The 57,671-nt window shown below is 29.0% G+C and carries 57 protein-coding genes and 1 pseudogene (2 of these 58 only partly in view); 6 read left to right on the top strand and 52 right to left on the bottom strand.

Annotation, left to right across the window (positions count from 1 at the left end):
• From JJC02_04505 to modA, 3 genes are all read right to left on the bottom strand, one after another.
• Positions 1-402 carry the beginning of a sulfate/molybdate ABC transporter ATP-binding protein gene (locus tag JJC02_04505; GenBank protein ID UDN55446.1) on the bottom strand. The gene continues 675 nt to the left of window position 1, outside the view, so only the first 402 of its 1,077 coding nucleotides appear in the window; the start codon lies at positions 400-402; the stop codon falls past the left edge of the window.
• Positions 403-1,086: a molybdate ABC transporter permease subunit gene (gene modB, locus JJC02_04500; GenBank protein ID UDN55445.1), complete on the bottom strand. Its 684-nt coding sequence runs from the start codon at positions 1,084-1,086 to the stop codon at positions 403-405.
• 135 nt (positions 1,087-1,221) lie between these two features.
• Positions 1,222-2,034 carry a molybdate ABC transporter substrate-binding protein gene (modA, locus tag JJC02_04495; protein ID UDN55444.1) on the bottom strand — a complete coding sequence of 271 codons (813 nt, stop codon included), beginning with the start codon at positions 2,032-2,034 and terminating at the stop codon, positions 1,222-1,224.
• Positions 2,035-2,226: 192 nt separating this feature from the next.
• On the opposite strand from modA, the gene JJC02_04490 reads away from it, so the two are divergent.
• Complete coding sequence (locus tag JJC02_04490) at positions 2,227-3,156, top strand: helix-turn-helix transcriptional regulator (protein UDN55443.1); 930 nt, start codon at positions 2,227-2,229, stop codon at positions 3,154-3,156.
• Positions 3,157-3,315: 159 nt separating this feature from the next.
• Here JJC02_04490 and JJC02_04485 read toward each other — a convergent pair whose 3' ends face one another.
• The 14 genes and pseudogenes from JJC02_04485 to JJC02_04420 all read right to left on the bottom strand — a co-directional run bounded on the left by JJC02_04485 (position 3,316) and on the right by JJC02_04420 (position 18,692).
• Positions 3,316-3,759, bottom strand: a complete 444-nt coding sequence (locus tag JJC02_04485) for a hypothetical protein (GenBank protein ID UDN55442.1) — start codon at positions 3,757-3,759, stop codon at positions 3,316-3,318.
• A gap of 202 nt (positions 3,760-3,961) precedes the next feature.
• A pseudogene (locus JJC02_04480) lies at positions 3,962-4,308 on the bottom strand (alpha/beta hydrolase).
• Positions 4,309-4,321: 13 nt separating this feature from the next.
• Positions 4,322-5,182, bottom strand: a complete 861-nt coding sequence (locus tag JJC02_04475) for a protein-ADP-ribose hydrolase (GenBank protein ID UDN55441.1) — start codon at positions 5,180-5,182, stop codon at positions 4,322-4,324.
• A gap of 499 nt (positions 5,183-5,681) precedes the next feature.
• The gene (locus JJC02_04470) at positions 5,682-7,010 is read right to left on the bottom strand and encodes a 6-phospho-alpha-glucosidase (protein UDN55440.1); all 1,329 of its coding nucleotides are present in this window, start codon (positions 7,008-7,010) and stop codon (positions 5,682-5,684) included.
• 147 nt (positions 7,011-7,157) lie between these two features.
• Complete coding sequence (locus JJC02_04465) at positions 7,158-7,487, bottom strand: PTS lactose/cellobiose transporter subunit IIA (protein ID UDN55439.1); 330 nt, start codon at positions 7,485-7,487, stop codon at positions 7,158-7,160.
• A gap of 23 nt (positions 7,488-7,510) precedes the next feature.
• Entirely contained in the window at positions 7,511-8,800 is a 1,290-nt protein-coding gene (locus tag JJC02_04460; GenBank protein ID UDN55438.1) for a PTS sugar transporter subunit IIC, read from the bottom strand.
• Between the two features lie 15 nt (positions 8,801-8,815).
• Positions 8,816-9,142 (bottom strand): PTS sugar transporter subunit IIB, encoded by a 327-nt coding sequence (locus tag JJC02_04455; GenBank protein UDN55437.1) that lies wholly within the window; start codon positions 9,140-9,142, stop codon positions 8,816-8,818.
• Between the two features lie 73 nt (positions 9,143-9,215).
• Positions 9,216-9,845 carry a hypothetical protein gene (locus tag JJC02_04450; GenBank protein UDN55436.1) on the bottom strand — a complete coding sequence of 210 codons (630 nt, stop codon included), beginning with the start codon at positions 9,843-9,845 and terminating at the stop codon, positions 9,216-9,218.
• Between the two features lie 237 nt (positions 9,846-10,082).
• A complete protein-coding gene (locus JJC02_04445; GenBank protein UDN55435.1) occupies positions 10,083-12,695 on the bottom strand; it encodes a sigma 54-interacting transcriptional regulator in 2,613 nt (870 codons plus the stop codon).
• Positions 12,696-13,053: 358 nt separating this feature from the next.
• Positions 13,054-13,998 (bottom strand): ABC transporter ATP-binding protein, encoded by a 945-nt coding sequence (locus JJC02_04440; GenBank protein UDN55434.1) that lies wholly within the window; start codon positions 13,996-13,998, stop codon positions 13,054-13,056.
• Positions 13,991-15,016 carry an ABC transporter ATP-binding protein gene (locus JJC02_04435; GenBank protein ID UDN55433.1) on the bottom strand — a complete coding sequence of 342 codons (1,026 nt, stop codon included), beginning with the start codon at positions 15,014-15,016 and terminating at the stop codon, positions 13,991-13,993. The genes JJC02_04440 and JJC02_04435 overlap by 8 nt, the downstream gene beginning before the upstream one ends.
• Positions 15,017-15,090: 74 nt before the next feature.
• On the bottom strand, positions 15,091-16,659 hold the full coding sequence (locus JJC02_04430; protein UDN55432.1) for an ABC transporter substrate-binding protein: 1,569 nt from the start codon (positions 16,657-16,659) through the stop codon (positions 15,091-15,093).
• A 112-nt stretch (positions 16,660-16,771) separates the two neighbouring features.
• Positions 16,772-17,683, bottom strand: coding sequence for an ABC transporter permease (locus JJC02_04425; protein UDN55431.1), 912 nt, complete (start codon positions 17,681-17,683; stop codon positions 16,772-16,774).
• On the bottom strand, positions 17,667-18,692 hold the full coding sequence (locus JJC02_04420; protein UDN55430.1) for an ABC transporter permease: 1,026 nt from the start codon (positions 18,690-18,692) through the stop codon (positions 17,667-17,669). The genes JJC02_04425 and JJC02_04420 overlap by 17 nt, the downstream gene beginning before the upstream one ends.
• A gap of 320 nt (positions 18,693-19,012) precedes the next feature.
• Between JJC02_04420 and JJC02_04415 the strand changes: the two genes are divergently transcribed.
• Both JJC02_04415 and JJC02_04410 read left to right on the top strand, forming a co-directional pair.
• Positions 19,013-19,414, top strand: a complete 402-nt coding sequence (locus JJC02_04415; protein ID UDN56376.1) for a winged helix-turn-helix transcriptional regulator — start codon at positions 19,013-19,015, stop codon at positions 19,412-19,414.
• 2 nt (positions 19,415-19,416) lie between these two features.
• Positions 19,417-19,815, top strand: a complete 399-nt coding sequence (locus JJC02_04410) for a TIGR03987 family protein (protein ID UDN55429.1) — start codon at positions 19,417-19,419, stop codon at positions 19,813-19,815.
• A 219-nt stretch (positions 19,816-20,034) separates the two neighbouring features.
• On the opposite strand, the gene JJC02_04405 is transcribed toward JJC02_04410, so the two are convergent.
• From JJC02_04405 to JJC02_04385, 5 genes are all read right to left on the bottom strand, one after another.
• Complete coding sequence (locus JJC02_04405; protein UDN55428.1) at positions 20,035-20,259, bottom strand: NifU family protein; 225 nt, start codon at positions 20,257-20,259, stop codon at positions 20,035-20,037.
• A gap of 34 nt (positions 20,260-20,293) precedes the next feature.
• Positions 20,294-21,661 carry an amidohydrolase gene (locus tag JJC02_04400; protein UDN55427.1) on the bottom strand — a complete coding sequence of 456 codons (1,368 nt, stop codon included), beginning with the start codon at positions 21,659-21,661 and terminating at the stop codon, positions 20,294-20,296.
• 83 nt (positions 21,662-21,744) lie between these two features.
• Entirely contained in the window at positions 21,745-23,280 is a 1,536-nt protein-coding gene (locus tag JJC02_04395; GenBank protein UDN55426.1) for a hypothetical protein, read from the bottom strand.
• A gap of 22 nt (positions 23,281-23,302) precedes the next feature.
• Positions 23,303-23,746: a hypothetical protein gene (locus JJC02_04390; protein UDN55425.1), complete on the bottom strand. Its 444-nt coding sequence runs from the start codon at positions 23,744-23,746 to the stop codon at positions 23,303-23,305.
• A gap of 104 nt (positions 23,747-23,850) precedes the next feature.
• Positions 23,851-24,762: a CGNR zinc finger domain-containing protein gene (locus JJC02_04385; GenBank protein ID UDN55424.1), complete on the bottom strand. Its 912-nt coding sequence runs from the start codon at positions 24,760-24,762 to the stop codon at positions 23,851-23,853.
• Between the two features lie 297 nt (positions 24,763-25,059).
• On the opposite strand from JJC02_04385, the gene JJC02_04380 reads away from it, so the two are divergent.
• Positions 25,060-25,413, top strand: coding sequence for a GIY-YIG nuclease family protein (locus JJC02_04380; protein UDN55423.1), 354 nt, complete (start codon positions 25,060-25,062; stop codon positions 25,411-25,413).
• A gap of 138 nt (positions 25,414-25,551) precedes the next feature.
• On the opposite strand, the gene JJC02_04375 is transcribed toward JJC02_04380, so the two are convergent.
• The 9 genes from JJC02_04375 to JJC02_04335 form a co-directional block, all read right to left on the bottom strand.
• On the bottom strand, positions 25,552-26,493 hold the full coding sequence (locus JJC02_04375) for a cell wall-binding protein Cwp25 (GenBank protein UDN55422.1): 942 nt from the start codon (positions 26,491-26,493) through the stop codon (positions 25,552-25,554).
• A 99-nt stretch (positions 26,494-26,592) separates the two neighbouring features.
• Positions 26,593-27,828: a glycosyltransferase family 4 protein gene (locus tag JJC02_04370; GenBank protein UDN55421.1), complete on the bottom strand. Its 1,236-nt coding sequence runs from the start codon at positions 27,826-27,828 to the stop codon at positions 26,593-26,595.
• Between the two features lie 43 nt (positions 27,829-27,871).
• Positions 27,872-28,726, bottom strand: coding sequence for a hypothetical protein (locus JJC02_04365; GenBank protein ID UDN55420.1), 855 nt, complete (start codon positions 28,724-28,726; stop codon positions 27,872-27,874).
• A 127-nt stretch (positions 28,727-28,853) separates the two neighbouring features.
• The gene (locus tag JJC02_04360) at positions 28,854-30,029 is read right to left on the bottom strand and encodes a phosphoribosylaminoimidazolecarboxamide formyltransferase (GenBank protein UDN55419.1); all 1,176 of its coding nucleotides are present in this window, start codon (positions 30,027-30,029) and stop codon (positions 28,854-28,856) included.
• A 98-nt stretch (positions 30,030-30,127) separates the two neighbouring features.
• Complete coding sequence (locus JJC02_04355; GenBank protein UDN55418.1) at positions 30,128-31,012, bottom strand: fumarylacetoacetate hydrolase family protein; 885 nt, start codon at positions 31,010-31,012, stop codon at positions 30,128-30,130.
• A 231-nt stretch (positions 31,013-31,243) separates the two neighbouring features.
• Positions 31,244-31,756: a PTS glucose transporter subunit IIA gene (locus JJC02_04350; GenBank protein ID UDN55417.1), complete on the bottom strand. Its 513-nt coding sequence runs from the start codon at positions 31,754-31,756 to the stop codon at positions 31,244-31,246.
• A 54-nt stretch (positions 31,757-31,810) separates the two neighbouring features.
• The gene (locus JJC02_04345; protein UDN55416.1) at positions 31,811-32,593 is read right to left on the bottom strand and encodes a sulfite exporter TauE/SafE family protein; all 783 of its coding nucleotides are present in this window, start codon (positions 32,591-32,593) and stop codon (positions 31,811-31,813) included.
• A gap of 90 nt (positions 32,594-32,683) precedes the next feature.
• Positions 32,684-33,805 carry an SPASM domain-containing protein gene (locus tag JJC02_04340; GenBank protein UDN55415.1) on the bottom strand — a complete coding sequence of 374 codons (1,122 nt, stop codon included), beginning with the start codon at positions 33,803-33,805 and terminating at the stop codon, positions 32,684-32,686.
• 26 nt (positions 33,806-33,831) lie between these two features.
• A complete protein-coding gene (locus JJC02_04335) occupies positions 33,832-35,196 on the bottom strand; it encodes a sulfatase (protein UDN55414.1) in 1,365 nt (454 codons plus the stop codon).
• 275 nt (positions 35,197-35,471) lie between these two features.
• On the opposite strand from JJC02_04335, the gene treB reads away from it, so the two are divergent.
• Complete coding sequence (gene treB / locus JJC02_04330) at positions 35,472-36,911, top strand: PTS trehalose transporter subunit IIBC (protein ID UDN55413.1); 1,440 nt, start codon at positions 35,472-35,474, stop codon at positions 36,909-36,911.
• A gap of 65 nt (positions 36,912-36,976) precedes the next feature.
• On the opposite strand, the gene treR is transcribed toward treB, so the two are convergent.
• From treR to nifV, 9 genes are all read right to left on the bottom strand, one after another.
• Positions 36,977-37,690: a trehalose operon repressor gene (gene treR / locus JJC02_04325; GenBank protein ID UDN55412.1), complete on the bottom strand. Its 714-nt coding sequence runs from the start codon at positions 37,688-37,690 to the stop codon at positions 36,977-36,979.
• A gap of 314 nt (positions 37,691-38,004) precedes the next feature.
• Positions 38,005-38,700 (bottom strand): CPBP family intramembrane metalloprotease, encoded by a 696-nt coding sequence (locus JJC02_04320; GenBank protein UDN55411.1) that lies wholly within the window; start codon positions 38,698-38,700, stop codon positions 38,005-38,007.
• A 27-nt stretch (positions 38,701-38,727) separates the two neighbouring features.
• Complete coding sequence (locus JJC02_04315) at positions 38,728-39,039, bottom strand: helix-turn-helix domain-containing protein (protein UDN55410.1); 312 nt, start codon at positions 39,037-39,039, stop codon at positions 38,728-38,730.
• A 188-nt stretch (positions 39,040-39,227) separates the two neighbouring features.
• Positions 39,228-39,749 carry a nitroreductase family protein gene (locus JJC02_04310; protein ID UDN55409.1) on the bottom strand — a complete coding sequence of 174 codons (522 nt, stop codon included), beginning with the start codon at positions 39,747-39,749 and terminating at the stop codon, positions 39,228-39,230.
• A 97-nt stretch (positions 39,750-39,846) separates the two neighbouring features.
• On the bottom strand, positions 39,847-40,341 hold the full coding sequence (locus JJC02_04305) for a GNAT family N-acetyltransferase (GenBank protein UDN55408.1): 495 nt from the start codon (positions 40,339-40,341) through the stop codon (positions 39,847-39,849).
• A gap of 33 nt (positions 40,342-40,374) precedes the next feature.
• Positions 40,375-40,836, bottom strand: a complete 462-nt coding sequence (locus JJC02_04300) for a MarR family transcriptional regulator (GenBank protein ID UDN55407.1) — start codon at positions 40,834-40,836, stop codon at positions 40,375-40,377.
• 286 nt (positions 40,837-41,122) lie between these two features.
• On the bottom strand, positions 41,123-42,118 hold the full coding sequence (locus JJC02_04295) for an isocitrate/isopropylmalate dehydrogenase family protein (GenBank protein UDN55406.1): 996 nt from the start codon (positions 42,116-42,118) through the stop codon (positions 41,123-41,125).
• A 21-nt stretch (positions 42,119-42,139) separates the two neighbouring features.
• Positions 42,140-44,065, bottom strand: a complete 1,926-nt coding sequence (locus JJC02_04290) for an aconitate hydratase (protein ID UDN55405.1) — start codon at positions 44,063-44,065, stop codon at positions 42,140-42,142.
• 24 nt (positions 44,066-44,089) lie between these two features.
• Positions 44,090-45,283 (bottom strand): homocitrate synthase, encoded by a 1,194-nt coding sequence (nifV, locus tag JJC02_04285; protein ID UDN55404.1) that lies wholly within the window; start codon positions 45,281-45,283, stop codon positions 44,090-44,092.
• A 449-nt stretch (positions 45,284-45,732) separates the two neighbouring features.
• On the opposite strand from nifV, the gene JJC02_04280 reads away from it, so the two are divergent.
• Positions 45,733-46,842: a DEAD/DEAH box helicase gene (locus JJC02_04280; protein UDN56375.1), complete on the top strand. Its 1,110-nt coding sequence runs from the start codon at positions 45,733-45,735 to the stop codon at positions 46,840-46,842.
• A 386-nt stretch (positions 46,843-47,228) separates the two neighbouring features.
• Here JJC02_04280 and JJC02_04275 read toward each other — a convergent pair whose 3' ends face one another.
• The 12 genes from JJC02_04275 to JJC02_04220 form a co-directional block, all read right to left on the bottom strand.
• A complete protein-coding gene (locus JJC02_04275) occupies positions 47,229-48,407 on the bottom strand; it encodes a hypothetical protein (GenBank protein UDN55403.1) in 1,179 nt (392 codons plus the stop codon).
• Between the two features lie 489 nt (positions 48,408-48,896).
• Entirely contained in the window at positions 48,897-50,339 is a 1,443-nt protein-coding gene (locus tag JJC02_04270; GenBank protein UDN55402.1) for an alpha-hydroxy-acid oxidizing protein, read from the bottom strand.
• A 126-nt stretch (positions 50,340-50,465) separates the two neighbouring features.
• On the bottom strand, positions 50,466-50,852 hold the full coding sequence (locus JJC02_04265; protein UDN55401.1) for a desulfoferrodoxin: 387 nt from the start codon (positions 50,850-50,852) through the stop codon (positions 50,466-50,468).
• A gap of 37 nt (positions 50,853-50,889) precedes the next feature.
• The gene (locus tag JJC02_04260) at positions 50,890-51,279 is read right to left on the bottom strand and encodes a transcriptional repressor (GenBank protein UDN56374.1); all 390 of its coding nucleotides are present in this window, start codon (positions 51,277-51,279) and stop codon (positions 50,890-50,892) included.
• 31 nt (positions 51,280-51,310) lie between these two features.
• Positions 51,311-51,847 (bottom strand): rubrerythrin family protein, encoded by a 537-nt coding sequence (locus JJC02_04255; protein UDN55400.1) that lies wholly within the window; start codon positions 51,845-51,847, stop codon positions 51,311-51,313.
• Positions 51,848-52,221: 374 nt separating this feature from the next.
• Positions 52,222-53,004, bottom strand: coding sequence for an ABC transporter permease (locus tag JJC02_04250; protein UDN55399.1), 783 nt, complete (start codon positions 53,002-53,004; stop codon positions 52,222-52,224).
• Positions 53,005-53,013: 9 nt separating this feature from the next.
• Positions 53,014-53,784 carry an ABC transporter permease gene (locus JJC02_04245; GenBank protein ID UDN55398.1) on the bottom strand — a complete coding sequence of 257 codons (771 nt, stop codon included), beginning with the start codon at positions 53,782-53,784 and terminating at the stop codon, positions 53,014-53,016.
• Positions 53,768-54,691, bottom strand: coding sequence for an ABC transporter ATP-binding protein (locus JJC02_04240; protein ID UDN55397.1), 924 nt, complete (start codon positions 54,689-54,691; stop codon positions 53,768-53,770). The genes JJC02_04245 and JJC02_04240 overlap by 17 nt, the downstream gene beginning before the upstream one ends.
• 146 nt (positions 54,692-54,837) lie before the next feature.
• A complete protein-coding gene (locus tag JJC02_04235) occupies positions 54,838-55,773 on the bottom strand; it encodes a HAMP domain-containing histidine kinase (protein UDN55396.1) in 936 nt (311 codons plus the stop codon).
• Entirely contained in the window at positions 55,770-56,462 is a 693-nt protein-coding gene (locus tag JJC02_04230) for a response regulator transcription factor (GenBank protein UDN55395.1), read from the bottom strand. Before JJC02_04230 ends, JJC02_04235 begins: the two co-directional genes overlap by 4 nt.
• A gap of 255 nt (positions 56,463-56,717) precedes the next feature.
• On the bottom strand, positions 56,718-57,566 hold the full coding sequence (locus JJC02_04225) for a PRD domain-containing protein (protein ID UDN55394.1): 849 nt from the start codon (positions 57,564-57,566) through the stop codon (positions 56,718-56,720).
• Positions 57,567-57,593: 27 nt separating this feature from the next.
• A protein-coding gene (locus JJC02_04220) for a glycoside hydrolase family 1 protein (GenBank protein ID UDN55393.1) crosses the window boundary here: on the bottom strand, positions 57,594-57,671 show its final stretch. Its footprint extends 1,329 nt past the window's final position; 78 of the gene's 1,407 nt are visible here — the last part of the coding sequence; the start codon falls outside the window, past its right edge; it ends in the stop codon at positions 57,594-57,596.

Genomic DNA, 57,671 nt, shown 5'->3' with positions numbered 1-57,671 from the left:
AGATAATTGCCAAGGATATCTACCCTCAAACCCATTTAATTTAAGTATATCTAAATACCTTGCTACTATTTCTTTTTTTTCACTCTTGTTCAGTTTTAAAAGCCCAAGCTCAATATTTTGACTTACAGTCATATGTGGAAACAAGGCGTAGTTTTGAAATAAAAAACCTACGTTTCTATCTTGTGTTGATAAATTTATCTTTTTTTCAGAGTCAAATAATACTCTATCATTTAATACAATCTTACCTCTTGTTGGTTTCTCAAGCCCTGCTATACATTTTAGTGTCATACTTTTTCCAGAACCAGATTCTCCTAAAAATCCCAGAATTCCTTTTTCTTGTTTAATTTCTACCTTTAATTTAAAAGAGGATAAATCTTTTTCAATATCTACATATAAACTCAACTATCTACACCTCTTTCCTATAATTTTCTGCTGAAATTCCGACCAATAATTTAATAATAAAATCATTGCTATAGATATTGTTACAATAATCATAACCCACATCATAGCTTTATTCATGTCCCCGCCTTCAACCGCAAAAAATATAGCTATTGGCATAGTTTGAGTTTTTCCAGGTATATTTCCAGCTATCATAAGTGTAGCACCAAATTCACCAAGAGCTCTGGCAAACGACAGCACCAATCCACCAATTATTCCAGGCCAAGCTAATGGAACTGCAATCTTAAAAAATACTTTCCATTCATTAAGACCTAGTGTCCTAGCAGCTGACAGCATATTATTGTCAATCTGTTCAAAAGCTGACCTTGAAGTTCTATACATCATAGGAAAAGATACCACTACTGCTGAAATTACAGTTGCTGTCCAACTAAATATTAAAGTCTTGTCAAAACTTAACAAAAACTTACCTACAAACCCATTTTTCCCACATACCAATAATAAAAAAAATCCTACAACTGTTGGTGGCAAAATTAATGGAAGTGTAAATAGCCCATCTATAAGCCCCTTCCACTTACCTCTATAATTAGCCATAATATATGACAAAAATATTCCTATTATAAAAGTTATTGCTGTTGATAAAAGAGATGTCTTAAGCGATATCCATAAGGGTGACCAATCTGTTTCCATCTTTACCTCCTCAATTTTAAATGGAAATAGTGAAATTAATAACTCTATTAATTTCACTATTTCCATTTTATTATAATATACAATTATTTTCAATTTTCATTTATCTATAAACAATTTATATTTAGTTATACATAATTATTCTACTTTTTTATATCCAAATTCTTCAAAAATCTTTTGACCTGCCTCACTCAATAAAAATTCTTCAAATTTTTTAGCAGAATCTACATTTTTACTGGCTTTAATCACTGAAACTGGATATGTAATAGTTGAATGAGTTTTTTCGTCTATTTTTTCAACTACTTTTATCTTATCATTATTAACAGCATCACTAAAGTAAACGAATCCAACATCAGCATTTCCTGATTGTACCCATGCTAAAACTTCTTTTACATCCTTTGCAAATACTAGCTTATCTTTTAAATTATCTTTTAAATTTAAATTAGTTAACACCTCATCTGCATATTTCCCTGCTGGTACACTTTCAGCTTCTCCAACAGCAATTTTTTTCACTTTATCTGTAGTCAAATCTTTCATGCTAGATACATCACTGTCAGTAAAAGAAATAAGAACTAAATCATTTTTTACTAAATCTTTCATAGTATCAGAAATTAATAACTTCTCTTCATCCAAAGCCTTCATTTGTTTTTGACCTGCTGAAATAAATAAATCACAAGGTGCTCCTTGTTCTATTTGCTGTTGCAATGACCCTGATGCTCCATAATTAACTGTCAATTTTATATTTGAATCAACTTTTTTGTACTCTTCTTCAATCTTTGCCATTGCTTCTTTTAAACTTGCAGCAGCCGATATATTTAACTCTACTGAATCACTACTTTTATTTGTTTTTTCTTGTTTTCCATCATCTTTTTTACCTTCACTACTATTGCATCCAACAGTCCCCAAAGTTAAACATGCAACTAGCCCTAATATTCCCAATATTTTTTTCATATCAATCTCCCTTTTTGTAAATTTTATACATATTTTAACACGTTTTATCATGTTTTATCACGTTTTGTTATGTATAATTTAATTATATATACCTGATAATAAATTTTCAAGTAATTTATTTGTACTGCTTTTAAATATTTTTCTACACTTTCCTTTTTTTAATGTTAAAATAACCTTATATGGAGGTGGATTATGGACTCATTATCATCTTTGACACCTGTTGAGGTAGCTGAATTATTAAAGATAACAAAAAACACTGTATATGAATTAATCAAAAGAGGTGAACTTCCTTCTTATAAAGTAGGAAAAAAAATAAGAGTTGATATTAAAGACGTTGAAGAATATATCAACAGCCAAAAAACTGGTAAAGTAAAAGATACACATTTCAGCAATAAAAATATAGATATAAATAATAATTTCAAAATTATTATCTCTGGTCAAGATGTAGTATTAGACATTTTAGCTAGGTCTATTGAAAAAAAATTAGATGGAATAAATACATTTCGCTCTTATATAGGCAGTTATAATGCTTTGTATGAGTTATATAATGGAAGAGTTTCTATAGCATCATCCCATCTATGGGATTTTGAAACAGACGAGTATAATAGCACTTTTGTTAAAAAACTATTGCCAGGAATACCATGTGTACTTATAAATCTAGCTTATAGAATGCAAGGTTTCTATGTTGCTAAAGGAAATCCTAAAGAAATAAATACTTGGGAGGATTTAACTAGACCAAACATAACCCTTGTAAATAGAGAAAAAGGTTCTGGAACTAGAGTTCTACTAGATGGTAAACTTAGGCTTATAAACTTTAATGGTAACTATATAAAAGGTTATGATAATGAAGAGTTATCGCATCTTGGAGTTGCAAGTACTGTTTCTCGTGGAATAGCTGATGTTGGCTTAGGAAATGAAAAAGCTGCTTTACAAGTAAATAACATTGACTTTATTCCTCTTCACAAGGAACGTTATGATTTAGTTATTAAAAAAGAAGACTTACAAAATCCAGTTTACCAAACTATAGTTAACATAATAAATTCAGCTGAGTTTAAAGCTGAACTTCAAGGTCTTGGTGGATATGATTTAACCGATACTGGGAAAACTATAGCAAAAGTTTAAGATTAAAATCGCAATCTATTTTATAAGATTTATAATTTTTCACAAAATTTATAGCTTAAGCACAAAATAAATTGCGATTTTTAGTCTCAAAAAATTTATATCATTAAATTTACACTCTAATACAAAATTCAATATAGTTAAATATGTAAATATATTACATTAGTATATATTTACATAATAGTATTTTTCCTTAATATAGATTAACATATGACATACTTTAATCACCAACACTCTTCCTTGCTTATATATATGTGGCAATACGTATGAATTTAATAGGTTATATACAACATTGCTTTCTTCTTGTATTTTTTCAACTAATAAGTTATTTATAAAATTATTCTTCTCATTTTCAATAATCTCACTCCAATTTATCTTAACTTTTAATACATATCTTCCCACTAGGTATATACACTCCAAAATAAATAATAAAAATACAATAGAATCAGTACCTCCTACCTTATATAAACTCCCTGATACTAATGGTTTAGCAAAGAAATTATAAAAATTTAAAGTATCTCCTGTATAATCAAAAAGTATTAATAATAACCCTAAAACTCTTAATACCTTCATATTCAACTTGTCTTTATTATTTTTGTTTTTCATATATACTACCTCTCTTTTCTTTAGATTTTATTGTAATCTAATACTAACTCTTTTATTTGAGGTACAAGTGAATTTAATTGGTAGTTATTTTCATTTTTGCTAGAAATTAATTCACATTAATAAATGTTATTTATTTTTCGACATAAAAATAGCTTATTTATTTTTTAATACATGCCAAAATAAATAAGCTATTAATATTCAACTAATTTTTATCATTAATAATATTACTATCTATAAATTTAAAAATTTTATTAAAATATACTGTACTATCATGCTCATATCTATCAGCATGACCAATACCTTTTATAAGCCACAACTCTTTTTTATCGTGTTTAACTAAATCATACCTTTCATAAAGACTAAATGTACAATTTACCTCCTCCACTGTTACCTGTATTTCTTTAATTATAAATTAGTACATTATAACCTTTATCTAAGTATCCATATACTACCTTTAGCATTTCATAGTGACAACTTCCTATCCCATGAACCAGTAGTATCGTTTATCTTTATATTTGAAGTTATAAAAAGACTTTCTAGTCTATAATTCTATTAGATAATACTATTTAAATATTCTTCTATATTTCTCTTCTTCCTCTTCAGTAAACACATTAAACACAACTTTCAAATTTTTCTCAGGATTTTCTTTTAGCCATAATCTAACCCTACTTACAGCAAGATTAGCTGCTTCTTTTTTTGGATAACCAAATACTCCTGTAGAAATTCCACAAAAAACAATATTTTTTATTTCATCAATTTCTTTTATGGTATTTAAACATGATTTGTAACAATGAAGTAGTTGTTTTTCTTGTTCTTTACTTGGTTGACCACCAGATACAATAGGTCCAACAGTATGTACTACAAACTTTGCAGGTAGACAATAACCTCTAGTTATCTTAGCATCTCCAGTATATTCTAAATGTCCTTGTTTTTTTATTATCTTGTCACAATCATCTCTAAGTCTAGGACCTGCGCATGAATGTATCTCATTATCCACACATAAATGTAGTGGTTGTAGACACCCCAATAACTTATTATTTGCAGCATTTACTATTGCATCTGCTTTTAAATTTGTTATATTTCCTCTCCATATAGCAATACCATCTTCTACTTCTTCTATATCATTTACATCTACTAACTCTCTTTCTTCACATTCAATTAACAATAAATTATGTAACATATTAAGTATCTCTGGAGCAATTTCTTTTGGTGGATATACGTTCAAAAGTCCTCTAAGTATATCTCTAGGCTTAATTTCATCATTCGATAAATTGTATATTTTAGAAGGAACTTCTTTTGAAAAATATGCAATTAAAGTGTTTATATTTTTCTTTCTTTGTTCGTCAGTTAGAGGCTTGATACTTTTATCAAAACCCTCAAATAAATTTACATCATCAGCATAATCTCTCCACTTCATAGCCATCTCTCCATTCTCATATTTTATGATTAAAAATAATTATGTATTATGTACATGTTTATTTATTTCTATAAACACTTACATAAATCCTGTTAAAAGTTTAAATTTTTTATTATGCAACTTCACAAATTATTTCTAGTGATTTATTTGTTGATGTCTTTATATTAGATATTAAGTTTATAGATATAAATTATTATTCCACTAGCAAATATAATTTCAATTTAATATTTTACATAATTTTTACTATATTTTAAATAGATTAGATTGTATTTATCTAGTCAAACAGCTCTAACCGTCAACCTATATAATTAGAATGTATAAGGGAGGATAATCATAGAATAAAGTTAAATACTATAAATAGCAAATTCTTTGCAAGCTTTGAAGAAGTAAGAGTGTCAATAAACAAGCTTATAAAATCATAAATAAAGTTCCTACAAATATATTCAAGTACATTAACTAGACTATATACTAAACTGTAGGAACCTTTTTAAAAGATAGATTATTCTTAATTAAGTTCTGGCCAATAATTTTTATTTGCTTCAATTAAATCATCTAATAATTCTTTTGCAACCGTTGCACTTGGAACTGTCTTAGATAGCATAAGTGCTTGCCATAATTTATGGTATGACTTCTCAATCCAAGCATCAACTACTAATTTTTCAACTGCTAATTGTTGTTCTATTAAACCTTTTTGGAATGTTGGTATTTTACCTATTGATAATGGTTCATACCCATCTTTTCCAACTATACATGGAATCTCAACCATAGCATCATCTTGTATATTTTCTATAGCTCCATTATTTTGAACTATTAATAACATACGTTCTTGAGTATTAAAAGCTAGAGCTGTCGCTAAATCAACTATAAACTCTGCATGTATTCCTATCTTAAGCCCACTGCCATTAGAATGACCTTGCTTTTCTATTAATGCACATGAGCCAAAAACTTCTTTTTCTCTTCCATCAATCACTTCATTAGCACGAGTGTAATTTACATCAGAATGATTTACAACATAATCTGGAAATAGATAGTACTTTAAGTAACTACTTGGTATTGTAGTTAAATCTGTCTTTACTATTTCTCTAGTAAATAAATTAGTTTCAAACCAACTATCCTTCTTGTCATTTTTCATTCCTTCTTCACCATTTATAAATCCATACTCTTTTATATGTTCTACTAATTTTGGTAAAAGTTCATTTCCTTTTTTGTCTCTAATTGAAGTGTACCAACCAAAGTGATTTAATCCAAAGTATCTTATATCCATATGTTTACGAGATTTAAGTCCTGCAATCCTTGCTATATTATGTTCCATACCTATTGGCATATCACAAATATTTATTACTCTAGAATTAGGTCTTAATCTTCTAACAGCTTCTGCTATTATAGATGCTGGATTAGAGTAATTTAACATCCAGCAATTTGGAGAATACTTTTCCATATAGTCTATATTTTCAAGCACACCTTCTATAGACCTCATTCCATAAGCTATTCCACCTGGTCCACAAGTTTCTTGACCAACTACCCCATGTTTTAGAGGTATTTTTTCATCTAGTTCTCTCATTTCAAGCTTTCCAACTCTTATATGAGCCAAACAAAAATCTACATCTGTATAAGCTTCTTTAGGGTCTGTTGTTGCTAAATACTCTATATTAGGGTCCTTTTCTTTTATTAGTATTTCACAAGCTTTAGCTACTTTATTTTGTCTTTCTTCATCATTATCATACAATTTAATCGCTCTTAACGGTAACCTCTCTAGGTTATCTAACAACATTAATATGATTTCTGGAGTATATGTGCTTCCCCCTCCAGCTATTACTACTGAAAACTTCTCCATAACAATATCTCCTTTTCTATCTAAAAATTTACTATATTTATAAATAACTTTATAAATACTAGTACTTTAAAGTAAAAGGGAGTTCATTTATTAAATCTATTAACTTAATAAACTATAGCCAAACTTCAAGCACTATTTAAAAGAAAATTAATTCTTATCAATTCTTGGGTCCATCATCTCAAATATATCTACAAGTTCAGATACTAAAGAGTGAGCAAATAATGCATTTGAATAATGGTCTTCAGAGTGTACAACTAAAAAATCAGTTCCACTATCCTCACTATTCATAGCATTTGATAGTAATTCTAAATGATGCTTTGATGCCGTTTGTATTTTCTCTGATGCTGAGTTTAAAAGGTGTTTTGCTTTATTATAGTCGCCTTTTTTTATTTCTTTAAGAGACATCATTACATCACTTTTAGCATCCCCCGCTTCTGATATTATACTAAATACTTTTTCTTCTATTTCAGGTATCATATCCTTCTCCTTCTAATGACTTATTAAAAATCAAAGCTATCATCATTTAATGTTGTAGTTAATTCTGCACTTTTATTTAATTCTTCTTTTTCCATTATCTTAAAGAATGGATAATATATCAAGGTCATAAGTATTATACTTGCAAATACTAATACTATTGCCTTCCAGTCTAATGTCATTAAAAATGCTGCAACCCCTGGAGGTAAAAAGCCTGGTGGTTCTGCAATAGGTAAGCCTACTAATCCTACCTTCAAGGCCATAAAGTTAAGTGCTCCAACCAATACAGGTCCAAATACAAATGGTACAAACATATATGGGTTCATAACTATTGGTGTTCCAAATATTACTGGCTCATTTATTCCAAATAATGATGGTAAAAGTACAACTTTTCCCATACTATTTAAACTCTTACACTTACTTCTCGACATAAGGTATACTAGCCCTAAAGTTATTCCTGAACCAGTTACTTGTAAGAAACCATAATAAAAACCTATTGTAAACACATATTTTGGGTCTCCTCCTGCTGCTATTAGTGTCGCATTTTCTGCCATATATGTAGCTGCTATTGGCATCCATATACTTGAAGTTATTGCTGCTCCATGAAGACCAAAAAACCATAATAATTGAGTTATAAATAGTATTATAGTTACTGCAAAAACATTATCTACACTGCTTATAGCTGGTGCTAAGAAATTCATTATAATAGCTGGTAATGGTTGACCTAATACATTTTTAGTTATTGCTGCTATTGCTGTAAATAACATTATACATACTATCATCGGTGTTAAATTTCTAAAACTTTTATTTACTACACTCGGTACTTCTTTTGGAAATCTAATTACAAGGTTTTTATCATTCATAAATTTAGTAATATCAACTACTAAAAGTGCTACCAATATACTTACAAATAAACCTTGAGCATCTAAATAACTTGTATCTAACGTACCATCTACTACTTGTCCACATACAACAAGTTGTGCTACAACTGCTGTCATACCTATTTCTACATGATTAAGATTATATTTTTTAGCTAATGCTTGAGCTATAAAAAACGCTGAATATATAGATAATAAACTCATAGTAAATTTATTAGGAATAAGTAATATATCCATATTTTCAGATAATAATGTCTTTGCACTTCCTTCAGGTAACATATTGTTTAATGCCATAAATAGCATACTTAAAGAACCAACAATTATTATTGGGGTAATGCTTATCATACCTTCTTTTATAGCTTGAAGATGCCTTTGTTTTTCAATCTTTTGTGCTATTGGAAGAAGAAATTTTCTCAAATTATTTTGAAGTGCTTCCATATTCATTCCCCCCAATTATCTATTTTTATATAATTCGATTGCCAACTTCATAACAGAAGGAGCATCCATACGACCATAATGTTTAGTATCTATTAAACCAACTGCTATTTTATGATTTTTACAAGCTTCAACTATATCATCTTCCTTGAACCTAATTTGTGGTGCTACAAGTACTACATCTGTATCATTAGCTTGAATGTACGATTTTAGATTCTCAAATGATGTTGCTTCTATATTTATAGTTTTAGTTTTTAGCTTTTCATGCTCACTACAAAAACTTTTCATCTTTTCCACAAGTACACCTGTTGAAGCTCCATTTGCACATACCAATAAAATATTCATAATAATTTTCCTCCTGCAATATTTAACCTCTTTTATTTTCTAATTTTTTATCGAGTAATTTTTACTTTAATTCTTAGTACTGCCAGTGATTAAATTTAAAAGCTGTATCTATAACTTTCTCTGGCTTATATTCTTCTAATATTTTTAAATATCTTTCTTTATAATCATTATCTACTTTTTTTTCTGGTATTACTATACTAGCTTCATTTAAGAAGTGGAATGAATCTCTTCCCATTTCTAATCCTCTATATGTGTGCTTATCAAGTGCTACGTCCATAATTTCTGGAACTTTACCCATTGCAAATCCTTTTATAATTATATTTTTTAATAAGTCACTTGATCTATCTTTTTCACATGCACAAAGATATCTTATCGCATGTATGAAAAATAGAGGTCTATCTCCATCTGCATATGAATATTCTTTTCTTACTTGATTTAAATTATTTATAATTATTATAGCTGATGGGTCTCCCATTCCTATATCTTCAACTGATATTGTAAGTATTCTTCTCCATAGCTTGTCTTCTAATTCTGGTGATGATATATATAGTTCATAAGCAAATTCACAAGCTTCTTCAACCATATTTCTTCTTATAGCTTTTTGAAATGACGATATTATTTCATCTGCACTAAATCCGTTTCTTGTAGTCATTCTTGCCCATGGGTCATTTGCCTTTTTATCTCTTAATATTTTCTCTTGCATATTATTTACTCCTTTTGATTTAAATTTTAATTACTTACATTACTTATTAATAATGTAAGCAAGTATTATGCCAGTTTTTTAGACACTTTAAAATGTTGTCATTTCAATCTTATTTATTATCAATCCTTAGATACTTTGTCTAAGTCTATTTATATGTGTCTAATATTAATGTTATTTTAGACTAAAAAAAGATTACCAAATAAGTTTTTATACTCATTGGTAATCTTTTTCGTTTATTTATGCATACTCTAATATTAATAATATTTGATAACACTCTTTTTCATTAATTTCTATATTATATTTTTTATCCAATTGAGATACTATATCTTTTATTTTCCTTAAGCTCTTGTGGTAGTTAAGTATTTTTTCTTTATCAAGCTGTTCAATCTCTCTAGTATTTCCAATCAATCCATCTACCATGAAAGCTAAATGCATTATAAGCCCAATTACTTTATCATATTTTTTTTCTACATTAAACACTAAGAATAATTCATCAGACACATATTTTATATCTTTAAATATTCTATTATAATTAGAGCTTTTTAAGGATGTCTTTAGACCTTCAACTACATCATCATAACCTATACTTATCTTTATGATATTTTTTAATTTGTTTATATTTTCATCCTTATCTATATTTTTTTTGCTAATATAGTCAATTCCTCTAATATTAATTCTTTGTTTATTGATTACTGCTACAATATTGCTACTTTCTTTTAGTTTTGTAATATTTAAACTTAAGTCTTTTTCTGTTTTATATGGGACAGATATAATATCTATTCCATCTAAGTACCTATTCATCTTTTCCTCTAGTATTTTCCTTGTTTTATTATCTACACCTTCTGAAACATGTGATGCTATAATAATTGTTTTAGATAGATTTACTTTATTTTGAACTTCACTAGTTCCAAAATAGTACTTTCTTGTATTAACAATAGAGTTGTATACATCATTTAAAGATAGTCCCATATTAGCTTTTTGAACTGCTTCTAACACAGTTAATGTTGTCACCATAGGAATTACCCTTACTCCACACTTTTTTTCTTTCTTTATAATTTCATCAAAGGAATTTAATGAGCCCATATCTGTAAATAGCAGTACATCTTTATTGTCTATATTGTTAATTAAATTTTTAAAATCTACAATAACTTCATCATAGCTTTTATCTAACTTCATATCAAAAGAAATAGCACTACACTTTCCAATAATGTCATCAACTGCCTTAACCATGCTACTTGCTGTAGTTTCTCCATGCATAGCAACTATAATATTAATGTTATTTACTATTTTATTTTGCTCATCTTGTTTAGCTTGTACTATAAATAATGTAATATATGCTACAGTTTCTATAGACAAAAACAAATCAAATTCATTTTCAATTATTCCAACTATTTTTAATGCTGTTTTAAACTCGCTTCTATTATTTCTTCTAATTTGATTTAAGTCTATATTATTTGTGGAACTACTTTTATCTAATACATTTTTTATATAAATCGCCATTGACTTAAATATTGATTCACTTATATCTATTTCTTCATCCTCTTTAATAATTTGTCTTATTGTTTCACACATGGCTTTAAATTTAACATTATTAAATAGCGAAGCATCTGCTATATTCATTTCTATTGACTCATTAAGATTAGCATTTACTGCATTAATAATATTTATATCATTGTAGTTAATAACTTCTTCTTCTCCTAATGGTGTAAATATAAAATATTCTATATTATGCGTTATAACTTCATCTGCTTTAATAGACTTCTCTCTATAATCATCACTTACTTGATTTATGGATTTATCAAAGTATTTTTTCTCTATATAAATTGGTTCTTTATTATCTATTTTATATCTTAAATATCCATTTGCAACAGCTAATTTTATGTCATTTTGAAGTTGACCTACATTATTTTTACAATCATAAAGTAGTAGTGATTTAATTATTTCTTTATGTACTTTTATTGAAATAGAAATACTTTTTGATTCTTCCTTGAAAAAGTTTTTAACTAATTCTATTCTTTCAATCATTGTTCTATCTCTTAGTGATGGTATTTCTATTTTCATTGGTATTCTCCTATTGAACGTATCTAATAGTGTTGATGTCGGATTTTCTGTAGTTGCACATATAATTAATACTTTAGATTCTCTTTCCTTAGTTGCATCTCCTAGCCTTTTAAATGTTCCATTATCTATAAAAGTAAACAACATTTCTTGACCTTCTGCTGGTAGTCTATGAATTTCATCTAAAAATAATATCCCTCCATTTGCAATTTCCAAAAGCCCTTTTCTAGAAGATTCTGCACCTGTGTAAGCTCCTTGTTCTACTCCAAAAATATGTCCCATAAGTAGTTGTGCATTATTGGCATAATCAGCACAATTAAATGTTACAAAAGGAGCTTTATTTTTTCTAATGCCACTATCTATAGAATAATCGTACATGTACCTAGCAATCATACTTTTTCCTACTCCTGTTTCTCCATAGATAATAGTATGAAGTCCATTTGTAGGATAAAGCACTGCAACTTTACATTTTTCTATTATAGGTCTTAAACTGTGCTCTTTACCTATTAATGTTTCAAAACTATCTTTTTTCATTTTAGTTTCTATTTTTATTTCTTTTTGTGTATCAAATAACTCCTCCTTGTTAAGGTTAAGATTTGCAGGGATATAATATACAGGTCTTCCTTTTATCTTTGTAACCATACCCTCATTGAATAATTGGTTTAAGTATGTACTTATATTGTTTCTTGCAATTCCTGTCTTTTCTGATAATTGGTTAGCTGTAATCCCTTTTTTATTTTCCCTATATGATGATTCTAAAACTTCCATTACTTTATCTTTTTTATATATCATTACAAGCTCCCCTACATTATAATATTTTATTAACTAAAAATTTTATACTCACTTTATTCTTTTAATAAACTCTTATTCTTTAACTGCGATTATAATTTATCAAGCTTACCTTATTTTACTTATAGAAAATTCTTGTAGAAAAAATAAAGTTATTGGTCATTTTTTCTATATTACTATTTTTTAAATTTATGGTATCTTCTTAACAATATATTTTTCTTGTTTTTAATTTTATTATATTTGAATTTATTATATTTGAAAAGTGGAAATAAAAAACCCTATTTTGGAGTAGTTTTAAAATTTGTCCAAAAATAGGGTTTTAGTTTGTATTTCAAATGAACACTTATTCAGTGATTTTATACTAAACAACTTTTAAATTTTGTTGATATTTACTTATATATGATTTAGAAGAGTATACAAAATGCCCATCTGAAACCTCAATCCAGCTTAAGGACTTTTCACTTGAACAATCATATACATTAGAATTATACTCTATTCTATTTCTTGACTTAGCATATCTAGGGTCAGGAATAGGAATTGCAGAAAGTAGTGATTTTGTATATGGATGAATAGGATTATTATACAATTCACTTGAATCTGCTAATTCTACTAATTTCCCATTATACATAACTCCTATACGGTCACTAATATGTCTCACCATAGATAAATCATGAGCTATAAATAAACAAGTTAAATTTTTTTCTTGTTGCAACTTTCTAAATAAATTTACTATTTGTGCTTGTATAGACACATCCAAAGAAGCTATAGGTTCATCAGCTATTATAAATTCTGGTTCTACTGAAAGAGCTCGTGCTATGCCAATACGCTGTCTTTGACCACCTGAGAAATCAGAAGGATACTTATTTGCATAACTTCTATCAAGTCCTACTAGATTTAGCATCTCATATACTTTATTCATTCTCTCTGTTTTGTTTTTACAGATACCTTGAATTTTTAGTGGTTCTGAAATTATATCTGCAATTGTCATACGTGAATTTAATGATGAGGTAGAATCCTGAAAAATAATCTGCATACTTTTATTTACATCTTTCTTTATAAATTTGTATGTCTTTTTATCTGATATACAATTTCCTTTGTAAATTACTTCTCCGCCAGTAGATTCATGTAGTCTTATTATAGTTTTACCAGTTGTAGATTTTCCTGAACCTGACTCTCCTACCAAACCAAATATCTCACCCTTATATATATCAAAACTTATATCATCAACTGCTTTTACAGTAGTGCTTTTATCTAAATGAAAATATTGTTTTAAGTTTTTTATTTCTAGTATTTTTTCTCTATTCATTAGAAATCACCCTTCCACAATTTACTCTAACTGGTATATCTACTTTTGGAGCATCTGGATGCAATAACCAAGTTGCTGCACTATGTGTATCATTAATTTTAAACATTGGTGGTTCTTTTTCATAATCTATTTTAAGTGCATTCTTATTCCTTATTGCAAAAGCATCTCCTTTTGGAGGATTCAATAAGTTTGGAGGCATTCCAGGTATATTATATAGATACTCATCCTGTGAATCTAAAGTAGGTAATGAACCTAATAATCCCCAAGTATATGGATGTCTAGGGTCATAAAATATATCTTCTACTGTTCCTATTTCTATAATCTTTCCTGCATACATGACTGCTATTCTATCAGCTATAGTTGCAACTACACCTAAATCGTGAGTTATAAATATTATTGATAAGCCTATCTTATCTTGTAAATCTTTTATTAAATCAATTATTTGAGCTTGTATAGTTACATCTAAAGCTGTTGTAGGTTCATCAGCAATCAATACATCTGGATTGCAAGCAAGTGCTATAGCTATTACTATACGTTGTCTCATTCCACCTGAAAAATGATGTGGAAATTGCTTAAATCTTTTCTCAGGATTATCTATTCCAACTAATTCAATAAGTTCTATAGCTCTCTTTTTTGCTTCACTTTTACTTATACCTTTATGAATCATTATAGCTTCTGCTATTTGCTTTCCTATTGATATAGTTGGATTGAGAGATGTCATAGGGTCTTGAAATATCATTGATATATTCTTTCCTCTTATGTCTTCCATCTCTTTTTCAGACTTCCTAACCAAATCACTTGATTTAAGTAAAACCTCTCCATTTTTAATGTATCCATTGTATGGGAGTATCCTCATCAAACTCTTACAAAGTACAGATTTCCCACAACCAGATTCTCCAACTATAGCTAACGTTTCACCTTTTTTTAGATTAAAAGATACGTTTCTTACAGCCTGAACTTCTCCTTCTTCTACTTTAAAACTTACAGATAGATTATTAACCTCCAATAAATGTTCCAAAAACCATCAACCCCTATGCTATTCAAACCTTAGGGATATACTTTTATCCCTAAGGCTTCTAATTAATTTCAATACTATTCAATTGTCCAGTCAGCTATGTTCCAGAATATACCTACACCATGATGTCCTAAAACTGTATCAGGTGTTAATCCTTTAATATTTGGTTTTCCAACATATATTGCATCTATGTAAGCAATAAATGTATAAGGCATATCTTTAGTCATTTCTACTTGGAATTGTTTATATAACTTTAACTTTTCATCTTTATTTTCTGTTTCTCTTGCTTTTTGAAGTATTTTATCTACAGTAGGATTAGAGTAAGCACTGTAATTTGCACCTTTATCTGTTCCAAAAACTTTATATGTATGGTCATCTGGGTCAAATGGACTTCCCCAACCTATTAAATGAGCATCTTGATTAGCCCAATCTGTTTCAGTTACAACAACAGCTTTAGCATCAACACCGATTTCTTTTAACTGTTGTGCACATATTTTAGCCATATCAACTCTAACTTGGTCACTCTCACCTGCTGTTATCTCGAAAGCTAATTTAGTACCTTCTTTTTCATAGATTCCATCAGAACCTAATTTCCAACCTAGCTTTTCAATTTCTTGTTTAGCTTTTTCTGGGTTATATTCAAACTTTTCTATATCAGGATTATTATATTCTCCCATTTGTAAAGGTGAATAGGCTGGCACACCATGTCCTAATAATACACTATCAACTATTGCTTTTCTATCTATTGCATAACTTAAAGCGTTTGGTAATCCTTTAGTTTTTTCATCTTTGAAGAACTTAGAATTAAAATTGTATAATATACCTCTATAATCTGCTGTTTTCATTATATTTACTTTAAAATTCTTTTCATCTTTTTCAAAGTTAGACATATCTTTAGGAGTTACTTGAGCTAAGTCTAATTCTCCTGATTTTAATTGCATTGCTTTAGCTTTATCATCTGGAACAATTTTAAATACTACTTTATCTAAACCTGGTTCTTTTACAAAATAATCATTATTCTTAATAAGTGTTATACTTTGACCCTTATCCCATTTTTCAAGTTTAAATGGTCCAGTACCTATTGGTTTTTGATTAAATTCATCAGTAGCTATATCCTTACCTTCTAATGCATGCTTTGGTAATACTCCTACTGTTAGGTAATCAAGCATTGCTGTATTTGGAGCTTTTAAAGTGATTTTTATAGTATTATCATTGACCACATCAATTTTTGTTATATCTTCATAATTTGATGCTATTTCAGAAGCATTGTCTGGATTCATTATAGTTTCTATTGTAAACTTGACATCATTTGCTGTAAATGTCTCTTCATCATGCCACTTAACATCATCTCTTAAATTAAAAGTATATGTATTTGTCGCCTCATCAAATTTCCAGTCCTTTGCTAAACAAGGAACTACTTTATTATTTTCATCATGAGCTGTTAATCCATTAAATATTAGTGAATTTATTTCTCCATGTTCATATAGTGCAGGATTTATACTTGTATAATCATTACTTCCATAAACAAGTACCTTGCCATCTTTAGGTGTATCTGCTTTTTTATCTTTGTCTCCTCCACTAGAACAACCTGCCATTAGACTAAGTATCATTACTAAACTTAAAACTTTTAACTTCTTTAATTTCATGATGCTCCCCCTTTTGCTTTTTATAAAATATTTTTCAAAGCTTTGACCCGATTTATTTAAATAGATATTTCAAATACCTCAGTATTTGCTTATTTAGTACTCAAATATTAATTTATAAATTACTAGATTTTTTATTATTATTCTTTCTTATATAATTACCTATATTAGTTATACACACCAATGTGGTAACCAAAAATATACCTGGAATCAGTATAATCCACCATCTATTTGAAAGTAATGCTTCCTCTGATAAAGATAACATACTTCCCCAAGAAACAATTTCTATAGGTAGACCAATTCCTAAAAAGCTAAGCGTTGATTCAGTGCCAATAGCTGCACCTATGTTTGTTACAACCATGAACATTATTGATGCCACAAAATTTGGAAGTAAATGTTGCCTTAATATATAAAAGAATCCTCCCCCCATACTCTTAGCTGCTAGTATGTATTCGCTATTTCTTATTTGTCTAACCTCTGTTCTTACTATCTTAGATATATTCATCCAACTTGTTATCCCTATTACTATAGACATAGATACTGGATTTGAATTTCCAAGTATAGCTTGTACAAATATTATAATTAATATTGAAGGTATACTAAGTATGATTTCTGTAAATCTCATCATTGCATCATCTACAAGTTCAGATGCAAAGCCACTTATACTACCATAAATAATTCCTATAACAGTTGATATTACAGTGGAAAATAATCCTATAAATAAAGATATTTTTCCTCCATACCATATCATAGAATATATATCTCTACCCATTGAGTCTGTTCCAAATAAAAAAGTTTTATTTGGAGCTAGATTAGAACTTGCTAAATCCATGTATGTTGGCTCATGTGTCATTATGAAAGATGAGAATACACTTCCAATAACTACGATTGATAAAATAATAATCGATATATATGGTAATTCTTTAATTTTTTTAAATAAGGTTTTCTTTGTTTCTATATGTTCATCTTCTGCTAATAAAATATAATCTTCTCCTACAATTTCAAAATCACTATACTGTGGCTTCATTGGCATCACCTCTATCATATTTCATTCTAGGGTCTATTTTATTGTTTATAATTTGAGCTAACATATTCCCAAATACTACTAAAGCCCCTGTTATTAAGCATAAAACTAATAACATATTATAATCATGATACTTTGCACTTTCAAAACAAAGAGTTCCTAACCCAGGATAAGAAAAAACTTTTTCAACTACATAAGTTCCTCCCAGTATATGAGGTATAGAAATAGCCATTATACTGATATACGATGGCATTATATTTCTCAGGCAATGCTTAAAAACAATGGTTCTATTATTTAAACCTTTTGCTTTACATAAAAGTACATAATCTTCTCTTATTTCCTCTAGCAATTTATTTCTTATCATATATGTGTAATACCATAAGTGACTCAATATAAGTACTGTAAGAGGTAAGATTAAATGCGATACCCTACTTAATATGCTGGTTTCTTCTCCCATTGCATAAGCACCACTGCTTGGAAGTATGCTTAGGTTTATACTAAATACAAGTATAAGTACCAAAGCAACCCAAAATGATGGTATACAGTTGGTTATTGTCCCTAATTTGCATATGACTCTATCAACGAGCTTATCTTCATGTAGTGTACAAAATATTCCTAACAATAGGGCTAACACAAAGGTAAGTATATACCCTGAACCACCTAATATTATAGTGTTTATATAGACATCATTTATAACAGAAGTAACATTTTGTTTATATTTAAATGAAATCCCAAATTCTCCTTTTGACGCATTTGAAATCCATTTTATATATTGACTGTATATTGGTTCGTCCAAACCAAGTTTTTTCATAGCATTTTCTTTTTCTTGAGTACTCATTCTTTCTACTCCATCGCCATAGTAAGAAATTAATGGGTCTCCTGGAGCAAGTCTTGCCATGTAAAAAACAACAAAAGATAATAAAAACATTACCAAAATAAACTGCAACAACTTTTTCAGTATATCTTTTAACAAACCCCAATCCCCCCTTTGTTGCAATAAAAAAAACCACATAAAAGCAAACGTCAAGTAACGTTAAAACCTTCGTGGTTCTATTATCATTAAACAAAATTAAATTTTCAATATTTATCTATGAGTTAATTTTAGCACCATTTATTCACTGTGTAAACAAACTTTTTAAAAATTGTTAAAATTTCATCAAATTATTTTATTTATACCTAAAATAAATTTTTTATATTCGTTGTTCATTATTTACTACGAAATTATAAAATTTTAGGTTGACTATATAAGAAAATTATACTATATTAGTTTCTATGCAAACTATTTAAGAGGTGATTTTATTGAAAACTAATTATGACTGTTTTAGAATAGCTATGCTTTTAAAAGAACTCTATTCTAAAACTATGTACACAGTAGAAGAAAATTTTAAAGAGAATAGATTAACACATCAACAGATTATAGTTATAAAACTGATAGCTCATAATCAAGAGCTTACTATATCACAATTATGTGAAGAGATGTCTTTGGCTAAAGGAACAGTTTCAGGTATAATCAGCAGATTAGAACAGATTGGATATATAGAAAAATTCAAAAAATCTGATGATAAAAGAAATACATACGTTAAATTTACAACAACAGGGCTTGAGTTTGCCACAAATTTTAAAATTAAAATGCAAGAAAGTTTTGATGACATCTTTAAAAACTGCGATGAGCAAGAATTAAACGATTTAGTAAAAAATCTTAGAAATATATTAGTAAAAATAAAGGAGAGATAATTATGAATTCTAAATTAATACTTGCAATAGTATTTATAACGTCAGCTTTAATTTTCTACACTATAGGTGTATTTGGAGAAAGAAAGGCTAAAATTTTAAAAAAGAAACATGTAATCATATTTTGGCTTGGTTTGATATTTGATACTTTAGGAACATTTACAATGAGTAACATAGCCAATAGCCACACTTTTGAAGTAAAATCTGTTTTATCACAAAACCTTCATAGTATTACAGGTCTTCTTGCAATTGTGCTTATGCTTTTTCATGCAAGTTGGGCTACTTTTGTCTTATACAAAGATGATGAAGAGAAGAAAAAATTCTTTCATAAGTTTAGTATAGTTGTATGGATTATATGGCTAATTCCATACTTTATAGGTATGTTTATTGGTATGGCTGGATAACAGGGTCTTTAAAATAAAGTGTGTAAGAAATACTGTAGGTGAATTTATGTAAAACAAATTTATCTACAGCCTTCTTTCACACTTTTACATATTTATCTATAATATTTCATTATTTCTTCATACATATATAATATTTTATTGTTTCTACAATATTTCACTATTTTTCATACTTCTTAATTAGATACTTATATATAGCATATATTTAGTGAACTCCAACTATTAAACACCTAATACTTGAGTTACTCCTGGAACTTCACTCACCAAGACATTTTCAATAATAGCTTTGATTGTCATAGTAGCTCCTGGACATCCACTACATGCACCTTGTAGTCTAACTAAAACTACGCCATTTTCATTTACATCTATAAGCTCTACATCCCCACCATCTCTTTGTAATACTGGTTTTATCTTTTCTTCAAGCACTTTTTCAACTTTTTCTCTCATAGCTATTCCCCCCAGAAATATTTTATTACCAAAATTATACCAATGGTTTAAATTTTTGTCCATCTAATGATTTATCAAATTCAATCTTTGCTTCATCAATAATTTTAGTATCCATAAATACATCATAAGCACTACAAGCCAGTACCTTAGCTGAATTTATCATAGCAGAAAATCCTATATTTGAACCTGCTGATGAACATGACTGCCATGTATGACTTGCAATTCCCACTGGCCATGCTGCCATTGCAAATTGAGCCACTGGTATAACATAACTTACATCTCCAACATCAGTAGAACCAGCTAATCCTTTATCTTTGTCTCCATCAACTATCCCCTGATGTATATAGCTTTCTACAATAGATTTATCATTTTGGAATGACGTTGCTACACCTAGTCTTTCTTCTCTAGTAAGAGTATCACATAATTTTTTCGCAAATTCTTCTTCTTCAGGAGTAGTTTTAGGGCAACCAACAAAAACCATATTATTGTAAACCAAATCAGTCAAGCATTGGTTTGGTATATAATCATATATTCCATCTGTAACCTTATACTCCATTTCAGTTTCTGTCATCATTGCTGCTCCTTGAGCTACTTTTATTAATCTATCAAGAACGTGTTCTGCATCCTTTGCTTTTTTACCTCTAATAAAATACCAACTTTCAGCAAAACCAGGAACTACATTAGGTCTTCCACCACCATTAGTTATGACATAGTGCATTCTTATAGAGTCAATAACATGTTCTCTCAAATAATTAGCTCCAACATTCATAATTTCAACAGCATCAAGTGCACTTCTACCATTATGAGGAGCTTGGGCTGCATGGGCTGTTATCCCTTTAAATTTGAATTTAACAGATAAGTTTGCTAGACTTCCACCTCTCCAAGGTGTATTTATATCAAAAGGATGCCATGTAAACGCACAATCCACATCATCAAAACAGCCATTTACACACATAACAGTCTTTCCTCCACCTTCTTCTTCAGCAGGACAACCAAAATATTTTATTGTTCCATTAAATTTATTTTCTTCTATTAATTTTTTTATAGAAACAACTGCTCCTACACCTGCTACACCCAATAGGTTATGCCCACATCCATGTCCAGCTTCTCCTTCTACTAAGGGCTTTCTTTCTGCACTCACACATTGTGATAGCTCTGGTAAAGCATCATACTCTCCAAGTATTCCAATCACAGGTTTACCTTCTCCAAAACTTGCTATAAATCCAGTAGGTAAATTTTCTACTTCTTCAATTTTAAATCCTTTTGATTTTAAGTATTCTTTTTGAATGCTACTTGCATACTTTTCTTCAAAAGCTAATTCTGGATTTTCCCATATTTTCTTAGATAAATCTATTAATTCTTCTCTTATTTCTTCAATATTATTTATGATATACTCTTTCATAATTTTCCTCCAGATATATGTATTTTTAATATGCTTTATAGATTATATTATATACTAACATTCTATTTATTCATAATTTTTTGTTAATTAATTTTATTCATATGTTCTTCTATGGAGTGTATCTTATCTTCACTTTGCTTACTTATGAATTCAATGTATTCCATCTTCCATAAAGTAGTTTCAGTTTTCTTATTTAATATAAATTCTAATAAATTAATTTCTTTCATTCTTATATCCTCATAAAATACTACACTACCCAATATTGCCAATTCTAATTCACTTAATGATGCAAACAATATTGAATACTCTTCTCCAAATAAACATTCAGATTCGAGAATATCGATAAAATCTTTTTTAGCATTTATATTTTCCTTTATTATTCTTATTTTTTCAATTATAGATGCACTATCTAATATTTTATTAAATATCTTTCTAAACGACTCATCATCCAATTTGCTTTCATCATCAATAATATAATTTTCTAAATGTTCATTTTTACTTTTACTTACAGTTACCATACTTTTAAAAGTATTACTTTTTATTGAGCTTATTACAGATTCAATAAATATCTTTTCATATTTTTTAATATATCTTATTAACACTTCGTCTTCTATACTTAATCTTTTTATCAATACTTCAATTGCTTCCATAAGTAGTAAAGTTATTTTTTCATTTATTCTAATTTCTCTATTAATTTCTTCAAAATCATTATAATCCAAGTTATTATCTGCTTCGATATCTAAGTTATCACCTACTTCAATTAATTCAATTATATTACTTTCTTCATAACCCCTAACTTCATCTTCAGCAATATTATTGTATATATTTTTAAATTGTTTTTCTAAAAACTCATATTCATATTCTGAAATTTCTAGATTAGTTGCTTCATTTCCTAAAATCGTAGAAAAAATACAATTATTTATAATAAGTTCAAACAAATTTACAAGTATAACATCACAATCTATTTTATAGGTCACTCCATAATCATAAAATAATTTTTCTCTATCTTTTTTCTTAAATAAGTTACAAAATCTATTTTCTATATCTATACTCTCAATATAATTCTTTACATAATAAATTCCCTGAATGTCCATATCGTCCAACGCCAATGGATAATCTATACTTACTGGAATGTCCTGAGCTTCAAATTTTATAATATAACTTTCAAAGAAACTTGATAACCCTATCAAGGTATCATTATATGCTATTGAGTTGGTATCTAACTTTCTACTCATCATTAGCTCATAAAAATCTTTTAGTCTGACTAAATCTTCCTCTAATATTTTAATACCTTCCAAGTACACTTTTTTAACATTCTTAGCAGTCAACTCTACAACTCTTTTTTCTATATCTCCAAGCTTATTTATATACGCATCAATAGCGTACCATATTGAAATCAATAGTTTTTCGGCAACTTCTGTCTTTACTGATGTGCTTTGACCATTTGTATATTTTTTAATCAAATCTATAAGTATTAGAGATATTTCTTGTTGTATGTTATATACTTCTCTTTCATCTATAACTTTACAATCTAGACATTCCTTAAGTAAAGATATGGAATATTGGTTTTTTATTAAATTATTTTCGTTTATATTAATATTACTTAGATTATTTGACATTTCAAATCTCTCCTATCATACATTAAACTTCTCCAAACTTAAATTTCTTTGCAAATTCATCTGCTTCTCCTCTTACATTGTCTATATTGCCTGCAAACTTTTCATAAAGTTCATCCAATATTTCTATAATCTCATCATCACATATATTGTCATCAGTTTCATTTTTTAAATAATAAAAAATTTCTTGCATATCATTAATACTCTCTAAATAATTGTCCACATTTGTGTACTGTGATGTATATATATTTTCTATTAATTGTTTTGTAACTTTTATATCCAATTCTATTCTTCCATACCCCTTTAAAGTATCATTTCTTGAAGTTATTATATCTTTTACATCAGATTCAGAAAGAGCTAGACCATAATATCTAGATTCTATATTAGTCTCAAGCAATTCATTTCTTTCTATTTCTCTTAAATTCCGATTTATAGAACTCAAAATTACTACCTCAATTAAACTTTTCAATTTTTTTAATAAAAAATACCATCATTCAGATATATAATTTTCTATAACAACTTTTAATCCAGTGGTTATTTACTAAAATCTAAACAATGATATATTTATTAATTTTATTTATCTTTTTTAGCTCTACTTCTACTTTTCTTTACATTTGAACAATTTCTACAAGAAGGTGAGCAGTATTGAGATTTAGAATTTGTAGGAATATAAATCTTACCACAGTACTTGCATTTATTTATAGAAGAAGGTTCACTTGTAATTGCAAAGGCATAAATAGTCTCAATCGCTGTTTTCAAAGAATCAAACTCCCATGCAATAGTTGGTTTATCCAGTTGACTTATAGAAAATCCTATCTTTTGGGGATTAAACCCTCCAGACATAATAGTAACACTTTCAGTTAATAGATTAGATGTATTTTTATATACACAAATTTGATTAAAGTGTTTACACATATCTTTAGCAAAGCTTACAATCCAATCCAGTTGTTCAGTGTAGAACTTTGAAAATACTAAATCTAAAATTAATGGTCTCTTTCCAAAAAACTTGGGAGATTCCTCTCTCTTTGATACATCTATACCTCTTCTATACTTTTTAAAATACACATCTTCATCACTTGCAAATGGTATAAACATATTTACATATTCATCAGTACTCAATATATTTTCTTTTGTAATATAATTCTTTTCAATCATCAGTACTCTTTCTTCTCCAACTATATCTCTATTATATACACTTGAATATATTAAACCCAATAATCCATATTTTTTTACAAATTCAAGTACTTCTTTTTTTAATCTCATTTCTTTCGTCTCTTTTGGTATATCTTGTAGTGCCTCTTGTCCTATACGAATTATATCTACTATTATATCATCTGCAACATCAAATGGATTGTACATAGTAAATACAGCATCTTCAGTTGGTACTATATATAATTCATCTTCTTCAGTAATTTTATATTCATAATCACTATACCTAATCCAATCACTTGCAAAATTCCCTATTAATTCTATTTTTTTATTCATAATAATTATTAACTCCTTTCAATGTAATATATAAATCCATGATTACTATTACATTTTCAGTTTATTCTATATTTTATATATTGTCAACTATTCTTTTTATATTTCTATCATGTTAAAATTTATAATAATCTTTACAACGAACTTATTAACCTAAACACCTTACTTATTAGCAACTAATTCATAATTAAATTTATAAAAACTATTTACATATAAAATTAATATCTTTATAATTTAATATGTAATATATTTTTATTTTTACATATTACATACTAATTATAAAGAGAGGTATATAAAATCATGGATAGAAAACGTGAATTAAAACAATTATACAAAGAAATGAAATTTGACACAGGCGTATTTATAATAAAAAATGATATTACTAAAAAGATTTACCTTGGAAAGAGTAATGATATAAAAAGCAAATTTAACTCCCTCAAATTCCAACTTGGTGCTGGCTCATGTATGATAAAAGATTTAAATAATGATTGGAAAAAATACGGAGAAAAAGCTTTTACATTTGAAGTATTAGAACTTATAAAACATGATGACAAGAAAACTGAAAAAGACTACTTAGAAGAACTAGATATTTTAGAGCTGGTTTGGTTGGAAAAATTAAATGAAGATAATTCTTATGAAATTTATTCTATATAGAAATTGTGTAATATAAGTAAAGAATGGGGTGTCTCAAAAGGAATTTTTTGAGACAGCCTCTTCTTATATAACCTATACCACTATAAATAAATATACTAATTTTTCAAGATGCATATTCATTTTGCTAATAACACTCTATTACTTTTTTACAGCATCCAAACACTGCTCTATAATATTCTTATCACTTATACCTATTGCTGTTACTTTACTAGCTCCATTTAATATACTCTTATCACTTTTATTTGAAACTAAAGCAACAGGAGCATTTTTTGCAAGTGGTGATGCAACTAAAGCATAAACTAAATCGTCTCCACTTGTTACATAGAACTCTTTTGCTCCATTATAAAACTTTTCAATAATATTTTTATTAGTTTGATATCTATCAACACCACCAATTCTAGTTGCTCTGTATCTACTCACTATGTAATCACTTAATGTAGACTCTCCTCCAATAGCATATACTGGAAAAGGAGAAACTCCAAACCATGGGTCTAAATCCGTATCTTCTTCTGCTGAAGGTATATCTTTTGTCAATATTATAGGAGCTCCATCTCTATACGCAACAGACGCAACACTTACTGCATCAGCTTCATCTTTAAATCCATTTACTAAAAACATCTTATCACTGCTTTTAATCTTTTCTATTTCAGCTGCAATTTTATAACTTGTATCCACTCTATCTACTCCATCAATTCTTATAACTTGCATCCTTCTCATAAGCAACATTTTTTCTACATCTTTGCTTATAGAATTCTCTCCACCTATTACATATATCTTAGTAACTCTATTCAGTCTTTGAAGTGTTGCTTCTGGTATATCATCCTTATTAGTTAATAAAATAGCTGCATTGTTTACTCCTGCAAGACCACTGGAAGCAATGCCATCTACCATTGTAGAATCAGCATTGATAAGGATTGCTGTTGTAAAATCTTGATTGTCTGAAATAAGTCCAGCAGTTTCATATTTATCTATCCCTTGAATATTTTCAATCTTATTTAGTGCGTTTATTGATATTGGAAAACTAACACTTAACAATAGTGCTGAAATACCTAACGCTAATACCTTTTTACTAATCCTCATAAGTTACCTCCCTGAAAACAAATATATTTAGTACTAGTATAATATAAAATCACTTAAAAATAGTATAAAAATAGTTACACTTTTTATAATTAAATAATTCTAAACTAGGCATAATTCATCCATTAAAATAACTTCATTCATTCTACATGCTAAGCCATCCCACGTTTTTTTTGACATATCTATAGATGTTTTCTTGTTTGAGTTATTCAATAAAGATTGTATTTTAGAATCTATTGAATTATACAAATTATTTTCAAAAGCATATAATTCTTCATCTTTTAAAATACCTTCTTTTTCCATAAAAGGTAGAGGAACGTACTCTATCTTTCCAGAATTATTAATCTCGCTACCAATCCATTCTTTAACACCAAGAATATCAGTAGTGATTACATCCGTACCACAAGATAAAGCTTCTAAAACCACAACTGGTAATCCTTCATAAAATGATGGTAACACAAATATTTGTGACCTGTTGAATAATTCAGCTAGGTCTATCTGTTCTAATTTGCCCAGGAAATTCATCTTAAATGGAGAGTTACTTGCAAGTTTGACTATCTCATTATATGACTCGATATCACTTCCAGTACCTGCGAAATTGACCTCGATTAAATCTTTACTATATTTTAATTTAGATATAGCTTTTATAAATGGAATCAGTCCCTTTGATTTACATATCTTCCCTGCAAATACTATTTTTATTTTATCATTTTTTATTTTATAATTTTTGTTATAAAATATATTATCATTATAACCACTACCAATTACAACTACTTTACTTTCACTTATTCCAAAAGTCTTTATAATATCATATTTTTGATTTTCATGAAGAGCAAATATTAAGTCTAACTTTCTTATATTTGATATTATGTATTCTTTATCTAAATCAATGGTATTTAACTGTCTCAAACAAGTCCCATGACAGATAGACATTACCTTTATATCTTTTACAGTCTCTCTAACAAATGCAGTTAATAAATATAAATGGTGACATATTATAAGGTCTGGTTTAAAATCATTCATAGCCTTATCTATATTTACTTTAAATTGATACTTTAATCTATTTATCATGTCTATATTTAAATCTTTATATCTTGTACTTTCATATGGCATAGAATCACTCATGCCTACAACAGGAAAATTTAACTCTCCACAATTATACTTTACTGGATAAAAACTTACATCACTTGAAAAACAATTTACATCATCCTTCACATCTATCCCTGCAATTACAGCCTGCTTATGACCTATCTTTTCAAATCCTTTTATCATACCAGACAAATATATACCACTACCTGTACTATTTGGTTTTTGTGTTATTATATGAAGAATTTTCACTTTTTACCTACCTCCCTTCTAAAATTAAATGGTTTCATATAGTCTAATCATTATATATATCTAAATATAAACAAGATGAATCATCTTTTACTTTAAACCTTGGCACTTTAACCGCTTTATAGTCATTATCTTCAAAATCTCTTACTTTATTGTGTATATATCCTATACCAAATTTTTCTGCTATACGTATCAATTCTTCTTCTTTTATTAGATTATATCTATCACATACACTTGTAAAACCATCGCTCGTTAACATCAATTGAAAATCTTTTTTTATTTCAATGTATCCATATATAGAATTTTCCACAGCTTCCTCATCAAAACCCAATATCCAATATCCATCTTTCGTATTTTTCTTTAATCTATTGCTTACTATTGTATCCATAACGCTAGTTCTAATCTCATCAAATGTCATTTCCTCCAAATTAGAAAGTTTACTGATTTCATCAAATACAATATTGTCAAATTTAGAAATACTTCTATCTTTTATAACTTTGGAATCTCCATTTTTAATAAACAAAGCACAATCTCCTAATAAAAAATACTCTACTTTATTTTCATGAAATTTTACAATAGCTATAGAACTTGATGGTAAATCTAATTTTTCTACTTTAATTCCATTTAACCTTAGCTCATACTCTTTTTTTACTTCTATTATTCCACTATTAACAATACTCCTCAATGATTCTTCTCTATTTATATTTTTATATAGATACCTATTCCACCACTGAACATACCATCTTGCATCACTTTCATTTGACACTAAGTTTTTTCCATTAAGACCTGTAGCACCGTCTAAAATCCATGCACCAAATGGATTTATACCGACTACATCTTCATTAAACTTAGCTGTGCCTTGACTACATAGTAGGCTATAATCTCTTACATTTAAAGCCATATCAACCTCCAAATTGAATATCTAAAAATAAAGTTCTATTTAAAATTATACAGAAAATAAAAAAATCTACAACAAAACTTGTTGTAGATTTTAATTTAATCCATATTCGTTTTACATTTTTTATACTTTAATGATGGAATAATCTATTTTTAGTAAATGCCATAACTATATTATACTTATTACAAGTTAATATAACATTATCATCACGAATAGAACCCCCTGGTTGTGCTATAAAACTTACCCCACTTCTTTTTGCACGTTCTATATTATCTCCAAACGGGAAAAATGCATCAGAACCAAGTGCTACACCTGTTAAAGTTTTAAGCCATGCTCTTTTTCCTTCTCCAGTTAGAGGCTCTGGTTTTTCTTCAAATAAATTTTGCCATATGCCATCAGCAAGCACATCCATATAATCATCAGAAAGATATACATCAATAGTATTGTCTCTATCTGGACGACCTATGTCCTTTTTGAATTTTAAGTTTAATACTTTAGGATGTTGACGAAGATACCAAGTATCAGCTTTATTACCTGCAAGTCTAGTACAATGAATACGTGATTGTTGACCTGCACCTACTCCTATTACTTGTCCATCTTTAGCATAACAAACAGAATTTGATTGTGTATACTTTAATGTTATTAAGGCTATAATTAAATCACGTTTTGCATTATCTGTAAAAATTTTATTGTCAGTTGGAGTATCTTTTAACAACTCTTCATCTATTAATATCTCATTTCTACCTTGCTCAAAAGTAATCCCATAAACATCCTTTGTTTCAATAGGCTCTGGAGAATAATTTTCATCTATTTTTACAATATTATAGTTACCTTTACGCTTTCCTTTTAATATTTCAAGAGCTTCGTCTGTATATCCTGGAGCTATTATACCATCAGAAACTTCTCTTGCTATAATAGTCGCAGTCTCTTTATCACATATATCTGAAAGTGCTATAAAATCACCATAAGAAGACATTCTATCTGCTCCTCTTGCCATTGCATAGGCACAAGCTAATGGAGAAAGCTCTAAATCATCAACAAAATATATTTGCTTTAAAGTATCTGATAAAGGTACTCCTACTGCTGCCCCTGCTGGACTTACATGTTTAAATGAAGTTGCTGCTGGAAGACCTGTAGCTTCTTTTAATTCTTTTACAAGTTGCCAACTATTAAGTGCATCTAAAAAATTTATGTATCCAGGTTTCCCATTTAATACTTCTATAGGGAGTTCTCCATTTTTCATATAAATCTTTGATGGTTTTTGGTTTGGATTACAGCCATACTTTAATTCTAGTTCTCTTGCCATATACTCATCCCTCTCTATAATAAATTAATCATAAGTTTGATTAATTCTATATTAATTAAATTATTCGTACTAATAAAATTATATGGCATATTTATCCATTAATCAACTATATTTTTTAAAACTCCTATTCCTTCTACTTTACACTCAACTACATCGCCATGTTTTAAATATACTTGAGGATTCATTCCCATAGCAACACCTGCTGGAGTTCCAGTTGAAATTATATCTCCTGGCTTTAGAGTCATTCCTCTTGACAAATTACTTATTACAGTAGGTATATCAAATATAAAGTATTCTGTATTAGAATTCTGTCTTACTTCTCCATTTACCACACTACTTATATCTAATTTTAAAGGATGTTCAAATTCTTCTTTATGTACTATGCAAGGTCCCATAGATGTATGTGTATCTAAACTTTTACCTCTAAACCATTGAACATGTTTATATTGAAGTGCTCTTTCACTTATATCATTCACTATTGTATATCCAAATATATATTCATAAGCATCTTCTTTTGATATGTTTATGCCCTCCTTGCCTATAATTACTGCAAGTTCTGATTCATAATCCAACTTTTCAACCAAATCACCATGTAAGCTTATCTTATCATCCACTCCAATGATTTTATCTGCTCTCTTAGAAAAATAAATTGGATAATCCGGCATAACTACATTTTTTATAACTCCATCTGGGATTTCATTAACATGGTCTCTATAATTAAGACCTAAACATATTATATCTTTCTTAGGTCTTACAATTGGAGAACATAATTTAACTTCTTCTAATTTATAACACTTAGCACTTTCAAATGAATTCTTCTTTATTTTTTCTAACTCTTCTGTAGATACATTTTCAATAAAATCATTCATATCCATATAGATTCTACTTAACCCCAAACTATTTATTTCATATATACTATTTGTTTCTGAATTAAATACACCTATTTTTTCTTCACTACTACTACAAAAAGTCACAAATTTCATTTTTATTCCTCCATTCAATAAGTTGATTAATATTATTTTATTTTTATTAGTTTATATAAATTGTAATAGATAATATTTATATGTCAATATATATCTGTAAATAGAGTTCTAAAAAGTGTAATAATTCATAAATATTAGAATTTATAAAAGATAGTACAATTAATCAGTAGTAATTCTAATAGGCTTTATTATATAGATAGAATTTTATGAGAAATAAAATATAAAAATTATTTACATATAAACTTTAATTAAGTCTTCATTAGCATGGATATTGCCTATTTTTAAAACTTCAATTTTATCTATATCATAAGAATTTGTTATAACTACAGGAGTTATAATAGATTTAGCATTCTCTTTAATCTTTTTCAAATCAAAATTTATGAGTTTTTGCCCACAAACAACTTTATCTCCTATATCTACTAATACTTCAAAACCTTCTCCATTCATATTTATAGTATCTATTCCTATATGTATTAATATTTCTAGTCCATATTCATCTTTTAAGCATATAGCATGTTTAGATGGTAAAAATATTTGGATTACCTCTCCATCAACAGGAGAATAAACAACACCTTCATGTGGTTCTATAGCAACCCCATCACCTAATACTTTACTAGCAAAGGCATCATCAGGAACATCAGTTATACTTAATACTTTTCCTGAAATTGGTGACTGTAATATTCCTTTTATATAATTATTTTTTACTTCTTCTTTTTTGTTTTTGGCAAATAACTTTTTTAACATCTTAAATCTCCTTATATTAATAATTTAAAGTAAATATCCAATTGCAAGCATATTTTATTTAATCAAATACAACACTTGAAATATACTGTATATATTTATTCCAGTAATAACTATGGTCATATACGAAAACATATATTTAACTTTACTATCATCAACCATTTTACTAATAAAAGAGCCTATAAATCCGCCCAAAACTGCTCCTATTATCATAAATGGTAATCCAGACAAATCATATACTCCAAATCCAGTATTCATCAAAACTGTCACCAACTTGGAAATATTAGAAAATAAAATAGTTATAATGGAATTAAAAGCAGCTTCTTTAGCTGATAAACCAAATAACATTGTAAATGCAACCACATTTATAGGTCCTCCCCCTATTCCTAAGAAAGAAGATATAATCCCTAAAAAAATGCCAATACTAAAATAAGTAATATTAGTATTGAGTTTTATATTTAAACTTTTATTTCTGTATAAATAAACCATTATCAACAAAATAATCATTATAATATTTTGAGCTATTTTTATTATAGCTGAGTTATTTACATATAAAATTGATAAATCTAGTAATCTTTGACCAATAGTCCCACCTAGTATTGATGCTCCAGCAATTAAAATAATTCTCAAATCTATTTTAAAAATTTTCAACTTAATTTGTTTATATGTAGAAATAACTGCCATTGATAACACAGTAAATGATGACAATACACTTATTGTAGACACATCAAATACTCCAATCAAGTCTAACACTGGTTTTATTATTACGCCTCCACCAATACCTGTTATTGCTCCTATAGTTGTTGCAAATATAGCTATTACAAATAAAATTATATTCATTTAAATCATCCTAACTAAATTTATTATATTTTAAATCCCTTAATCATACGTAATCCTCAATAACTTAATCTAGAATTCTCAATACTAAAATTATTTAGGCATTTGATTTTTATACATTAACTCTGCTATTTTTTTTAAATCATTAAAGTTATCCATTAGAAAATCTTTATATCCACAATAATTACTATTAGAATCAATATACATAAAGTTTTTCATTCTTTTACAACCACCACCACATATTCTATAGAAATTGCAGTTTATACAAATACTTTCTTTTTGTATATTTTCATGTAAAAATTTGTGCATTATAGGCTTTCTCAAAATATCCAATAAAGTATTGTCCTTTATATTACCTAAATTATAGTTATCTAGAACATAAAAGTCACATGGATATACACTTCCATCAGCTTCTATTACAAACTGTGGTTGACATTTTCCAATTATCCCACATGTACTTGGTGTTCCTGTAATTAAAAGAGATATAATATTGTCAAATAAATTAATACTTATGTAATTTCCATTATCTAACTCATCTTTCCAAAGTTTAAATACTGTTTTATAAAAACTTGCAAAATGTTTAGGTTCCAAAGAATACTCTGATTTATTCTCACAATCTAAATCATCTAAGCAAGGAATAAACTGAATATACTTTATACCAGTTTCTTTTATAAAGTTAAAAACTTTATTGGGATTACATGCAATCTGATTTGTCAAAACACATAATATGTTAAACTCTATTTTATATTTTTCTAATAGCTTTTTTGTGTTTATTATATCTTCATAAGTTCCTTCATTACTTAAATATATACGATTCTCATCATGTAGGTCTTTTAATAAGTCTAATGATAATCCTACTAGAAAATTATTTTTCTTTAAAAATTCACACCATTGATTATCTATAAGTGTTCCATTAGTTTGAATAGAGTAATTTACTATTATATTTTTTTTCGTTTTTTCAATGTACTTAATAAAATATTGAAAAAATTTTAAGCCTGCCAAAGTTGGTTCTCCACCTTGAAAAGCAAACATAACTCTATCTCCAACGTTCAAAACTTTAAATGTATTATCTACTATATTTTTTATAGTATCTTCTTGCATAATACCATATGATTTTATTTCTCTTAAATCACTTACATTAGCATAAAAACAGTATCTACATCTCAAATTACATAATGATGATACAGGTTTAATTAAAACTGATATACTCTTCATTATAAAACCTTCTTTTTTGATATTTTCTACTTATTAGATAAGAGTCTATAATACTCATCCCTTCCTGGATAAGCTCTACCTTCTTCTATTTCTGTTTTCCATCTACTTGAACCAATTCCTTTTACAGGACCTTTTAAGAGTGGGTCTTTTGTTTCTAGCATCCAAGTATCCACTTTCTTTCTCAATTCATTTGCTATATCTTGATAGTCCAAATCATTTATTACATTATTTTCTTCTAATGGGTCTTTTCTTAAATCATAAAGTTCTTCTTTTTCATTAGGAACATAGAATTTATCTCTTACAGCTTTACCTGATAAACTTAAATGTGAATCGACTGTAATATATATTTTAGGTCCATCTTCAAAGTTTCTAACATAGCTATATTCATTAGTTCTTATGCCTCTCATTGGTCTATACTGGTCATGCCATGTCATTTCTGTAAAGAATGAATCTCTTCCTATATCTTCATTTGTCTTTAATAACTTAACAAAACTTTCTCCATCTATATTTTTAGGTATTTCAGCTTCAATTAAATCTAATATGGTTGGAAGTAAATCAATATTACATAACAGTGCTTCTTTTTTAATGTTTTTTTGAGAAGAATTAGGTAATACAATTATAAGTGCCGTCTCTAATCCCGCTTCTTTTAACATACCTTTAGCTCCTGGAAATGCAACACCATGGTCTGTTGTGAATATAACAATTGTGTTTTTATCTAACCCTGTTTCTTCCAATTTATTATATATTTTTCCGATTGCATCATCTAATACTTTTGCTGAACCATTGTATAGAGCTATATCTCTCCTTACATCCTCTGTATCAGGTAAAAATTTAAATACCTCTACCTCATCTAATCCATCTGCATATGGTTCATATTCATCAAAATCTCTATGAGTCTCAAAAAATCCTACATTTAAATAAAATGGTTTTTCTTGATTTTTTTTATGCTCTTCCAAAAACTTAATCACTTCTTTAGCAACTTTTGGGGCTCTGTCCCCTGGCACAGATATGAAGTTATCATATCCTAAGTCATAAGTTGAAGAAAATACTCTATCTTCTATTGGTGGAGCTTCATGTATAGTTTCATGACTTAATCCTATTAATGTTGTCTCATATCCATTTTTTTGTAACTCCATAGGAAGCGTTGTATGCTTAGAATCTATACAAAAACCTAGATGTGCAAGCCCAATTAATCCGTTGTTATGAGGGTACAATCCAGTTAAAATACTTCCTCTACTAGGACTACACTGAGGTGCAGGACAAAAATAGTTCTCAAATTGAATCCCTTTTTGAGCCAATTCATTTATATAAGGAGTTTCTACATTATAACCATAGCTATTAAATTTTCTTCCACTATCATGAGAAATCATAAGTAAAATATTTGGTTTCATCAACACTACCTCTTTCCATCATTGTATAGACAAATTTTATATTTTTATGATAAACCTTTTCGTTATCAAAATCAACATTTAGTCTAAATAAAAAATATAATATTTATATTTTTTTATCAATCATATAATTTTTCTCTTTTCCCAAGGCTATACAATCTATTTTATGATAATTAATATAGAAAACGCCTAGGAAAACGTTGACATAAAATTTTTCCTATGGTATATTAATTTCAATATTTGTCTATACAACATTATTTTTAAGGGGAGGTAATTTTATGAGTACACAAAAAGAGAATACACACCATAAAGAGCAGGTTGAACAAATTCTTGAAGCAATTGGTGGAATAGAAAATATAATATCTGCAACACACTGTATTACTAGGTTAAGATTTGCTCTACATTCGGAAAGTAAAGTTAATGTAAAACAGTTAGAAAAAATAGATATAGTAAAGGGAAGTTTTACTTCAAATGGTCAATTTCAAGTTATTATAGGCCCAGGGCTTGTAAACAAAGTTTATTCTACACTATTAGAGATTACTGGACTTAAAGAAGCAACAAAGTCTGAGGTTAAAGAGATTTCTGCTAAAAAATTAAATCCAATTCAAAAAGCTATAAAGATACTGGCAGATATATTTATTCCTATACTTCCTGCTATAGTTGCCTCTGGTTTATTAATGGGTATAAACAATCTACTTGCAAACCCAGGAATTTTTTATAAGCAACCTTTTTTAGAGGTTCATAGTAATTGGGCTGGCATATCTAATATGATTAATCTTATAGCAAATACTTCATTTGCATTTTTACCAGCACTAATAGGTTGGTCAGCTGTCAAGAAGTTTGGAGGAAATCCTGTACTTGGTATTGTATTAGGTCTTATTTTAATTAATCCAGATTTAATGCCTGGTGCACAATACTCTAAAACACCTGAAGCTGTTACTTATTGGAATATATTAGGATTTAATATTGCTAAAATAGGTTATCAGGGACAAGTAATCCCTGTTCTATGTTCTTCTTATATTTTAGCAACAATAGAAAAGTTTCTGACTAAAAAAATTCCTGAGATGGTTCAACTTATTTTTGTTGCTCCTCTTACATTATTAATAACGGGTTTTTTAACTTTTTCTATTATAGGACCTATAACAATGTCTTTTGCTAACTTAATTACAAATGGAATCCTTGGATTATTTGAAATTAATGCGATACTTGCAGGTACATTATTCGGATTTATATTATCTCCATTGGTTATAACAGGAATGCATCATTTATTCTTAGGTATAAACTTACAAATGATAGGTACCTTAGGATTTGCAACATTATGGCCAATACAAGTTATGGCTAGTCTTGGACAAGGTGCAGCAGCTTTAACTATGTTCTTCATATTAAAAAATAAGAAAATCAAGGGTGTTGCATTAACAGCTGCAATTTCAGCTTGGTTGGGTATTACTGAGCCAGCCATATTTGGTATAAACTTACGTTATCGTTTTCCTTTTATAGCATCTATGATAGGCGCAGGTATCTCTGGAGGAATTGTATCTTACTTCAATGTTAAAGCAGGTTCTATAGGCATATCAGGGCTTCCAGCATTCTTATCTATATTTACAGAACAATGGAGTGTTTATTTCTTGGCAATGGGTCTTTCTATAATGATTACTTGTGTACTTACATACCTATTCTCAAAGAGTAAATGTTTTAATAAAGAATTTATAGAAAATTAAAAGAATATATAAATTAACTACAAATTAAATAAAAAAGAGCGTCTACTTAGACGCTCTTTTTAGTATTAAAGATTTCTTCTTCTTGCAAAATCCACAAATCTAAATGTGTCAACTCTATGTCTAGATTCATGATATTGGAATAACCTTGTGTCTTCTAAATATACTTCACTTCTTATCACCACAACATGTGTATCTGTTCCAATATCTAGCAACATCTTATCCTCTTCTGTAACAGGGTTTACTGTTACCTCTCTATTTGCATAACCTATTTTTAATTCTAAATCTTTCTCTATATAATTAAATATTGAACTTTGAACTGCTATTAATGGTATTTCTGGTATTATTTCAAATATAAAGTAATCTTTATCTAAAATAACAGCTTCTCCATTAATTTTTCTAAGTCTTTCAACTGATATAACCTTAGTTTTCGTGTCTATATCTAACTTTTTACAAATTTCTAAAGGCATAATTTCCTTTTTGTTTTTAAGTACATCTATTTCTGTATCCAAATTTTTATTTCTTTGTAATTCGTCAAAACTAATTAGCCCTGCCCCTTCTATTTCAAACTTATTTATATCTAAAACAATAGCACCTTTACCTTGCTTTTTTTGTATAAAACCCTTTTCTAACAAGAGAGCTTGTGCTTTTCTAATAGTTTCTCTTGATACTTGATATTTTTGAGCAAGCTTTACTTCTGTTGGCAAAAGTTCTCCTATTGCATATACATTATTTCTTATATCTTTCTCTAAATCTAAATATATTTCATAAAATTTTTTCAAGTAAATCACTCTCATTCATAATTAGTTTTCATGCTTATCCTATTTTATATAAATATCATATTATAGACTAAACTGTCAAATATTATTAAATTTGAAAAAAATAAATTACTTCAGTAAGATAATTAAGTTATTGCTTATTATGGAAAATATATTTATGTTTTTTTATTTTTGCAGTAGTTTATTAAGCTTTTATATAGATTGCTTAAAACAAGTATGTACAAAAAAATAAACTCCAATAATTGGAGTTTATTTTTTATTTATAATTATCCCTAATTATTTTGAAATACAGATTACAAAATAAACATTCTATTTAATTATATTATTTGCCTAATAAAAATAGAAAATAGACTCCTCAACAATATGCAAAAACCTACATCTTTGAATCTTGATTTAACAATTCCAAGCACAATACCAAAAACAGTACCTATCATTATTTTTGAAATAATAACGTCAGATGTATAACTTGAATTGTTATACAATGTTATATAATTTCTTATAACATCTATATATCCTATATTATAAATACCAGATAATATAGATGTTATACAGATAATCTTACTCTTTGACTTTATAAAATTACTTAGATAGTTCCACATATATTCTCTAAAAAATAACTCTTCAAATATTGGAACTATAAGTATAGACAAAATCATCATAGTTACATTAAAAAATACATATCCCTCAGTACAATAAGTTGATATTATTGCTAAAGATAAAACCACTATAAAAAGTATCAGCTTACATTTTTCAATAAGTATATTGTTTTTATTTTCTTTAAAAGCTTCAGTGATTTTCCTATTTCTAATCTTGTTATACAAAGAATTGTCTTTTAAAAATAAAATTAATGATAAGCCAACTAATATAAAAGAAATTAAGTTTATAATATTAAAATTTTCAAGAGTAAATTCAAATTGACTTAGAAGTATATAATTCAAAATCATCCTTAATATTTGAACTATAATCATCAATAAAATAGAATCTATTATACATTTTTTGTAACTATACTTCATCCCAATTTAAATCACCCCATGTATATGCTAATCGTAAAGTCCATTTAATACTCTACTTACAGTTGCTTTACTCCAACTTGTTTGATTTGAAATTTCTTTATAACTTAAGCCATCTCTTCTTAAATTTTTTATATTATTTATATCATCATCAGTAATTTGTTTTTCTTTTGGCTTAAGACTATTTTTATAGCTTCTTAGTCTATCTAATTCTGATTTCAAACTGTCTACTTCAAACTGTTTTTTTTGAAGTTTACTCTCATAAGAGTCTCTCATTTCATTAAATTCTTTAATGTAGTTTACTTTCCAATCCTCATCAATTTTTGTTTTAAATATACCCATATTTTAACCTCCTTAAATTTTGTTACTCAAGTTATGTATCGATTATAAACATTAATTTCTATATTTATCTTTAAAATCCTTGTACATAACCCCTAGATAAGTTAGTAAAATTCAGATATATTTTTACAATTTTAAGTATATATTAACAATATAAAAAAATATAATGTCTTAATACAACATATTATATATTAAAAGTTGTTAAAATGAATCTTTTCATAGTCCAAATCAGAGTCACTATATGCTTTCTTTTCTTCATCAGAATACCCTATAGAAATTATACATTCCACACTGTACTTATCAGGTACTTTCAACTCTTCTCTAATATATTTATCAGCGTCTATATTATCATCATGCATCCTATTTCTTACTTGTACCCAACAAGAGCCTAATCCTAGTTCATGAGCTTGAAGTTGTATATAGGAAGCAGCAATACTTGCATCCTCTATCCAAACATCATTTTTTTCTTTATCTCCAATAACTACAATAGCTAAAGGTGCGTCTTTTAAGAAAAATCCACCCCCTTTAGTTCTACATTGAGATAAGTTAATCAGTTTTTCTTTATTATCTACCACTACAAATTCCCATGTTCTAAGACCCTTTGATGATGGTGCCAAAAGAGCAGCTTTTAGTATTTTATCTAGTTTTTCTTTTTCTACTTCAATATTTTTATACTTCCTAATACTTCTTCTTTTTTTTAAAAATTCAATCATCCAAACCATCCCTTTCATAATATCATTCAATAAGTCTATATAACACGACTATTAGCATTAAAAATATATCATTTACCCTTGTTATGATAAATGCCTTTTATAATATTTTATCATAACAATAAAAAGATTTCTCCTTTCCTAAAAAACTCATTTCTCCAATTTTGATAAAACCACACTTTATAAGAAGTGAATTCATTTTTGAATTTATTGAATATGTATCACTCTTTAAATATAATACACTATTTTCCTCAGCTAATTTTTCTGCAAAATCAACTAACTTAGACGCTATTCCTTTCTTTCTAAAGTTTGGATTTACGGCCATTCTATGTATTACCATAGCTTTTTTATTAGAAGACCAATTTAGACCTACATATTCTTCTGGCTCTTCATAATTAAGACATATAAATCCCGCAACTTCTCCATCTACTTCTTCCACATATAAATCCTGTTTCTTAATATCTGAAACAAAGTCTTTTTCTAATGGGTAATTTTCATCCCATTGTGTATTATTATAAGACCTCATTTCTTCCACTGTCGATTTTATAATTTTCATAATACTTTCTAAATCATTCATATTAGCTTTTCTAATCATAAAAATATCTCCTTAAATTAATATATTTATTTACTATCTCTTTACTCTAAACCATTCATTTTCTACATTTTTACTCATTTTTTCTAATAATTTAGTTGCCACTTGTTTTTCCTCATCTGTAAAATTCTCAAAACATATCTCTATACTTCTATTCTCTTCTTCAATTATCAGCTCATAAACTTCTAAAGATTTATCAGTTGGAGTTAGATTGTACCTTCTTTTATCAAACTCATCTTGTTTTTTATTCACATACCCTGCTTTTATTAACTTCTGTATAGCCTTGGTTGTTGTAGCCTTATCTACCTTTAACATATTTGATAATTCCACAAGATTTATACCAGGGTTTTCACAAATTCTTGTCAAAAATGTAAATTGTCCTTTTTGTAGCTTCAATTCCTTGTACTTAATATCATTTATTGAATTTACTGCTCTAAATAAAGTACCTACTTCTCTTAATATATTACTGTCTAAGGTTTTAATAAAACACAACTCCAATCAATATATTCATTTTAGTTGAAAGTTCAACTTTATTTGAATTTTACCATATATCGGTTGAAAGTTCATTTAAAAACAATAAATTTATTTAATCTTTCTTTCTCTATTAATCAATTAATTTTAAAATTAAAATGGATATCCCAAAATGAACTTTTTCGTTCATGAGTAACTCTCTTTTGTATAAAATAAATACATTTTTATCATTTCAACAATGAAAAAGGCTTATCTCTATTTTGAGACAGCCTCTTTCTTTTAATCTATATTCTACTTTTTCCATAAATAAAATCTATACAATATATTTACATACTTCATCCACAAACTCTGTAATTGAAGCTGAACCACCTAAATCTACAGTCAATTTACTTCCTTCAAGAAACACTTTTTCTAAAGCTGTTTCTATCTTTTGTGCATTTTCATACTCACCTAAGTATCTAAGCATCATTACTGATGATTGAATAAGTGCTGTTGGATTAGCTTTATTTTGACCAGCTATTTGTGGAGCACTTCCATGGACAGCTTCAAATATCGCACAATCTTTACCAATATTTGCACTTGGAATTATACCTAAACCTCCAACAAGCCCAGCACCTAAATCTGATAGTATATCTCCATAAAGATTTGGCATTACCATTACATCGTAATTTTCTGGATTTAAAACTAAGTTCATAGCTGCTGCATCTACAATCAAATCATCATACTCTACACCATGTTTTGATGCTACTTCTCTAAATACATCTAAAAACAATCCATCAGACATTTTCATTATATTTGCCTTATGTATAGCTGTAACCTTTTTTCTCTTATTATCTTTAACATAGTTACATGCAAAATCAACTATTCTTTCACTTGCACCTCTTGTTATTATCTTTATACTTTCAGCTGCATAATCACCTATTTTATGTTCTATGCCAGCATATAAGTCTTCTGTATTTTCTCTTACCACTACTAAGTCAACATCTTCATATCTTGATTTTATACCTTTAAAACTTTTAATTGGTCTTAAATTAACATATAAATCTAATGCCTGTCTTAAAGTTACATTTACACTTCTAAATCCTTTACCTACAGGAGTAGTAATTGGACCTTTTATGGCTATTTTGTTCTTTTTTATACTATCTATAATATATTCAGGAAGAGGAGTACCATATTCTTCAATAACTGTCTCTCCGGCATTAACTTCTTCCCATTCTATCTCTACCCCAGTAGCTTCTACCACCTTTTTCATAGCTTTCGCAACTTCTGGTCCTATTCCATCTCCTGGTATAAGTGTCACTTTATACATTCAATATTCCCTCTTTTCATATTAATTAGCTTGATTTTTAGTGTAATTTAATTTTCCACCAGCTTTTAATACATCTACTTCTTTTGCTGATAATTCTACTTTAACCTTAAAAGAAGTTCCTTTAGTCGTATTCTTAACTTCCAAAATTCCACTACCTAGATTATCTAAAATATTTGGTATCTCCAGACTATCTAAAAGAGATATGTTTTCATAATCTTTCTCATCACAAAACTCCATTGGAATTATACCACTATTTATTAAATTAGCCTTGTGAATTCTTGCAAAGCTCTTCACTATCACCCCTTTAACACCTAAGTATAATGGTGCTAAAGCTGCATGCTCTCTACTTGAACCTTGCCCATAATTATCTCCTCCAACTATAAATCCACCATTGTTGTCTTTTGCTCTTTGAGGAAACTCTGTATCTACAGTGTTAAAACAATAATTTGCAAGATAAGGTATATTACTTCTAAAAGGAAGTAACTTAGCATTTGATGGCATTATATGGTCAGTAGTTATATTATCTTCTGTCTTTAATATAACTTTTCCATCTATAGACTGACTTAGCTCTGTATTAAGAGGGAAAGGTTTTATATTAGGTCCTCTAACTACTTCTACATCACTTCCTACATCAGCAGGTTTTATTATCATACTATCATCAATTAAAAATTCATCTACATCTAAGTCTGTAAATTTAATATCAAATTCTCTCGGGTCTGTAAGCTCTCCTTTTATTGCACTTACTGCTGCTACCTCTGGACTTACTAAGTATACTTGTGCTGACAGAGTCCCACTTCTACCATAGAAATTTCTATTAAAAGTTCTTAAAGACACAGAGTCAGTACCTGGAGACTGTCCCATACCTATACATGGACCACAAGAATTCTCTAGTATTCTGGCTCCAGCACTTATTATATCTGCCAAAGCTCCATTTCTAGCAATCATCTCCATAACTTGTCTTGAACCTGGTGCTATTACCAAACTCACATCCTTATGTACCTTATTTCCTTTTAGAATTTGAGCTACTTTCATCAAGTCTTCATAAGAAGAATTCGTACAACTTCCTATTGCAACTTGGTCTATTTTAATTTTTCCTATATTCTCAACTTCATCTACATTGTCTGGGCTATGAGGTTTCGCAGCTAATGGTTTTAATTCATCCAAGTTTATAGTAATTTCTTCATCATAAACTGCATCTGCATCTGGTTTTAACTCTACCCATGTATCTTCTCTTCCCTGACTCTTAAAGAATTCTAGTGTTTTTTCATCACTTGGGAAGATTGAAGTAGTTGCTCCAAGTTCAGCACCCATATTTGTTATTGTAGCTCTTTGTGGAACAGATAGGCTTTTAACACCTTCTCCACCATATTCGTAAACCTTACCTACTCCACCTTTTACAGTTTGTTTTCTCAAAACTTCTAATATTATATCCTTTGATGATACCATATTATTTAATTTTCCAACTAGATTTACCTTACAGACTTTTGGTGCTTTTATATAATAAGCTCCCCCTGCCATAGCTAAAGCAACATCTAATCCGCCAGCTCCAATAGCCATCATGCCCACCCCTCCAGCAGTAGGTGTGTGGCTATCAGAACCTAAAAGTGTATCTCCTGGTGTTGAAAATCTTTCTAAAAATACTTGGTGACAAATACCATTTCCTGGCTTAGAGAAATAGACACCATATTTATCCGCCACTGTTTGTATATACTTATGGTCGTCTGCATTTTCAAATCCTTGTTGTAACATATTATGGTCTACAAACGCCACACTTCTTTTAGTCTTTACTTTATCTATTTCCATAGCTTCTAGTTGAAGATATGTCATTGTTCCAGTAGAATCTTGTGTTAAAGTCTGGTCTATTTTTATACTAATTGAGTTGCCAGCAACAGCTTCTCCATCTACTATATGTTTTTTTATTATTTTATAAACTATATTATCTCCCATATTTCCCTCCTAAACAATTATGCCTTAAATATATGAACCTCTAACTGCTTCTTCTTCTGTTGTGCCCTTTTCATGTGCTAGTATATCACAATATAATTGAAGAATTTCCTTATCCATTAAACTTCTTTTTAATCTTATAGATGTAGCTCTTATAGCATTTAATAGTTTGGTAGCGTTTTCTGGAGAAATATACATTTCATACTCACTCAACTTATTTATAACTGCAGCTCTTCCTGAATGTTTACCTATTACTATTTTTCTTTCAAGATTTACTTCACTTGGGTCAAATGGCTCATAGTTATGTGGGTCTTTTAAAGCTCCATCTGCATGTATACCAGATTCATGTATAAACATATTATCTCCAACCACTGCTTTCCATGTAGGAAGAATTCTTCCTGATGCCTGTGCTACATACTCACATATTCCTCTAAATTTTCTAGTGTCTATATTGTTTAAATCACATTTATAAACGCACTTAAGTGCCATTAAAACCTCTTCTAAGGCTGCGTTTCCTGCTCTTTCACCTAATCCATTTACCGTAACTCCAACATAATTTGCTCCTGCTGCTATTCCTGCAAGTGCATTTGCAGTTGCCATTCCAAAGTCATTATGTGTATGCATCTCTATGTCAAAATTAGTTCTTTCATAAAGAGTCTCTATTACATTCTTTATAGAAAAAGGATTCATAACTCCTACTGTATCACAGTATCTAAATCTATCTGCCCCTGCTTGTTTTCCAACATTTATAAATTCAGTTAAGAAGTCTATATCTGCTCTTGAAGCATCTTCTCCATTTACTGAAACATATAATCCATTTTTCTTTGCAAATTCAACTGTTTTAGCCATGTTTTCTAAAACCCAACCTCTAGAAGTTCTAAGTTTATTCTCTATATGAATGTCAGATACTGATATTGATATAGCTACTGCATCAACACCACAAGAAATAGATTCTTCAACATCTTTTATTACTGCTCTATTCCAAGCCATTATATCTGATTTTAAATTTCTACTACATATGTGCTTTATTACATTTTTTTCATCTCCACCCATAGTAGGTATACCAACTTCGATTTGGTCAACACCTAGGTCACTTAGCATTTCAGCAATCATTATTTTTTCTCTATTTGCAAATACAACCCCAGCTGTTTGTTCTCCATCTCTTAAAGTAGTATCTACTATTTTTATTTCCTTTGCTCTATCTTTTGATATAATGCACATATTAACGCCCCCTTAGTATACTTTTAATTTTAAAAACATTAGGTCTTATTTTTCATTGATACCTCTAACTTATGATTTTTTTTTTATTTTTTATTCATTTTAATTTCATTTGCAATTTATTTTTTTTACTTTTCATATCTTGTAATCTATTATATTACTTTATATTATTTATTGCACTATATTTTTTCTTTTTTGTGAAAACTTCTTAAAAATGAAAGTTATTATGTTTTTCTTGCATTTTAATTTAACTTTTAAATAGATTTATTTTCAAAAAACCTTTAAAAATAAACCTCTAAAATTTAATTTAAGCTACATTCCATTTTAAAGTATCTACATATATTTCTAAACTATATAAATAATAATTAAAAAAATTACTAAAAATACTTACAAATATGATATTATTAATTGGTTAATAAAAAAGAAAATTTTTTATGAAAGGTAAGATAATAATGGATTTTAAAAGCTTAGGGATTAGTGAAAATACAATAAACATTCTAAGAAAATCAGGAATAACAACACCTACACCTATACAAAAAGAAAGTATTCAATTAATAAAAGCAGGAAAAGATGTCATAGCAGAGGCTCAAACTGGGACAGGAAAAACATTAGCTTTTTTACTTCCGATATTTGAAAATATATCACTAGATATAAATGATATACAAGTGCTTATACTTTCTCCTACAAGAGAACTAGCTATTCAAATAACAGAAGAAGCTATGAAACTTAAAGAGTCTAAAGATGTAAGTATTCTAGCAGCCTATGGAGGAAAAGATATTGGTTCTCAAATAAAGAAGCTAAAAGGAAATATTCATATGATTATAGCTACACCAGGTAGACTTTTAGACCATCTAAATAGAAAAACAATTGACCTTAGTAAGTTAAAAACTTTTGTTTTAGATGAGGCAGACCAAATGTTGCTTATGGGATTTAAAAATGAAGTTGAGGCTATTTTAAAAGAAACTTCAACTAAAAAGCAGACATTATGTTTTTCTGCAACTATGAACTCCCAAGTAAAAAAATTAGCTTATAGATATACAAAAAATCCAGTTGTAGTTTCTATACAAAAAGAAGAAATTGCTCTTAATAATATAAAACAAGAAGTAGTGGAAACTACAGATAGAAAAAAATTGGATGCTCTATGTAAAGTTTTAGATGAAGACAATCCTTTTATGGCTATAATATTTTGTAGAACTAAAAGAAGAGTTGACAATCTTGAAGAAGCTCTTGCTATAAGAGGATATAATTGTCAAAAACTGCATAGTGATATTGCTCAGTCAAAACGAGAGAGAATAATGAAATCATTTAGAAATTTAGATATACAATATCTTATAGCTACAGATGTGGCTTCTCGTGGTCTTGATATATCTGGAGTAAGTCATATATATAATTACGATTTACCAGAAACACCTGAAGACTATATTCATCGTATTGGCAGAACTGGCAGGGCTGGTGAAGAAGGCTATACATGTGCTTTTATTGACCCTAAAAATGAACGAATGTTAAGTGAAATAGAGACAGCTATAGAATCTAAAATTAGTAGAAGAATTATAGAGTTATAATTTATAGACTACTTAAAATACCAGAATTATATAAACACTGTAATATATAGAAAACTACAGAAAATATATACCAATCTGTTCTTTACTGTTATACTATTTTATATTAAATTTATATTAAATTTATATTAAAGAAAAAAAGCTGTCTAAAAATAGATATAAATGTATTTTTTATTGTCGAAATAATAAAAATATATTTGATTTCATATAAAAAAGAGTGCCTTATGAACTACAAAGTTCATTTTGAGACACTCTCTTTTTGTCTTTTATTCTTAGTTTTATGTTACCTGTTTCCAAATTCTTTAATATTAGGTTTTATAAATAACCTTAGTAAACGTATATAGCTATTATCCATAATATTCTCTTTAACAATGTTTTTGCTAATACTTCTAATTTTCATTTAATTCTGCTGGCCATTTAGCCTCTGGATTTTCCTTGGCAAATTTCTTATTCTTATAATGACCTAATGTAAGGAATGGAATTACTATAGTGAATAGACCAAGATAACCACAATATCCATATCCATATTTAACAATATTACTTAATCCTGTAAGTGATATAAGCATTGACACTACCATTATTGCACAAGCTGTAAATACCCTTCTTTTCATTCTTGAAGAAAGGAAAGAAAGTGCTTTATGGTCTTCAAATCTATTTACAAGACCAAATATAGTAGTTACTCCTGTAGACATTAGGCAAAGGAATAATGCTACATTGTAAATTATGTATATAGTATGATTTCCAGATTGACCTGCAACATAAAGAGTAGGAAGTGTTGTCTGCCCAGCAGCAATAATTTCTCTATACCATCCCATTAGCATAGTTACAGCAAGCCCTAATGCAATTGCATTCATAATAAATGAAAGTACCATTGCCTTAGTAGCTTCTTTTGAGTTCTTAAGAAGTGGTCTTGAACATCCTGCAAGTGTAGGTATAACAACCGATTGAAATCCTGCATAAATAAAAGTATTAAGTATTGGCTTGATATAGCCAGGTGTGAAGCTTGTTCTATTTGATAATATTCCAGTTATTTCTGGTAATTTGGCTTTTATACCTACTATAAAAATAGTAAGAGTGCATACTAGAATAGCTATTGTCATTGCTGTAGCTGCTTTAGATACAAGCATAGCTCCAAATATAGTAAAGACAAGAAGTACAATTCCAATAATAAATACAGCTACAAAATAATTTACCCCTATACTTTGAAACACTGCTGCTGCACCTGCTATAACAGCACTTACAGCTATTAAAACCATAAGATAGTAATATATTTCCCATATTATTTCAAGTTTTGGATATGGTCTCCAAAGCTCACAAAATAAATCCTTATAATTCCTACAATCATTATTATTATACATTATGATAACTTCTCTCATGGTAGCAGTAAGTATAATCATTGCTAAAATTGCCATAAGTGGTGCTGTCCATCCATACTGCACATAATACTGAGTTTCTTGATTCCCTGTAGCAAACCCTCCTCCTGCATGTGAACTAAAAAGAACGCTTGCAACTCCAAAAATAGCTAAAATAGAGCCTGTTACTTTTGCTTTCTTTACATTTTTTTGCATGAAATCATCCTCCTTAAAAATGATATTGAAAGTTTATATTTTAATCCTTCTTTGATAAAACAATAACATTTTTGTTCATTAAATTCAACTATATTTTTCCAATAAATTTACATTTTTAACTTATTTCTACTCATATATCAATTTTTTTTACATATTTATTTTATATTCAACTTACTTTCAAATCTACTTCGTTTTTTAATTTTATGAAATATCTTTTTTAATGTTAAATTTTATACAAATTTTTCTTTATTATTTTACAATTATTTCTTTATAATTGTATAAAATCCCCTCTATTATCGTATTCATTGGAATTATTTAGTTTGAAATACGACATCTTTAGTTTAATAGCATGATATCATAGAACATTTTACAATTTAATGTCTTTAATTTTCATAATAAAAGGAGAACTTTACAAAGTAAAATTCTCCTTTTATGAAATATATTATTTACTTATATAAATATCTATAGCCAATAGTTCCAAACTTCAATCTATACGTGTCGTATATTTGTATAATTTGATATTTCAGAGTTAACTGTATACAAATCATCAACACTTAAATCATGTATATCCTTATGACCAGAAACTCTAGCAAAAGTCTTAAGTTCTTCTAAACTCACATTTAAGAAGTTTGCAACCCTATTGGCACTATTTTCTATATGTAATCTTTTTCTCAATCCCTCATCTTGAGTAGCTACCCCTACAGGACACTTACCAGAACCACATATACGATATTGTTGACATGCCGCTGCCATAAGCGCAGAACTTGCAATAGCAACTGCATCAGCTCCCATAGCTATTGCCTTAGCAAAATCAGTAGATATACGAAGACCACCTGTTATAACTAAGTCTATATCTAATCCATGTGTATCTATGTATTTTCTAGCACGGTAAAGAGCAAATATTGTTGGAATTGAAGTTGCATCTTTAAGCAACTTTGGACTTGCTCCAGTAGCTCCACCACGACCGTCAATAGTCACAAAATCAGGTTTAGCATAAGCTATAAATTCCATATCTTTTTCAATATGACCTGCTGAGATTTTAACACCTATTGGACGCCCTTCTGAAACTTCTCTAAGTTCATCTACAAGTTTCTTTAAATCTTCTTTAGATTGTATTTCCTCAAAACAAGATGGGCTTATTACATCTTGACCTACAGGCTTATTTCTTACTTTTGCTATTTCTTCAGTAACTTTTTCTCCAGGAAGATGACCTCCCATACCAGGTTTCGTCCCTTGACCAATTTTTATCTCTATAGCATCAGAATTTTTAAGATTTTCTTCAGTGACACTGTACTTATTTGGCACATATTCAAAAATATACTTGTATGAAGCTTCCTTCTCTTCTGGTAATATACCACCTTCACCACTACACATAGCTGTCTTATTTTTAGCTGCACCCTTTGCCAAAGCTATCTTTAATTCTTTAGATAAAGCCCCAAATGACATGTGAGAAATATATACTGGATTTTCTATAACCATAGGTTTTTTTGCTTTTTTCCCTATTATCGTCGTTGTATTTACTTCATCATGTTCATTTAAAGGCAGTGGATTTAACTGAGCACCCATAATCAAAATGTCATCCCAAGAAATTACTGGTAGTTTAGTTCTCATAGGTTCTATTATAGATTTTCCTGTAACAGCCATTTCGTGAATTATGTCCATGTGCTTTTCAACTTCATCATCTCTTCTTAAATATGTACTTAAGTAATTTAAATCTCCTGCTTTTTCACTATTTAATTTGGATTCATCTTCAACTATATATTCACTTTCCTTTTCATCTTCTTCATAGTAAACAGTACTTATCTTTCCAAAATAACTACGACCTTTTGTACATACAGGGCATTCCCAGTCTTCATTTAATTCATCCCATGTTTTATCATTCTTAGATTCATCATAAATATATCCACAAACACTACATTTATAAATTGACATATTATTTTCTCCTTATGTTATATTGACATTAAATAAAATTAAAACTTGAATTTATATAAATTTATAGGAGGCTATTTGTATGAAAATACATTTATAGCCTCCTTTTTGACACAATTTATTTAAATATTACAATTCAGCCTTCCATAATCCATGTAAATTACAGTAAGCATATGCAGAAATTACTTTATCATCATCATTCAAAGCAAATTTAACTATAGGTTCTCCATCTACTGCTAGACACTTACGTTGACCACCTTGCTCAGTCATAAGGTATACCCATGCTATGTGGTGTTCTTTATTCATTGGATGAGTGGCGCTACTTACTTTAACAGTAACATTATTTCCTTCTACTTCAATTACAGGTACATGCTTTTCAACTGCTGCATCTGTTGTATTAGGAACAAGTTCCTTCATAGGTTTTCCACAACAGAAAATAGGTACACCGCCACTTTGTATCATTCCTACAAGGTTTCCACAAGTCTCACATATAAAAAATTTTTGTTCACTACACATAAACTCACCTCATTAATCATTTTTTAGAATTTGAAAACTAACCTATTTGGCTACATTTTTTACAATTATTACAAATCCCTTTAAAACTTATGTTATAAGATGTTATTTTTATGTCTGTTTCCTCAGATATTAATTCTTTTAAATTATTAAGAACGTCAGATTCTAAATCGTATACCTCTCCACATACTTCACATATGATATGATAATGATTATCTATCCTACCATCAAATCTATCTGGATTTCCTGGAGTACTAACTTTCCTTATAAAACCATGTTCCGTTAACTGAGCTAAATTTCTATACACAGTTCCTAAGCTTAAATTTGGATTATCTTTTTTTAAGTTTTCATATAAGTAATCCGCAGTAGGATGAACCGGATTATTTAATATTTCATTCAAAATCAGTTCTCGCTGTTTAGAAAATTTCATAGTTAACATTCCTTTTTAATAATGATAATTTTTAATAGTTTTCAGCTTTTATATTAAAATATGCCTTTGGATGGTCACATACTGGGCATTTTTCTGGTGCTTCAGTACCTACGTACACATGACCACAGTTTTGACATTGCCAAACAACTTCTTCATCTCTCTTAAATATTTTTCCTTCATTTAAGTTTTCTAAAAGTTTTAAGTATCTTTCTTCATGCTCTTTTTCTATTTTTCCAACAGCTTCAAATAAATAAGCTATCTTGTCAAATCCTTCTTCCCTAGCTTCTTTAGCAAATTTTGCATACATATCAGTCCACTCATAGTTTTCACCTGCTGCTGCATCTTTTAAATTTTCTTCTGTTGAAGGCATACCATCATGTAAAAGCTTAAACCATAATTTAGCATGTTCCTTTTCATTGTTAGCAGTCTCTTCAAATATAGCAGCTATTTGATTATAACCTTCTTTTCTAGCTTTTGAAGCATAGTATGTATATTTATTTCTTGCTTCTGACTCTCCTGCAAATCCTGCCATTAAATTCTTTTCTGTTTTAGTTCCTTTTAAGTTCATAATTAATTCCTCCCTTTTTAATAATAGTAATGATTACTATTTCTATATTTACATAATATATTAATTTCCACTTTTTGTCAACTATATATAATATTATTTTTTTTATTTAAATATTCTTACTTTCAAACGTATTATTTAAACATGTATTTTAGTATATACTTAATATAATATACAACATATACATAACAATGTCCGCCCTTGATACTACACCTATCGTAAGTATTAAGATGGTCGTTATTTAAAATATAAAAAGAAGCGACAGCTCTGAAAAATCAAACCTGTCGCTTCTTGGATACATGGTCATACAGCTACCGTACAACAAATTTTTTCTTTGTAACTGACCAGTAGCTTAAATAAAAGAAATAATATTGATTTTATTTATGAGAATACTTTTTATGCTTTGTCCCTTTTTTCTTAGATGTTGTCATAACTTTATCGTAATTTGGTGTAAATGCAAGTAAAATGGTTGTCAGGATTAGAATTACGACCAAAGTCACAACTCCGATAAGTGGCTGATAAACACTACCCGTACCATTATCATATCCAACTAGACCAAGCCCTGCTGTGATTGGATAAAAGTCTGTCAGTTTCCTTCCAGCAACAAACACACCACAGAATCCGTAGACAAATGCAATCCCTACTCCTGTCAGAAAAGCATTTTGTTTATGACCAAAATAAGCAATAATCGGCAAAACAGCAACATAGCAACACAAATTAACAGCCAAAATCTGACCTAAGGATTTTACAACGAGTGTAATGGATATATTAATATTGCAAAATATCAATCCCAAAATAACTGTGCATAAGAAGCTGAAAAGACTTAGTAATATAGTAAGTCCTCCAACCATAATTAATTTTCCTGCTAGCAATTTTCGTAATGAAATTGGAACAGTCAGGATGTTCTTTAAGGTTTGGTCTGTATATTCTCGGTTAATAAGATATCCTCCAATAATCGTAATCCCAAAGGGAAAAGCAAGGCTGAAATTGTTCCAGATAACCCCGTTTGCAAAACTCTCATACGTTAAAGGGTCGCTTCCGTGGGAACTTACAATCTGGAAAAGTGCCAATAATACAGAAAACAGAGCAGCGACAACACCAACCCATAGAATATTGTATCGTTTTATTTTGTGAAATTCCGTAATAATTATATCAAGCATAGATACCTCCTAATTCTCCTGCTTCTTATAAATCATACAAATTAGCAGGGTTGCCACAATTGCTATCAAACATAAAATACCTACACAAGCAGGAGTTGAGAGTAAATATGGCTGTCTAAGCGCCGTATATTCACCAGTGGGATCTCCCCAAGATGCCATCCACCAACGCATAATAATGGGAGCAGGTAATACACTTAATAGCGGGTTATTTGGTTCAAAATTAATAAGATTTAAAGATATACCAAAATTGAAAATAGTATATGCAAAAGAAAGTATTATGGAAAAAATATAACTGCGATTGAAATATACAATGAGTACCACAACCGGAAGTGCAGCAATAAAAAACATAGTTCCAAAAGTTATACTCATTCCTAATTTTACAACTATCCCCTCTACTGTTCCAATAAAGAAACCTCCAATAATGGTAGCTCCTAAGCCAGCAACGGAATAAAACAGTGATATCACCAGAATCACAGCCAGTTTTGCCAGAGCCATTTTTCCTTTTGGCACTGGCACTGTTGCAAGATTTTTTAATACGTCATTATCCCTTTCTGTGAAAAACAGCTGGCTTGCAACAATGCTCAATACAATTGGTAGTAGCAAAAAATATCCAAAATTGATAACTAATTTGAACAATTGCTCAAAGGGCAAGTTGTCCTTTGCAATCAAAATTGTTGCGGGAATTGGGAATAGGCAAGCACCTAAAATAGAAATCAGGATAAATTTTAACCGCTTAATTTTTGAAAATTCACATAAAATTAGATCAAGCAATTCCTTCACCCCCTGTTACTTTCTTGAAGTAATCTTCAAGAGTATCCTCGCACAAATGAGATTCTGATACATCAATGTTGTTTTGAATGAAAGCGCGATTTATTTCTGCAACTGAAACATCTGTATCATAAAGCATAATATTGTGATTGTCTGCTACTTTGAAATTTTTCAGGTTAAGCTTGATTTCCAGAAGCCTTGCTGCCTGTGCTGCATCAGATACAGCAAAATGTATATATTTACTGTTTTTTTCTTCCAATTGGGCAAGACTTTCTTCCTCCAATAAAATTCCATGGTCAATAATACCTATGTCATCTGCCAATAAGGAAATTTCAGAAAGAATATGGCTAGAAATCAAAATGGTTTTGCCTCGTTCTGTGCAGAGATTACGAATAAACTTTCTTACTTCTGCAATACCAATAGGATCAAGTCCATTGATAGGCTCGTCCAAAATCAACAGTTCCGGATCGTGCATAATGGCGAGAGCAATCGCCAGCCTCTGTTTCATACCGAGAGAATATTGAGAAAATAGCTTTTTGTCATTGTTGGGTAAACCTACTACTTCCAGCGCTGATTCTACTGCATTTTTCTTTGGTATTCCCCTAAGTCTCGCAAAGATTTTGAGATTTTCTGTTCCAGTCAGATTAGGATAAAAACCTGGTGATTCAATCAAACATCCAATTCGAGGAAGAAGTTTCTTTTCGTTCTTCTGAATATCTTGACCAAAAATTTTAATTTCCCCATTAGTTGGTTTTGTCAGACCCAATAGCATTTTCATAGTAGTCGTTTTACCAGCACCGTTTCTTCCCAGTAAGCCGTAAATACGACCTTTCTGAACGTGAATATTTAAATTAGAAACGCTCTTTTGAGCGCCATACTGTTTAGTGAGATTTTTTGTTTCAACAATTAAATTATTCATATATAGTAAAAGCCTCCTTTGTTTATCAAAATAATCATACCACTTCAATCTTGCATTAACCTTACAACAACCTTGTATTAACCTTGCAACTTTAGAACTTACAAAAAATCCCCATGTGAATACATGCCACCTGGGGAGAAATAGCTTTATATTAATGGTAATCTCACTGCAAATACGGTGTACTTTCCAATATCACTTTCTACGGAAATCTGACCTCCCATTCGCTCTACCATTTGGCTGACGATAGATAAACCAAGACCACTGCCTTTTTCTGAACGCCCCTTGTCACACTTGTACAGCCTTTCAAAAACGTGCTGTAAATTTTCTTTGGCAATCCCAACACCATTATCTTCAACACGTAGTAATACCATTTTGGAATCCTCACTCATGGTAATCTTGATTTGGCTAGCCTGACTGTGAGCAATAACATTCTGAACCAAATTATTGACCACACGTGAATATCCATCTGAATCGAGATTTACCATGAGTTGCTTTTCTGGGATATCAATTTCAAAATCCAGTTTCTTTTCATGGAAGATAGGAATCCAGTCTTTCAGAATATTCCGTGACAGCTCTGCAATTTCCACAGATTCTATTGACAGCGTAAATTCATCAGAGTTCAATCGGAACCAGTCAAAAAGAACATCTATATATTCCTTAAGATCGTAAGCTCTGCGCCTAGCGATTTCAATATATTCCTCACGTTCATCTCCCATGACGATTCCACTGTGTACGGCATCTAAATAGCCAATCAAGGTTGTTAATGGTGTACGAACATCATGAGATAGGCTAGTCATAAGTTGCTTGCTAGCTTTATCCGCCTTTTTCAGAGAAATCAGCTTATTTTCATAATCGTAGACAATCTCATTAAACTGATAAACTAAGGGAGCCATAACATCAGATGGCTTAACTAGTACTTTGCGATTTTCATTTCCACTTTGTATATCGGCAAGTGTTTCTTCTATATCTTTTAGGCTACGCCGAATATGCCCAAGCTTGGAAAAAGCAAATATAGAAAGGAGAAGTAGACCAATCGACAACAAGAGCAACAGGAGAATTACTGTTTGCACATCCATTTTCATACCTCCTTGTTGAATTGATACCCAATCCCTTTTACAGTTTGCAGATAGATGGGAGATGACGGGTCTAGTTCAATTTTTTTTCGCAGACGGCTGATAATAGCCATGATATTGCTGTCATCATATACATAGGGTTCACCCCACACTGCTTCATAAATCTGCTGCTTCGTCAGAATCTTTCCCTGATGCCTTGCACAGAAAAGAAGCACACCGAATTCCTTGGGCGGAAGCAACATAGGTTCGCCATTTGTGGTCACTGTATGCCGGTCAAGATCAATCAACAAACCTTTAAAAGAGAGTTGCTGAGGTTCTTCATTCTTTGGATTAAAACGAGTATAGCGTCGGATTAAAGACAGAACACGAGCATTAAATTCGGCAATCTCAAATGGTTTAGTCATATAGTCATCAGCACCAGCCCGTAATCCATGCACTTTACTGTAATTATCGCTTTTTGATGTCAACATTAATATGGGAATACTGCTGTATTTTCGTATTTGTTCCATAGTTTCAAAACCATCCATACCTGGCATCATTACATCGAGAACCACTAATTGATAATCTTGTTTTGAAAGTTCAGTCAGTCCCTCTTTCCCGGAATGACAATAGTTCGCTTCAAGCTGTTCAATGGAAATGCTCTTTTTTAGCAAAATACAAAGATCTTTATCATCATCTATAATTAAAACTTTATTCATCTTAATCATCCTTTCTATCCCCATTAGTATATTTCATCATCTCGAAAAAATCAAGCGTATTATAAATGTGTTTAAACAAAGCAAGCACGCTAATCAAAGCTATAATGATATAAGAATTCAAAAAAGGAGTTGGCTTAAAATTTGATTAGAAAAAAATCAATTTTGAGACAACCCCCTTAAATAATTCAATTATTCAGATTTAAAATTTAGTTAATCTTTAGTTTTTTTATAATATTACTGATATATTAAGATATTCTAACTATTTTCATCTAATTCTCCTAAAATCTTATGAATATGAATCATCAAATATAGTTCCTCTTGTCTTGGCAATTCTCTAGAGTACTCTTTATATATATAAGCTCCTATCTTTTTCACACATTCATATTCTTCCTTACAATTTTTTTGAACTTGCTCATATATAAAATCTATCTTTTCTTTTGATGGTTCGTTAGCCAGAAATCTTTGTGAAAAGGCCTTTAGATGCATTACAAATCTCCTATAATAAAATGATTCTTTATTATATACAATAGAAAAGTGATAATGAACTATTTGCAAAATAGCATTTACAATTTTGGCACTTTTCTTATTTCTATCACTATAAGGATTGTCTTGTTGTGCATTTATAAAATGGCCTGCTATATTACCAATCTCTTCTTCTGGTAGTTCTAAACCAAGAACCTCCTTAAAAACAGTAATTGCATATTTTCCTATATCATATTCTTTTGGATTAAACTCCTTAATTTCAAACAAATAGTGATTCTCAATCATTATACCTTCTTTAAAACGTCTCACTGCAAAGGCTATGTGGTCAGTTAAGGACAAATATATATGGTTCATAAGTTTTAAGTTATATTTTTCTGTTCCATATGCAATTATCATTTGAGCTATACCAAAGTATTCCGCATCTATTTCTGATGCCAGTTGTATAATACTCTTTTTTATATTTTCATCATGAAGAACAAAAGTTTTTTCTATATCTTCTTTATTTAACTCAGCCCCAACCTTATAATTGTGACCAATACCTTTCCCCATCAGTATTATTTCCTCACCATTATTATCCTTTGCAAGTAGCAACGAATTATTTAATACCTTTGTAATGTACATACTAAAACCCTCAATATATATTTATGTTTATTTTGTTATTCCATTGTTCTTTATAACTTCTTTGTACCAGTAAAAACTATCTTTCTTTATTCTTTTTAAATCTAA

This window comes from Clostridioides sp. ES-S-0054-01 (genome assembly GCA_021561035.1).
In the GTDB taxonomy this organism is placed as follows: domain Bacteria; phylum Bacillota; class Clostridia; order Peptostreptococcales; family Peptostreptococcaceae; genus Clostridioides.
The sequence above is the reverse complement of the archived record's forward strand: the minus strand, read 5'-3'. Positions and strand labels throughout refer to the sequence as shown.

What these genes read in the sequence shown, in the direction of transcription:
- modB (UDN55445.1), bottom strand. Translation starts at nt 1,086, where the DNA reads ATGGAAACAGATTGGTCACCCTTATGGATATCGCTTAAGACATCTCTT.
- modA (UDN55444.1), bottom strand. Translation starts at nt 2,034, where the DNA reads ATGAAAAAAATATTGGGAATATTAGGGCTAGTTGCATGTTTAACTTTG.
- JJC02_04490 (UDN55443.1), top strand. Translation starts at nt 2,227, where the DNA reads ATGGACTCATTATCATCTTTGACACCTGTTGAGGTAGCTGAATTATTA.
- JJC02_04485 (UDN55442.1), bottom strand. Translation starts at nt 3,759, where the DNA reads ATGAAAAACAAAAATAATAAAGACAAGTTGAATATGAAGGTATTAAGA.
- JJC02_04475 (UDN55441.1), bottom strand. Translation starts at nt 5,182, where the DNA reads ATGGCTATGAAGTGGAGAGATTATGCTGATGATGTAAATTTATTTGAG.
- JJC02_04470 (UDN55440.1), bottom strand. Translation starts at nt 7,010, where the DNA reads ATGGAGAAGTTTTCAGTAGTAATAGCTGGAGGGGGAAGCACATATACT.
- JJC02_04465 (UDN55439.1), bottom strand. Translation starts at nt 7,487, where the DNA reads ATGATACCTGAAATAGAAGAAAAAGTATTTAGTATAATATCAGAAGCG.
- JJC02_04460 (UDN55438.1), bottom strand. Translation starts at nt 8,800, where the DNA reads ATGGAAGCACTTCAAAATAATTTGAGAAAATTTCTTCTTCCAATAGCA.
- JJC02_04455 (UDN55437.1), bottom strand. Translation starts at nt 9,142, where the DNA reads ATGAATATTTTATTGGTATGTGCAAATGGAGCTTCAACAGGTGTACTT.
- JJC02_04450 (UDN55436.1), bottom strand. Translation starts at nt 9,845, where the DNA reads ATGCAAGAGAAAATATTAAGAGATAAAAAGGCAAATGACCCATGGGCA.
- JJC02_04445 (UDN55435.1), bottom strand. Translation starts at nt 12,695, where the DNA reads ATGATATATAAAAAAGATAAAGTAATGGAAGTTTTAGAATCATCATAT.
- JJC02_04440 (UDN55434.1), bottom strand. Translation starts at nt 13,998, where the DNA reads ATGAATAGAGAAAAAATACTAGAAATAAAAAACTTAAAACAATATTTT.
- JJC02_04430 (UDN55432.1), bottom strand. Translation starts at nt 16,659, where the DNA reads ATGAAATTAAAGAAGTTAAAAGTTTTAAGTTTAGTAATGATACTTAGT.
- JJC02_04425 (UDN55431.1), bottom strand. Translation starts at nt 17,683, where the DNA reads ATGAAGCCACAGTATAGTGATTTTGAAATTGTAGGAGAAGATTATATT.
- JJC02_04420 (UDN55430.1), bottom strand. Translation starts at nt 18,692, where the DNA reads ATGTGGTTTTTTTTATTGCAACAAAGGGGGGATTGGGGTTTGTTAAAA.
- JJC02_04415 (UDN56376.1), top strand. Translation starts at nt 19,013, where the DNA reads ATGCTTTTAAAAGAACTCTATTCTAAAACTATGTACACAGTAGAAGAA.
- JJC02_04410 (UDN55429.1), top strand. Translation starts at nt 19,417, where the DNA reads ATGAATTCTAAATTAATACTTGCAATAGTATTTATAACGTCAGCTTTA.
- JJC02_04405 (UDN55428.1), bottom strand. Translation starts at nt 20,259, where the DNA reads ATGAGAGAAAAAGTTGAAAAAGTGCTTGAAGAAAAGATAAAACCAGTA.
- JJC02_04400 (UDN55427.1), bottom strand. Translation starts at nt 21,661, where the DNA reads ATGAAAGAGTATATCATAAATAATATTGAAGAAATAAGAGAAGAATTA.
- JJC02_04395 (UDN55426.1), bottom strand. Translation starts at nt 23,280, where the DNA reads ATGTCAAATAATCTAAGTAATATTAATATAAACGAAAATAATTTAATA.
- JJC02_04385 (UDN55424.1), bottom strand. Translation starts at nt 24,762, where the DNA reads ATGAATAAAAAAATAGAATTAATAGGGAATTTTGCAAGTGATTGGATT.
- JJC02_04380 (UDN55423.1), top strand. Translation starts at nt 25,060, where the DNA reads ATGGATAGAAAACGTGAATTAAAACAATTATACAAAGAAATGAAATTT.
- JJC02_04375 (UDN55422.1), bottom strand. Translation starts at nt 26,493, where the DNA reads ATGAGGATTAGTAAAAAGGTATTAGCGTTAGGTATTTCAGCACTATTG.
- JJC02_04365 (UDN55420.1), bottom strand. Translation starts at nt 28,726, where the DNA reads ATGGCTTTAAATGTAAGAGATTATAGCCTACTATGTAGTCAAGGCACA.
- JJC02_04360 (UDN55419.1), bottom strand. Translation starts at nt 30,029, where the DNA reads ATGGCAAGAGAACTAGAATTAAAGTATGGCTGTAATCCAAACCAAAAA.
- JJC02_04355 (UDN55418.1), bottom strand. Translation starts at nt 31,012, where the DNA reads ATGAAATTTGTGACTTTTTGTAGTAGTAGTGAAGAAAAAATAGGTGTA.
- JJC02_04350 (UDN55417.1), bottom strand. Translation starts at nt 31,756, where the DNA reads ATGTTAAAAAAGTTATTTGCCAAAAACAAAAAAGAAGAAGTAAAAAAT.
- JJC02_04345 (UDN55416.1), bottom strand. Translation starts at nt 32,593, where the DNA reads ATGAATATAATTTTATTTGTAATAGCTATATTTGCAACAACTATAGGA.
- JJC02_04340 (UDN55415.1), bottom strand. Translation starts at nt 33,805, where the DNA reads ATGAAGAGTATATCAGTTTTAATTAAACCTGTATCATCATTATGTAAT.
- JJC02_04335 (UDN55414.1), bottom strand. Translation starts at nt 35,196, where the DNA reads ATGAAACCAAATATTTTACTTATGATTTCTCATGATAGTGGAAGAAAA.
- treB (UDN55413.1), top strand. Translation starts at nt 35,472, where the DNA reads ATGAGTACACAAAAAGAGAATACACACCATAAAGAGCAGGTTGAACAA.
- JJC02_04320 (UDN55411.1), bottom strand. Translation starts at nt 38,700, where the DNA reads ATGAAGTATAGTTACAAAAAATGTATAATAGATTCTATTTTATTGATG.
- JJC02_04315 (UDN55410.1), bottom strand. Translation starts at nt 39,039, where the DNA reads ATGGGTATATTTAAAACAAAAATTGATGAGGATTGGAAAGTAAACTAC.
- JJC02_04310 (UDN55409.1), bottom strand. Translation starts at nt 39,749, where the DNA reads ATGATTGAATTTTTAAAAAAAAGAAGAAGTATTAGGAAGTATAAAAAT.
- JJC02_04305 (UDN55408.1), bottom strand. Translation starts at nt 40,341, where the DNA reads ATGATTAGAAAAGCTAATATGAATGATTTAGAAAGTATTATGAAAATT.
- JJC02_04295 (UDN55406.1), bottom strand. Translation starts at nt 42,118, where the DNA reads ATGTATAAAGTGACACTTATACCAGGAGATGGAATAGGACCAGAAGTT.
- JJC02_04290 (UDN55405.1), bottom strand. Translation starts at nt 44,065, where the DNA reads ATGGGAGATAATATAGTTTATAAAATAATAAAAAAACATATAGTAGAT.
- nifV (UDN55404.1), bottom strand. Translation starts at nt 45,283, where the DNA reads ATGTGCATTATATCAAAAGATAGAGCAAAGGAAATAAAAATAGTAGAT.
- JJC02_04280 (UDN56375.1), top strand. Translation starts at nt 45,733, where the DNA reads ATGGATTTTAAAAGCTTAGGGATTAGTGAAAATACAATAAACATTCTA.
- JJC02_04275 (UDN55403.1), bottom strand. Translation starts at nt 48,407, where the DNA reads ATGCAAAAAAATGTAAAGAAAGCAAAAGTAACAGGCTCTATTTTAGCT.
- JJC02_04270 (UDN55402.1), bottom strand. Translation starts at nt 50,339, where the DNA reads ATGTCAATTTATAAATGTAGTGTTTGTGGATATATTTATGATGAATCT.
- JJC02_04265 (UDN55401.1), bottom strand. Translation starts at nt 50,852, where the DNA reads ATGTGTAGTGAACAAAAATTTTTTATATGTGAGACTTGTGGAAACCTT.
- JJC02_04260 (UDN56374.1), bottom strand. Translation starts at nt 51,279, where the DNA reads ATGAAATTTTCTAAACAGCGAGAACTGATTTTGAATGAAATATTAAAT.
- JJC02_04255 (UDN55400.1), bottom strand. Translation starts at nt 51,847, where the DNA reads ATGAACTTAAAAGGAACTAAAACAGAAAAGAATTTAATGGCAGGATTT.
- JJC02_04250 (UDN55399.1), bottom strand. Translation starts at nt 53,004, where the DNA reads ATGCTTGATATAATTATTACGGAATTTCACAAAATAAAACGATACAAT.
- JJC02_04240 (UDN55397.1), bottom strand. Translation starts at nt 54,691, where the DNA reads ATGAATAATTTAATTGTTGAAACAAAAAATCTCACTAAACAGTATGGC.
- JJC02_04235 (UDN55396.1), bottom strand. Translation starts at nt 55,773, where the DNA reads ATGAAAATGGATGTGCAAACAGTAATTCTCCTGTTGCTCTTGTTGTCG.
- JJC02_04230 (UDN55395.1), bottom strand. Translation starts at nt 56,462, where the DNA reads ATGAATAAAGTTTTAATTATAGATGATGATAAAGATCTTTGTATTTTG.
- JJC02_04225 (UDN55394.1), bottom strand. Translation starts at nt 57,566, where the DNA reads ATGTACATTACAAAGGTATTAAATAATTCGTTGCTACTTGCAAAGGAT.